54 protein-coding genes (2 of these 54 only partly in view) are annotated in these 56549 nt (G+C 71.3%); 23 read left to right on the top strand and 31 right to left on the bottom strand.

The window, feature by feature from the left end:
* The 4 genes from ACIDOF_RS33165 to ACIDOF_RS33180 all read right to left on the bottom strand — a co-directional run.
* Positions 1 to 828, bottom strand: the 5' portion of a protein-coding gene (locus tag ACIDOF_RS33165; RefSeq protein WP_409009906.1) for an aldehyde dehydrogenase family protein. 663 nt of this gene lie to the left of the window's left edge; only the first 828 of its 1491 coding nucleotides appear in the window; its start codon is at positions 826 to 828; its stop codon lies beyond the left edge, outside the window.
* 19 nt (positions 829 to 847) lie between these two features.
* Entirely contained in the window at positions 848 to 1945 is a 1098-nt protein-coding gene (locus ACIDOF_RS33170; protein WP_409009907.1) for a Zn-dependent alcohol dehydrogenase, read from the bottom strand.
* A gap of 2 nt (positions 1946 to 1947) precedes the next feature.
* On the bottom strand, positions 1948 to 4359 hold the full coding sequence (locus tag ACIDOF_RS33175; protein WP_409009908.1) for an AMP-binding protein: 2412 nt from the start codon (positions 4357 to 4359) through the stop codon (positions 1948 to 1950).
* A gap of 120 nt (positions 4360 to 4479) precedes the next feature.
* The gene (locus tag ACIDOF_RS33180) at positions 4480 to 5181 is read right to left on the bottom strand and encodes a transporter (protein WP_409009909.1); all 702 of its coding nucleotides are present in this window, start codon (positions 5179 to 5181) and stop codon (positions 4480 to 4482) included.
* A gap of 368 nt (positions 5182 to 5549) precedes the next feature.
* Here ACIDOF_RS33180 and ACIDOF_RS33185 point away from each other — a divergent pair, with 368 nt between their 5' ends.
* Positions 5550 to 6140, top strand: a complete 591-nt coding sequence (locus tag ACIDOF_RS33185) for a TetR/AcrR family transcriptional regulator (protein ID WP_409009910.1) — start codon at positions 5550 to 5552, stop codon at positions 6138 to 6140.
* A 95-nt stretch (positions 6141 to 6235) separates the two neighbouring features.
* Here the strand turns inward: ACIDOF_RS33185 and ACIDOF_RS33190 are convergent, their stop codons facing one another.
* From ACIDOF_RS33190 to ACIDOF_RS33200, 3 genes are read right to left on the bottom strand one after another with little or no spacing between them, the layout of a single operon-like run.
* Positions 6236 to 7009, bottom strand: coding sequence for a gamma-glutamyl-gamma-aminobutyrate hydrolase family protein (locus tag ACIDOF_RS33190; protein ID WP_409009911.1), 774 nt, complete (start codon positions 7007 to 7009; stop codon positions 6236 to 6238).
* A complete protein-coding gene (locus ACIDOF_RS33195; RefSeq protein WP_409009912.1) occupies positions 7006 to 8376 on the bottom strand; it encodes a glutamine synthetase family protein in 1371 nt (456 codons plus the stop codon). The genes ACIDOF_RS33190 and ACIDOF_RS33195 overlap by 4 nt, the downstream gene beginning before the upstream one ends.
* Positions 8369 to 9034 carry a hypothetical protein gene (locus ACIDOF_RS33200; protein WP_409009913.1) on the bottom strand — a complete coding sequence of 222 codons (666 nt, stop codon included), beginning with the start codon at positions 9032 to 9034 and terminating at the stop codon, positions 8369 to 8371. The genes ACIDOF_RS33195 and ACIDOF_RS33200 overlap by 8 nt, the downstream gene beginning before the upstream one ends.
* A gap of 205 nt (positions 9035 to 9239) precedes the next feature.
* On the opposite strand from ACIDOF_RS33200, the gene ACIDOF_RS33205 reads away from it, so the two are divergent.
* The 3 genes from ACIDOF_RS33205 (at position 9240) to ACIDOF_RS33215 (ending at position 12372) form a co-directional block, all read left to right on the top strand.
* Positions 9240 to 10208, top strand: a complete 969-nt coding sequence (locus ACIDOF_RS33205; protein ID WP_409009914.1) for an alpha/beta hydrolase — start codon at positions 9240 to 9242, stop codon at positions 10206 to 10208.
* A 131-nt stretch (positions 10209 to 10339) separates the two neighbouring features.
* Positions 10340 to 12010, top strand: coding sequence for a flavin-containing monooxygenase (locus tag ACIDOF_RS33210; RefSeq protein ID WP_409009915.1), 1671 nt, complete (start codon positions 10340 to 10342; stop codon positions 12008 to 12010).
* The gene (locus ACIDOF_RS33215) at positions 12007 to 12372 is read left to right on the top strand and encodes a hotdog fold domain-containing protein (RefSeq protein ID WP_409009916.1); all 366 of its coding nucleotides are present in this window, start codon (positions 12007 to 12009) and stop codon (positions 12370 to 12372) included. Before ACIDOF_RS33210 ends, ACIDOF_RS33215 begins: the two co-directional genes overlap by 4 nt.
* Before the next feature lie 36 nt (positions 12373 to 12408).
* Here ACIDOF_RS33215 and ACIDOF_RS33220 read toward each other — a convergent pair whose 3' ends face one another.
* On the bottom strand, positions 12409 to 12552 hold the full coding sequence (locus ACIDOF_RS33220) for a hypothetical protein (RefSeq protein WP_409009917.1): 144 nt from the start codon (positions 12550 to 12552) through the stop codon (positions 12409 to 12411).
* A gap of 124 nt (positions 12553 to 12676) precedes the next feature.
* Here ACIDOF_RS33220 and ACIDOF_RS33225 point away from each other — a divergent pair, with 124 nt between their 5' ends.
* Both ACIDOF_RS33225 and ACIDOF_RS33230 read left to right on the top strand, forming a co-directional pair.
* On the top strand, positions 12677 to 12985 hold the full coding sequence (locus tag ACIDOF_RS33225) for a hypothetical protein (RefSeq protein WP_409009918.1): 309 nt from the start codon (positions 12677 to 12679) through the stop codon (positions 12983 to 12985).
* A 238-nt stretch (positions 12986 to 13223) separates the two neighbouring features.
* Positions 13224 to 14783 carry a GMC family oxidoreductase gene (locus ACIDOF_RS33230; RefSeq protein ID WP_409009919.1) on the top strand — a complete coding sequence of 520 codons (1560 nt, stop codon included), beginning with the start codon at positions 13224 to 13226 and terminating at the stop codon, positions 14781 to 14783.
* A 295-nt stretch (positions 14784 to 15078) separates the two neighbouring features.
* Here the strand turns inward: ACIDOF_RS33230 and ACIDOF_RS33235 are convergent, their stop codons facing one another.
* On the bottom strand, positions 15079 to 16086 hold the full coding sequence (locus ACIDOF_RS33235; protein ID WP_409009920.1) for an AraC family transcriptional regulator: 1008 nt from the start codon (positions 16084 to 16086) through the stop codon (positions 15079 to 15081).
* A gap of 136 nt (positions 16087 to 16222) precedes the next feature.
* Here ACIDOF_RS33235 and ACIDOF_RS33240 point away from each other — a divergent pair, with 136 nt between their 5' ends.
* From ACIDOF_RS33240 to ACIDOF_RS33250, 3 genes are all read left to right on the top strand, one after another.
* The gene (locus ACIDOF_RS33240) at positions 16223 to 16771 is read left to right on the top strand and encodes a 2,4'-dihydroxyacetophenone dioxygenase family protein (RefSeq protein WP_409009921.1); all 549 of its coding nucleotides are present in this window, start codon (positions 16223 to 16225) and stop codon (positions 16769 to 16771) included.
* Between the two features lie 2 nt (positions 16772 to 16773).
* Positions 16774 to 17853, top strand: a complete 1080-nt coding sequence (locus ACIDOF_RS33245; RefSeq protein WP_409009922.1) for a zinc-binding dehydrogenase — start codon at positions 16774 to 16776, stop codon at positions 17851 to 17853.
* A 122-nt stretch (positions 17854 to 17975) separates the two neighbouring features.
* On the top strand, positions 17976 to 19271 hold the full coding sequence (locus ACIDOF_RS33250; protein ID WP_409009923.1) for a flavin monoamine oxidase family protein: 1296 nt from the start codon (positions 17976 to 17978) through the stop codon (positions 19269 to 19271).
* A 35-nt stretch (positions 19272 to 19306) separates the two neighbouring features.
* On the opposite strand, the gene ACIDOF_RS33255 is transcribed toward ACIDOF_RS33250, so the two are convergent.
* Entirely contained in the window at positions 19307 to 19942 is a 636-nt protein-coding gene (locus tag ACIDOF_RS33255) for a TetR/AcrR family transcriptional regulator (RefSeq protein ID WP_409009924.1), read from the bottom strand.
* Between the two features lie 145 nt (positions 19943 to 20087).
* Between ACIDOF_RS33255 and ACIDOF_RS33260 the strand changes: the two genes are divergently transcribed.
* The 6 genes from ACIDOF_RS33260 (at position 20088) to ACIDOF_RS33285 (ending at position 25850) form a co-directional block, all read left to right on the top strand.
* On the top strand, positions 20088 to 20918 hold the full coding sequence (locus ACIDOF_RS33260) for a phytanoyl-CoA dioxygenase family protein (RefSeq protein WP_409009925.1): 831 nt from the start codon (positions 20088 to 20090) through the stop codon (positions 20916 to 20918).
* 9 nt (positions 20919 to 20927) lie between these two features.
* A complete protein-coding gene (locus ACIDOF_RS33265; RefSeq protein WP_409009926.1) occupies positions 20928 to 21353 on the top strand; it encodes a RidA family protein in 426 nt (141 codons plus the stop codon).
* Positions 21354 to 21457: 104 nt separating this feature from the next.
* Complete coding sequence (locus ACIDOF_RS33270) at positions 21458 to 22873, top strand: MFS transporter (protein WP_409009927.1); 1416 nt, start codon at positions 21458 to 21460, stop codon at positions 22871 to 22873.
* A complete protein-coding gene (locus ACIDOF_RS33275) occupies positions 22870 to 23775 on the top strand; it encodes an MBL fold metallo-hydrolase (RefSeq protein WP_409009928.1) in 906 nt (301 codons plus the stop codon). Before ACIDOF_RS33270 ends, ACIDOF_RS33275 begins: the two co-directional genes overlap by 4 nt.
* A 198-nt stretch (positions 23776 to 23973) precedes the next feature.
* Positions 23974 to 24948, top strand: a complete 975-nt coding sequence (locus ACIDOF_RS33280; RefSeq protein WP_409009929.1) for an NAD(P)H-dependent flavin oxidoreductase — start codon at positions 23974 to 23976, stop codon at positions 24946 to 24948.
* Between the two features lie 20 nt (positions 24949 to 24968).
* The gene (locus ACIDOF_RS33285) at positions 24969 to 25850 is read left to right on the top strand and encodes a crotonase/enoyl-CoA hydratase family protein (protein ID WP_409009930.1); all 882 of its coding nucleotides are present in this window, start codon (positions 24969 to 24971) and stop codon (positions 25848 to 25850) included.
* A 108-nt stretch (positions 25851 to 25958) separates the two neighbouring features.
* Here the strand turns inward: ACIDOF_RS33285 and ACIDOF_RS33290 are convergent, their stop codons facing one another.
* From ACIDOF_RS33290 to ACIDOF_RS33320, 7 genes are all read right to left on the bottom strand, one after another.
* Positions 25959 to 27260: an NAD(P)/FAD-dependent oxidoreductase gene (locus ACIDOF_RS33290; protein ID WP_409009931.1), complete on the bottom strand. Its 1302-nt coding sequence runs from the start codon at positions 27258 to 27260 to the stop codon at positions 25959 to 25961.
* Positions 27261 to 27285: 25 nt separating this feature from the next.
* Entirely contained in the window at positions 27286 to 27705 is a 420-nt protein-coding gene (locus ACIDOF_RS33295) for a RidA family protein (protein WP_409009966.1), read from the bottom strand.
* An 11-nt stretch (positions 27706 to 27716) separates the two neighbouring features.
* Positions 27717 to 28532, bottom strand: a complete 816-nt coding sequence (locus tag ACIDOF_RS33300) for a phytanoyl-CoA dioxygenase family protein (RefSeq protein ID WP_409009932.1) — start codon at positions 28530 to 28532, stop codon at positions 27717 to 27719.
* A gap of 162 nt (positions 28533 to 28694) precedes the next feature.
* Entirely contained in the window at positions 28695 to 29492 is a 798-nt protein-coding gene (locus ACIDOF_RS33305) for an SDR family NAD(P)-dependent oxidoreductase (protein ID WP_409009933.1), read from the bottom strand.
* A 471-nt stretch (positions 29493 to 29963) separates the two neighbouring features.
* A complete protein-coding gene (locus ACIDOF_RS33310; protein ID WP_409009967.1) occupies positions 29964 to 30107 on the bottom strand; it encodes an alpha/beta-hydrolase family protein in 144 nt (47 codons plus the stop codon).
* A gap of 391 nt (positions 30108 to 30498) precedes the next feature.
* Complete coding sequence (locus ACIDOF_RS33315; protein WP_409009934.1) at positions 30499 to 31728, bottom strand: cation:proton antiporter; 1230 nt, start codon at positions 31726 to 31728, stop codon at positions 30499 to 30501.
* A 115-nt stretch (positions 31729 to 31843) separates the two neighbouring features.
* Entirely contained in the window at positions 31844 to 33196 is a 1353-nt protein-coding gene (locus tag ACIDOF_RS33320; protein WP_409009935.1) for a flavin monoamine oxidase family protein, read from the bottom strand.
* A gap of 307 nt (positions 33197 to 33503) precedes the next feature.
* Between ACIDOF_RS33320 and ACIDOF_RS33325 the strand changes: the two genes are divergently transcribed.
* Entirely contained in the window at positions 33504 to 34511 is a 1008-nt protein-coding gene (locus tag ACIDOF_RS33325) for a sporulation protein (protein WP_409009936.1), read from the top strand.
* 183 nt (positions 34512 to 34694) lie between these two features.
* Complete coding sequence (locus ACIDOF_RS33330) at positions 34695 to 35279, top strand: TerD family protein (RefSeq protein ID WP_409009937.1); 585 nt, start codon at positions 34695 to 34697, stop codon at positions 35277 to 35279.
* 264 nt (positions 35280 to 35543) lie between these two features.
* On the opposite strand, the gene ACIDOF_RS33335 is transcribed toward ACIDOF_RS33330, so the two are convergent.
* A complete protein-coding gene (locus ACIDOF_RS33335) occupies positions 35544 to 36890 on the bottom strand; it encodes a hypothetical protein (protein WP_409009938.1) in 1347 nt (448 codons plus the stop codon).
* Positions 36891 to 37302: 412 nt separating this feature from the next.
* On the bottom strand, positions 37303 to 37902 hold the full coding sequence (locus ACIDOF_RS33340) for a DUF4822 domain-containing protein (protein ID WP_409009939.1): 600 nt from the start codon (positions 37900 to 37902) through the stop codon (positions 37303 to 37305).
* Between the two features lie 193 nt (positions 37903 to 38095).
* On the opposite strand from ACIDOF_RS33340, the gene ACIDOF_RS33345 reads away from it, so the two are divergent.
* Together ACIDOF_RS33345 and ACIDOF_RS33350 are read left to right on the top strand one after the other, a co-directional pair.
* Positions 38096 to 38575, top strand: coding sequence for a cation:proton antiporter regulatory subunit (locus ACIDOF_RS33345; RefSeq protein ID WP_409009940.1), 480 nt, complete (start codon positions 38096 to 38098; stop codon positions 38573 to 38575).
* Entirely contained in the window at positions 38572 to 39744 is a 1173-nt protein-coding gene (locus ACIDOF_RS33350; RefSeq protein WP_409009941.1) for a cation:proton antiporter, read from the top strand. Before ACIDOF_RS33345 ends, ACIDOF_RS33350 begins: the two co-directional genes overlap by 4 nt.
* Before the next feature lie 4 nt (positions 39745 to 39748).
* Here the strand turns inward: ACIDOF_RS33350 and ACIDOF_RS33355 are convergent, their stop codons facing one another.
* A complete protein-coding gene (locus ACIDOF_RS33355; protein WP_409009942.1) occupies positions 39749 to 40984 on the bottom strand; it encodes an MFS transporter in 1236 nt (411 codons plus the stop codon).
* A 245-nt stretch (positions 40985 to 41229) separates the two neighbouring features.
* Between ACIDOF_RS33355 and ACIDOF_RS33360 the strand changes: the two genes are divergently transcribed.
* From ACIDOF_RS33360 to ACIDOF_RS33370, 3 genes are all read left to right on the top strand, one after another.
* A complete protein-coding gene (locus tag ACIDOF_RS33360) occupies positions 41230 to 42747 on the top strand; it encodes an ABC transporter substrate-binding protein (RefSeq protein ID WP_409009943.1) in 1518 nt (505 codons plus the stop codon).
* Between the two features lie 11 nt (positions 42748 to 42758).
* Positions 42759 to 44549 (top strand): ABC transporter permease subunit, encoded by a 1791-nt coding sequence (locus tag ACIDOF_RS33365; protein ID WP_409009944.1) that lies wholly within the window; start codon positions 42759 to 42761, stop codon positions 44547 to 44549.
* Positions 44550 to 44883: 334 nt separating this feature from the next.
* Positions 44884 to 45549: a hypothetical protein gene (locus tag ACIDOF_RS33370; protein ID WP_409009945.1), complete on the top strand. Its 666-nt coding sequence runs from the start codon at positions 44884 to 44886 to the stop codon at positions 45547 to 45549.
* A 46-nt stretch (positions 45550 to 45595) separates the two neighbouring features.
* Here the strand turns inward: ACIDOF_RS33370 and ACIDOF_RS33375 are convergent, their stop codons facing one another.
* Both ACIDOF_RS33375 and ACIDOF_RS33380 read right to left on the bottom strand, forming a co-directional pair.
* Positions 45596 to 45958, bottom strand: a complete 363-nt coding sequence (locus ACIDOF_RS33375; protein WP_409009946.1) for a hypothetical protein — start codon at positions 45956 to 45958, stop codon at positions 45596 to 45598.
* 239 nt (positions 45959 to 46197) lie between these two features.
* On the bottom strand, positions 46198 to 46755 hold the full coding sequence (locus ACIDOF_RS33380; RefSeq protein ID WP_409009947.1) for a hypothetical protein: 558 nt from the start codon (positions 46753 to 46755) through the stop codon (positions 46198 to 46200).
* Positions 46756 to 47252: 497 nt separating this feature from the next.
* Here ACIDOF_RS33380 and ACIDOF_RS33385 point away from each other — a divergent pair, with 497 nt between their 5' ends.
* Complete coding sequence (locus ACIDOF_RS33385; protein ID WP_409009948.1) at positions 47253 to 47642, top strand: VOC family protein; 390 nt, start codon at positions 47253 to 47255, stop codon at positions 47640 to 47642.
* Positions 47643 to 47806: 164 nt separating this feature from the next.
* Here the strand turns inward: ACIDOF_RS33385 and ACIDOF_RS33390 are convergent, their stop codons facing one another.
* The 9 genes from ACIDOF_RS33390 to ACIDOF_RS33430 all read right to left on the bottom strand — a co-directional run.
* Positions 47807 to 48301 (bottom strand): DoxX family protein, encoded by a 495-nt coding sequence (locus ACIDOF_RS33390; RefSeq protein ID WP_409009949.1) that lies wholly within the window; start codon positions 48299 to 48301, stop codon positions 47807 to 47809.
* A gap of 120 nt (positions 48302 to 48421) precedes the next feature.
* Positions 48422 to 49315: a universal stress protein gene (locus ACIDOF_RS33395; RefSeq protein WP_409009950.1), complete on the bottom strand. Its 894-nt coding sequence runs from the start codon at positions 49313 to 49315 to the stop codon at positions 48422 to 48424.
* Positions 49316 to 49462: 147 nt separating this feature from the next.
* Entirely contained in the window at positions 49463 to 50047 is a 585-nt protein-coding gene (gene pspAB, locus ACIDOF_RS33400; RefSeq protein ID WP_409009951.1) for a PspA-associated protein PspAB, read from the bottom strand.
* Between the two features lie 73 nt (positions 50048 to 50120).
* Positions 50121 to 51047 carry a zinc metalloprotease HtpX gene (gene htpX / locus ACIDOF_RS33405; RefSeq protein ID WP_409009952.1) on the bottom strand — a complete coding sequence of 309 codons (927 nt, stop codon included), beginning with the start codon at positions 51045 to 51047 and terminating at the stop codon, positions 50121 to 50123.
* A 149-nt stretch (positions 51048 to 51196) separates the two neighbouring features.
* On the bottom strand, positions 51197 to 52063 hold the full coding sequence (locus ACIDOF_RS33410) for a potassium channel family protein (RefSeq protein WP_409009953.1): 867 nt from the start codon (positions 52061 to 52063) through the stop codon (positions 51197 to 51199).
* Positions 52064 to 52214: 151 nt separating this feature from the next.
* Positions 52215 to 52430 (bottom strand): cation transporter, encoded by a 216-nt coding sequence (locus ACIDOF_RS33415; RefSeq protein WP_409009954.1) that lies wholly within the window; start codon positions 52428 to 52430, stop codon positions 52215 to 52217.
* Complete coding sequence (locus ACIDOF_RS33420) at positions 52427 to 53491, bottom strand: sulfite exporter TauE/SafE family protein (protein WP_409009955.1); 1065 nt, start codon at positions 53489 to 53491, stop codon at positions 52427 to 52429. The genes ACIDOF_RS33415 and ACIDOF_RS33420 overlap by 4 nt, the downstream gene beginning before the upstream one ends.
* A gap of 91 nt (positions 53492 to 53582) precedes the next feature.
* Complete coding sequence (locus ACIDOF_RS33425; RefSeq protein ID WP_409009956.1) at positions 53583 to 54059, bottom strand: hypothetical protein; 477 nt, start codon at positions 54057 to 54059, stop codon at positions 53583 to 53585.
* A 167-nt stretch (positions 54060 to 54226) separates the two neighbouring features.
* Positions 54227 to 56549: the 3' end of a DNA repair ATPase gene (locus ACIDOF_RS33430; protein WP_409009957.1), read on the bottom strand. It continues 2552 nt past the right edge of the window; only the last 2323 of its 4875 coding nucleotides appear in the window; its start codon lies beyond the right edge, outside the window; it ends in the stop codon at positions 54227 to 54229.

The raw sequence follows: 56549 nt of genomic DNA on the forward strand, positions 1-56549 counted from the left end.
GTCGTCCAGGACCAGCGCGGGGTTGTTGCCGCCGAGCTCCAGCTGCAGGACCTTGAAGTCCTCCGCGGCGGCACGGGCGATGGCGCGGCCGGCGACCGGACCGCCGGTGAACGACACGATCTTGACGCGCGGGTCACCGGTCAGGGCGGCGCCCACCTCGCCGCGGCCGTGCACCAACTGCAGTGCTCCGGCGGGCAGTCCGGCCTCGACGAAGCACTCGACGACGATCTGCGCACTGCCCGGCGCGTGCTCCGACGGCTTGAGGATCACCGGGCAGCCCGCCGCGACCGCGCTCACGACCTTCGCCGCCGGGATGAAGCTCGGCCCGTTCCACGGGGTGAGGATCGCGGCAGGGCCCCACGGAACCTTGTAGAGCCGTACGTCTCGGCCGCCCGCGGCGAGCGCCCGTACGCGGGGGATGTTCCGCAGGTCGGCCGCCGTCGCCCGGATCCTGGCGGGCAGGAAGGCCGCCACCTTCCGCGTGACGCCGATCGGCACGCCGCTGGTCAGGGAGTCCGTACGGGCGATGTCCTCGGCTCGGGTCTCGATGCGGGCGGCGACGCGCTCCAGCATGTCCGCGCGCTCCTGCCGCGCCTCGTCGTCCCACCGGCCGACGCCGTACGCGCGCTCGGCGTGCCGCAGTGCCCGTTCGACGTCTCGGGGGCCGGTGGTGACCGCGCGGTGCACGGGTTGGCGGGTGTTGGGGTCGACGTTCCATTCGCCCTCGACCGTTGCACAGTCGCTCCAGGCGTCCGCGATGTAGTTCACCGGCTGGGGAATCGCCGTCTCGCCGCTCGACATGAGTGTCACCTCTGCATCCGTGTTCATCGGGCCTGAAGGTCGTCCGTCAGACCTGAAGGTCGACGACGACGCGGGTCACGTCTCCGCCGCGCATCGCCTTGAAGCCCTCGTTGATCTCGCCGAACGGGATGACCTGCGTGACCATCTCGTCGAGCAGCAGCCGCCCCTGCCGGTACAGGCGGGCGAGCTGGGTGATGTCCTGGCGCACCTGGCCGGAGCCCATGTACGAGCCGATGAGGCGCTTCTCGCCGAAGAAGAAGTCCGAGGCGGGCAGGGAGAGTCGGGTGCCTTCCGGGGCGATGCCCACCAGGCAGGCGGTGCCGGTCGCGCGGAGCACCGACAGGGCGGTGGCCGCGGTACGGGCCGAGCCGACGGCCTCGAAGGAGTAGTCGACCCCGTCGCCCAGCAGGTTCCGCACCTCGGCGGCGACGTCTTCGACCCCACCGTTGACGACGTGGGTCGCCCCGTAGCCGCGCGCGGCCTTCAGGCGTGCCTCGTCGAGGTCGATCGCGACGACGGCCGAGGCTCCCGCGAGCCTGGCGCCCTGGATGACGGCCGACCCGACGCCACCGCAGCCGATCACCGCGACCGTGGCCCCGGGGCGCACCTGGGCGCCGCGGAAGACGGCGCCCACGCCGGTGATGACGCAGCACGCAAGGAGGCACCCGACGTGCGACGGCACCGAGTCGTCCAGCTTCACCAGCGCGTTCTCCCGCATGAGGGTGTGCCGGGAGAACGCGCCGACGTCGCCGAGCCGCTCGACCGGCGTGCCGTCCGTCAACCGGAAGGCGGGGCGCGGACGTTCACGTACCTCCATGACGCGCAGGCACTGTGTCGACCGGCCCGCCTCGCAGTTGACGCACCGCCCGCAGGACGGCGTGAGTGCCCCGACCACACGGTCGCCCGGGCGCAGCGCGGTCACGGCGGAGCCGACCGCCTCGACCACTCCGGCCACCTCGTGGCCCACCACCACCGGCAGGGGCGTCGGGACCGTTCCGGTCATGTAGTGCAGGTCGCTGTGGCACAGGCCCACGTGGGAGACCGCGACGCGCACCTCGCCTGGCCCTGGATCGTCCACCTGGATGGCCGTCAGCTCCAGCGGTTCGTTCACCGCGGTGAGCACCGCGGCCTCTGTGTCGATCACGTTCACGTCTCCTCTGTCGTACGGGCGCCACGGCGCTGTTCGCCGGTGCCCTTCGCGTTCCAGAAGCCCGCGATGCCGGCGCTGAACACGCCGCTCTCCCAGGCCTGTTGAGCGGCGGCGTCCTCGCGGGCGAAGGCCTGCTCGATCTCGTCGGGCTGCGGGCGCAGGAGCGCGAGGTGCAGCGCTGTCGTGTTGCTCTCCGGCGTCCACTGGAGGACCAGGTCGACGGCCCGGCCGACGAGTGCGTCCGGCGCGACGACCTCGTCCAGGAGCCCGATCCGCAGCGCTTCCTCCGCGCCGATCCGTGGCGAGCCGAGGACCATGCGCATCGCGTGGTTCCGGACGAGACGGGTAAGCAGCAGGCTCGACGCGTTGGAGATGGTGATCCCCCGGCTGTTCTCCGGCTGGTAGAACTCCGTGGCCGGGGTGCCGAGCCGCGCGTCGCAGCAGAGGGTGATCTCCGAAGCGCCGCCCACCGCAAGGCCGTTGACCGCCGCAACGACGGGCACCCGCGTCCCCACGACCGCGCGGGTGATGTCGTGGAAGGTCTCGAACGCCTCGCGGACTTCCTCGTACGAGGTCGGCGTGTGCCGAAGGTCCTCGCCGGAGGAGAACGCCCGGCCCTCCCCGGTGAGGACGATCCCGCGCACCCGCTCACCGGTGCCGTACTCCCTGACGAGGCTTGCCAGTCGGCGTCGCGTGGCGACGTCCAGGGCGTTCAGCTTCTCCGGGCGGCGCAGCGTAAGGACCACCACGTCTCGGACGACTTCGACACCGAGGAAGCCCGGGGAATCCATGGAAGGGGCAGGCACCCCGGCCGCCCCGCGCCGGTCGCCGAAGTCGTACGTCACGCCGGGCTCGGCCGCGGCGCGCTGCTTGAGCGCCGGCTTGGACACACGCTCGGACGGGGTGCGGGGGAAGTCGGCGACGAACTCGACGTAGCGCGGCACCTTGAAGCGGGCGAGCTGCCGGCCGGCCCGGTCGACGATCCGCGCGGCGGTCGTACGGTCGGCGGGCACCCCGGCGGCGAGCTGGACGAAGGCCTTGACCTCCTCGCCGAATGTCTCGTCCGGCTCGGCGACGACCGCGCAGGCCACGACCTGCTCGTCCCGTTCGAGTACGGCCTCGACCTCGGCGCTCGCGATGTTCTCGCCGCCACGGCGCACCATGTCCTTGATCCGCCCGACCAGTTGAATGCCGCCGTCCGGTCGGCGCACGACGACATCCCCGGTGTGCAGCCAGCCTCCCCCGGCGGCTACGCCCTCATTGCCGGGGGGACCCCCACTCCGCAGCACCCGGGCGGTGTCCTCCGGCCGGTTCCAGTAGCCGAGCATCATCGGCTTGCCCGCGACGACCAGCTCGCCCGGCTCGCCCTCCGGCACATCGGCACCGTTCGGATCGACGACCCGGACCTGCTTCGTCGGCACCGGAAGGCCCAGGCTCCCACTCCCGACCGTGGTCGCGTCCTCGACCGGGCTGGACAGGTCGACGCCGGACTCGGTCATGCCGTAGATCTCCCGCCACGGCGCGCCCCAGCGTTGCTCCAGCTCGGCGTGGAGGCCGGCCGGAATGCCCGAACAGAGCACCAGGCGCAGCGCGTTGTCCCGGTCGTCGGGGCTCGGCGGCTGCTTGAACAGCAGCGTCGGCATGGACCCGAGCACGTAGAAGAACGTCGCGCGGTGACGGCGTACGTCGGCGAAGAAGCCCGACGCGGAGAACCGCGGCAACACGACCAGCGGGGCCCCGACGGTCAGGGCGAGCGCGGTGTTCCACTGCGGATCCATGTACGAGTACGGCTGAGCGGTGAGCAGGACGTCCTCGGGCCCGAGACCGGTCACGGCAGCGCAGGTCCAGGCGAGCCGCACCCAGTAGTCGTGGGTGAGCATGCACGCCTTGGGGAAGCCGGTGGTGCCCGACGTGTACTGCAGGTTGGCCAGGGTCTCGGCGCCGGTGTGCACCTCCGGCGCGGTCGCGGGGAAGGGCGCGGACCCGTCGTCGGCGACGTCCACGATGCGCAGCTCGGCCAAGTCGGGCTCCATGGCCGCGACTTGCTTCAGCAGACCGGCCCGCTCGTGGTCGGTGAACACGAGCCGGGCGCCCGAGTCCCGCAGCAGGAACGTCAAGTCCGCCTGCTTGTACGAGGAGTTGACAGGGACCACCACCGCGCCCGCCTTCAGTGCGGCCAGCCAGACGACCGGCCAGTGCACGACGTTGGGCAGCATGATCGCGACGCGGTCGCCGGGCCGGACCGCGTCGGCCTCGATCAGCCGGTGCGCCAGCCTGGAGGTCCAGGCGTCGATGTCGGCGAAGGTCCAGGACGCGTCGCCGAAGCGCAGGAACTCCGCGTCCGGCGACCGCCGCGCCCGCTCGGACAGCAGTCCGGTCAGCGTCGCGATGGCCGGGTCCTCGCTCAACTGCTCTGGTTTGATGGCCGGTCGGGGACGGTGAGGGGCCGTGTCCCTCGCTCGGGCAGACGCTTCGTTCAGGGCCACTGCTGCTTCCTCCGCATGGGGCTTGTCCTTTGGTTCCTCGGTTCAGGCACCGGCGACGCGGGTCCGGGCGCGCTGCTCGGGGGCGCCGCCGGCCGCTTCGTTGTGGGCGTGCAGGGCGCGGTAGCCGACGTAGTACGCGCACATCTGGAATCCCCAGGTGCTCAGCGCGGCGATGTAGAAGAGGGTGCGCGCCTCGTCGTCGCCCGGGATGCGGACGAAGTCGTAGGTCGCGGCGATGACGAACGCGGCGGCGGTCGCCAGGCCCGCCACGACCGCGGGACCCCTGGCGCCGATCGCCCAGAGCCGCTTCGCGAAGTAGACGAGGAACAGCGTGGTCAGGACGTTGACGACGACGTAGAAGATCGCCAGCGACAGCCCGAGCTGCTCGCCGAACAGCTGCAGGAACAGGCCGACGACGGCCGCGAACGCGAACACCCCGACATCGGTGGCCTTCGACGGCTTGTACCGGTGCGTCACCCCCATCAGGCCCAGGACGAGGATCAGCGTGATGCCGACCGACCGGGAGAACGCGTCGAGGAAGTGCGCCGCCGTGTACATGGGGCTGTCCTCGTCGGCCCCCAGGAGCGCGTACACGAGGAAGTTCGTCCCGGAGGTGGCGACGATGATCCATTCCAGGCCGAGCAGGTAGTTCCCGTAGTTCCGGATGAACTTCCATCCGAAGGTGAAGCCGACGGTGATCATCCAGACGTCGGCGAGCAGGAAGAGCAGGTCTCTGATTGCCATGTTTTCCTCGGATCCTTCGGTCACGCCAGATCGTGGTGGGCGGGCCGGCGGCTTCGGCCCGGGCGAGGTTGTGCTCATGGGGTTGCGCTCACGGGGCTGTGCTCATGGGGTGCGCTCGAGAGGCCGAAGCGATGCGCGTCCGGCGTCGTGTCCGTCCCGCCGCCGCACCGCTTCTTCCGGGAGAACTCCGAGGCCACAGGGGCCGTCGCGAGGGGTGGGAGTCATACTCCTGCATCTTGGTCGCTCGATCAAGTCATCTGACCAAGAAATTCCCTGCGAACGCTGCGGCCTGCGCTGACGCCGTAGACCGCCTGTTAGCCTGGGCTACTGACTTGATCGATCGTCCAAGTTCGACAGGGGGACCCGAAGTGGCACGCGTACCGGCGGCCGAGCGACGCAACGACCTGGTGAACGCCGCCATCCAAGTGATCGCGAGCCACGGCGTGGACGGGGCGACGACCCGGCGGATCGCCGAGCAGGCGAACGCGCCGCTGGCGACGCTGCACTACTGCTTCCACTCCAAGGAGCAGCTGTTCGCCGCCGTCTTCGAGAAGCTCGCGGAGCGGTACCACGAGGTGCTGGTCGCGCACGACGCGCACGGCGACCTGCGCACGACGGCGCGTGCGATCCTCCGCGGGGCGATGGACTGGTACCTCGACTCCTCGGACTTCGCCTCCGCGACCATCGAGCTGATCAGCTGGGCACAGCGCCAGCAGGACCACCCGGCCGTGGCCGTGTACAACGAGGCGTTCAAAAGCATGCGCACGATCCTCGAAACGGCTGCGGTCGGCCAGGACGTCGAACCCGAGACGATCGACCAGATCGGCTACATCATCGGCGCGTTGTCCGACGGCTTCGTCGTGAACTGGCTGACGTACGCCGACCGCGACCAGGCCGCCCGGCAGGCCGACGTCGTCATGGACGTCCTCGACACGTGGCTGGCCGCGAAGCTCGCCTGATCTCCGGGAGCGCCGAGACCGCCCGGCTCTGCAAGGGGCGGGATCCGAGTGCGCCCACCGCCACCCACGGGCGGACGCACTCGGACCCCTCGACCTCACAGGCGTTTCACGGCTTCCTCGACGATCCACGTCACGGTCGGGTCGTCGCTCTCCATCCACTCCGGATGCCACTGGACACCCAGCACCGGCGCACCCGGCAGCTCCACCGCCTCGACCACCCCGTCAGCCGTCCGGCCCGTCACGACCAGCCCGGCACCGCAGCGGTCGACGGCCTGGTGATGCCACGAGTTGGTGACGGCCCGCGCCCCGAACAGCCCCGCCACGACCGAGCCAGGCTCGAACGTCACGAGGTGGTCGTCCGTGCCGTCGGTGAGCGCGGCCTCCTGCGACAGATGCCGCACCTCGCCGGGCGGAAGGTCGGCGACGAGCGTGCCGCCGAGCGCCACGTTGAGGATCTGCATCCCCCGGCACACCGCGAGCACCGGGATCCGCCGCTCCAACGCGGCCCGGACGAGGGCGAGTTCGTACGCGTCCCGCTCGGCGTCGTGCACCATGGGGTCCGTACGCGGATCGACGTCGCGCACCACGGAGGGGTCCCCTCCCCAGCACGCCGGGTGCACGTCCTGCCCGCCGGTGACCACCACCCCGGCCAGCCAGTGGCAGACCGCCTCCGGGTCCGTCTCGTACGAGAGGTTCACCGGGAGGCCGCCGGCCCGCGCGATCCGGATCGCGTAGTCCGACATGAAGCTGTCGGTGCAGCGGTCCCCGTACCGGCGGTCCGCGCCGCGGATCAGGTCGAGGCGGATCCGCCGACCGGTGACGCCGATGAGCGGGCGCACCACCGATGCCTCAACTTCCGTCCCGGTCACGGCAGTTCGAAGTATCGGGCGGACTCCCACTCGGAGAGCCCGGCGGACGGGTCCCCACCGGCCGTGTGGAACTGCATCCACTCCCAGCGGCGCGAGCCGACCCAGTAGTCCACGAACTCGGCGCCGAGGAGTTCCCGGAGGAGGAGATCCGCTTCGAGCGCGTCGGCGGCCTTCGTGATGGTGTCGGGCAGGCGCGGGATGATCCCGGGCGGGTTGCACCACGCCATGTCGCTGACCGGCTCCGGCGGTTCGATCTTGCCCTCGAGGCCGGCGATCACTCCGGCGAGGACTCCGGCGAGCGCGAGGTACAGATTCGCGTCCGCGCCCGGCACCCGGTATTCGAGGCGGGAGTACGACGGGTGCCCGCACACCGCGCGCACGGCGGTGGTCTTGTTGCTGATGCCCCAACTGACCGTCACCGGCGGCCCGCTGAGGTCCACGAGACGCCGGTACGAGGTGATCTGCGGAAGGACGATCGAGGTGGCGCCTTCAAGAGTGGCCAGGAGGCCGCCGACGGCATGGCGCATCGTCTCCGACGGGCCCTCCTCCGCGTAGAACACGTTGGCGCCGTCCCGCTGGAGGGACAGGTTGAGGTGCGAGGCCTGCCCGTACCCCTCGGTGGGCTTGGCCATGAAGGTCACCGTGCGGCCCTGCTCGAAGGCGACCTCGCGCATGATCTGGCGGGTCCGCGCCCAGTTGTCGCACACCTTGATCGGATCGCCGGGCGCCAGGTTGATCTCGATCTGCCCGGCGGCGTCCTCGTCGCTCCACGCCTCCCACTCGATGCCGACCGCGTCGAGCCGGTCGGCGACGGCGTTCATGTACGCGTACCAGTCCTTCGACTTCGCGAGGTGGTACGCCGTGCCCGCGCTGCCGCCGAGCGGTGTCAGGTCGCGGTTACCACGGGCGCGTGCCTCCTGGACCGACTCCTCGAAGACGGTCGCCTCGATCTCGACGGCGACGGTCGCGGTGAAGCCGAGCGAAGCGAGCCGGCCGGTCATCCTCTTCGCCAGGTTGCGCGGACAGATCGGCACCGGCGTGCCGTCCTTCAGCCAGTAGTCGCCGATCACGGCGTCGAGCCCGGGCTCCCACTCGACCAGGGTCGACATGTCGGGGCGGAGGTAGACGTCGTCCAGGTGCCCGCGCCAGTCGGGGTACGCGAAGCCGAGGGCCGGGGCGTTGCCGAGGTCGAGCCCGAACAGGAGGTCGGCGAAGGCGAAGCCCGCATCCGCGCCCGCGGAGAACTTCTTCGGCGCCAGGGTCTTGCCGAGGAACGAGCCCTCGTGGTTCGTGGCCTCCAGCCGGACGGCCCGGGCTCCGGCGCTACGGCCGTCAACTCCCTTGGCCTGCAGGGTGAGTTCAGACATCGTAACGAACCTTCCAGGACGCGCCGACCATGACCGACAGCTGAGAGAGGGTGCCCTGAACTCCGAGCACACCCGTGGACAGGACGGCCAGCAGGTCGTCCGCTCCGGAGAACACACCGGCGAGCGTCTCGGGGGCTCCGGCGATCAGGTACTGCGTCGCGCCCTCGCCGAGCACGACCTGTTCCAGGCCGTCCGGGCCCTCGGTGACCGCGACGAGCACGTCCGGAATCCCCGGTACGGAGCGGGTCGCGGTCCAGAAGTGCTCGGCGGCGGCCTGCCAGTCCGGCACGGGAGGCGCCAGCGCGAGCAGCACGTCCGCGGCCAACTCGCCGTCGCCCGAAGGAGGTTGGGCGGGTGCGAACCGGCCGTTCAGGTCGACGGTGACTGCGGCGTCGGGTGCGGCGGCGGCCCCGCTCGCCACCTCGACGACACCGCCACCGAAGGTGAGCGTCGCCGCCTGCGGGGTGTCGTGGGACCGGATCACCACCGTGACGGCGGATTTCCGCAGGGCGGGGAGGGCGTGGCCCGCCCGGACGGAGTCCCGCAGGGTGCGGCCGAGCAAGCGGACGATCGGAGTCGCGTCCTCCTCGATTCGAATGTCGACCTCTCCGGCCGCCTCTGCGCCGGGCGACGCCGGGGCCGTCGTGGTTTCGGTCATGCTCCAGTCCTTTCAACGTCGGAGGGCCGCAGGCGCCGCTGATCGTCAGGCGCGCCGAGCGCCTCACGCGCCTCGGGCGCGGATCTCTCCGGGGACCGTGATCGTCATGGTCAAATGACTAGATCGGATGACTAGGATGGTGGGGTACAGGCCACGGCCTGTCAATGACTTCGCAGCGGCCCCGAAGTGAACGGAGAGCCCCACAGTGAACGAAGCTCACCCCCCGTACTGGGACCAGTTGGACGCCGACGCCCAGTTCGCGGCACGCGCCATCGCCCAAGTCCTCGACAAACCCGTACGCGAACTGGGCCCGGACGTGGCCCGCAAACTCCTGGCGACCACCCCGCCGCCCCAGCCCCTCACCCACCTGGACCGGGTCGAGCAGCTGACCGTGCCCACGCGGTCCGGCGAGCTCCGCGCCCGCCTGTACCAACCGGACAGCCCGCCTGCGGACCCTCGCCCGGCGCTGCTGTACCTGCACGGCGGCGGATTCGTCCTCGGCACCCTCGACGGGGTCGACGAGGTCTGCCGCGCGATCACCGCCCGCTCCAAGTGGGCGGTGCTGTCCCTGGAGTACCGACTGGCCCCGGAGAACCCGTATCCGGCGGCGCTCGACGACTCCTTCGACGCGTTCACCTGGCTGTGCCGGTCGGCCCCCGACCTCGGGATCGACCTGGACATGATCGCCGTCGGCGGAGACTCCGCGGGCGGCAATCTGGCCGCCGCGCTCTGCCTCAGACATCGGGACGCGGGCCTCCCCCAGCCCGTCTCCCAGGTGCTGGTCTACCCCGCCGTGGACGATACGTTCGCCGCGCCCTCCTGGACCGATTTCGCCGACGCTCCCCTTCTGACCAGCACCGATGCCCGTTGGTTCTGGGAGCAGTACCTGGGCCCGGATCACTCGGGTCCGGTCGACCACCTCGCGGCCCCCATGCACGCCGCGTCGCTACGCGGCCTCCCGCCCGCCCTCGTCCTCACCGCCGAGGTCGACCCGCTGCGCGACGACGCCGAGGCGTACGCGGCGCGCCTGGAGCAGGACGGCGTCGAGGTCACGCTGACCCGCTACAGCGGCGTGTTCCACGGCTTCTTCACGGAAGTCGGCACGTTCGCGAAGACGAACAAGGCGATCACGCAGGTGGCCCGCCATCTGCGGACCGTCGCCGACGGCGCGTGAGCCGTACCGCCACGCACGCGAACCACTCTCCGCCATTGACGGCCGCTCCGGCCGCTGGCTAGCTTTCTGGTCATACGACTCAGTCAGATGACCAACAAAAGTCCTCACAGGGACCATCCGAAGGCAGGCACATGACTGACAAGACTTCCGCCCCCGCCGTCACCCCCGTGGTCGACGTCCTCTGTGTCGGCGCGGGCTTCTCCGGCCTCTACGCCGCCCATCAAGTCGCCGAAAAGGGCTGGACGTTCGCCGGATTCGAGGCCGCGCCCGACGTCGGCGGAACGTGGTTCTGGAACACGTATCCCGGGGCGCGGTGCGACGTCGAGAGCATCTACTACTCGTACTCGTTCAGCGAGGAGCTGCAGCAGGAGTGGACGTGGAGCGAGCGCTTCGCTCCGCAGGCGGAGATCCTCAGCTACATCCGTCACGTCGCCGACCGCTTCGATCTGCGCCGGCACTTCAGCTTCAACACCCGCGTGGTTGCGGCGACTTGGCTCCCGGGCGAGCGGTGCTGGGAGGTGGCCCTCGACTCCGGCGAGACCCGGCGGGGGCGTTTTCTGCTCGCCGGTTCGGGCGGGCTCTCGACGCCGAAGGACTTCGACGTGCCGGGCCTGGAGAACTTCACCGGGACCACGGTGTCGACGAGCCGGTGGAACATTCCGCTGAGCGAACTGGCGGGCAAGCGGGTCGCCGTGATCGGCACCGGGTCGTCCGCCGTGCAGTGCATTCCGCTCATCGCCGAGGTCGCCGAACATCTCACCGTGTTCCAACGCACCCCCAACTACGTGTTCCCCGCCCGGAACGCGCCGCTGTCGACGGACGTCGTCGACGAGATCAAGAGCAACTACGCCGCGATCCGCGAGGAGTGCCGCCACTCCCTGGGCGGCATCCCGGACCGCATCCCGGACGCCGCGGCGTTCGACGTCTCCGACGAGGAGCGGCGCGAGCGCTACGAAAAGGCCTACGAGCGCAGCGGATTCACCGGCGTCGGCGGCGAGTTCTCCGATCTGCTGACGGACGCGCGGGCCAACGAGACCGCGGCGGAGTTCATGCGCGAGAAGATCCGCCAGATCGTCCGCGACCCCGCGACCGCCGCCGTGCTCGAACCGCGCTTCCACCCGCTCGGCGCCAAGCGCAGCTGTTTCGGCACCGACTACTACGAGACCTTCAACCGCCCGAACGTCTCGGTGGTCTCCCTGCGCGACGAGCGGCTCGACACCATGACGGCCGACAGCATCGTCACCGAGGCCCGCTCCTACGAGGTCGACGCGATCGTCCTCGCCATCGGTTTCGACGCCTTCACCGGGCCCCTGTACGCGCTCAACGTCTCCACCCCCGAGTCGGGCAGGCTGCAGGACGCGTGGAGCGAGGGGGTACGGACGTATCTGGGCATCATGACCGCCGGCTTCCCCAACTTCTTCATGATCGGCGGACCGCAGAGCCCGGCCCTCGCGAGCAATGTCGTGGTGACGATCGAGCAGGCCGTCGACTGGATCACCGAGCTCATCGGACACGGGCGGGCGGGCGGCGTCGAGGTGATCGAGCCGACGGCCGAGGCCCAGGACGACTGGGTGACGATCACCGAGGACACGGTCAACCAGACGCTGTACGCGACCACCGACTCCTGGTACCGCGGTTCCAACGTGACCGGCAAGCCCACGACCTTCCTCGGCTACGTGGGCGGTGTCGGCAAGTACCGCCGGATGTGCACCCACCTCGCGAAGCAGGGCTACCCGGGCGTCGAGTTCGACGGCACGGCCGTGGCCCGCCGGATCGGCCGCATCGACGAGGAGATCGCATGAAGGTCGTGCACCAGCGGTACGTCGCCCACTCCGACGCCCACTACGCGGGCAACCTCGTCGACGGCGCGTACAGCCTGAAGCTGTTCGGCGACGCCGGCACCCACCTGGCGATCCTCGTCGACGGCCACGAGAGCCTGTTCGCCGGGTACTCCTCGGTCGAGTTCCTCGCCCCGATCCGCGGCGGGGACATCATCGAGACCGAGGCCCGCCTGGCGTCCAAGGGCAACAGGAGCCGAACGGTCGACTTCGAGCTGCGCATCATCTGCCGGTCCCTGGACGAGACCGGCAGAGCCGAGGTCCTGGCCGAGCCCATCGTGGCCACGCGTGCGCGGGGTACGGGGGTTGTGCCCGCCGACGTGTGAGGGGTGGGGTGGCAGGCTCGGCATTCAGGCGGCTCGCTACTTCTGGGCCTGGGCGCCGAGCACGCCGATGACATAGAGGAACGCGTAGGCGAAGAAGACGTAGAAGAACACGCGCAGCGCGATGCCTTTCGCCTTCCAGCGCTCCTTCGCCCGGGCCGGATCCATGTTCTGCCTGCTCAAGACGGCTCCCTGTCCTTATAAAACTCGAATCCAGTTCAAGTTACCATCGAGAGCAGCGTCGAAGTCCGCTCCGGTGGCGGGCCGACGCCGGTCCGCCCGTCGCGCACACAGAGGAGGCCCTCCGATGCCGTGGAAACCCTGTGGGACCACTCACCACATCGAGCTGCAGGGCTACTCCGCGAAGGCACGGAAGTGGCGGAAGGCGAGCTGGGTCCGTGTGCTGCGCGAGGGAATCACCGGCGGCCTGATGATGCTCGTCCCCTCCCTGCTCCTCGGGTTCTTCCTGTCCTGGCAGATCGGCTTGGCCGTCATCGGGACGACGGCGAGTGCGGCGACGCTCTCCTCGGTCTTCTTCGCCTTCCGAGGGCACACGCTCGCGTGCGCCGCGAAGAAGGGGTTCGTACTCGCCCTCGGCTGGTGGGAGCGGATCTGAGACGGGGCAGGTCTCCCTGCCTTCCCGCTTCTCGTCGCGGATCCCGCCGGAAGCATGCCTTGCTGTGGGTCGCGTGCCGGAGCCGGTCGGCTTTCTCGCCAACGTGTCCGCCTCGCCTCACGAGGCCGGAACTCTACTCCCGGCGCGGCCGGTCGGTGCGTCACGATCAACTGCTCGGCCGCACGTCGCTCGTCATACGCAGTACCAGTCAGGTTCCTCGGTCAGGTCAAGGGACGGGATGAACATGTACGACTACGTCATCGTCGGCGCCGGTTCCGCGGGCTGCGTGCTCGCCGCTCGGCTCTCGGAGGACCCCGACGTGCGGGTGGCCCTCGTCGAGGCCGGCGGGCCCGACACCGCCCAGGAGGTCCACGTCCCGGCCGCCTTCCCGCAGTTGCTCAAGTCCGGGCTCGACTGGGACCTGGACTCGGAACCCGAGCCCGGCATCGACGGGCGGCGGGCCTACCTGCCCCGCGGCAAGGTGTTCGGCGGCTGCAGCTCGATCAACGCGATGATCTACATCCGCGGCAGTCGCGCCGACTACGACGGCTGGGCGGCAGACGGTGCCACCGGATGGTCGTACGACGAGGTCCTGCAGTACTTCAAGCGGTCGGAGGACAACGAGCGCGGCGCGGACGAGTACCACGGCACGGGCGGGCCGCTGACCGTCAGCGAGGGCAGGTCGGAGCATCCGCTGCCCGCGGCGTTCGTGCGGGCGGCGCAGCAGGCCGGGCACAAGGCGAACGACGACTTCAACGGGGCGTCCCAACTCGGCGTGGGCCGCTACCAGTTGACGCAGCGCGGCGGCATGCGGTGCAGCTCGGCCGTCGCGTTCCTGCACCCCGCGCTCGAACGGCCCAACCTCACCGTGCTCCCCTCGACCCGTGCGCACCGTGTGCTGGTCGAGGGCGGTCGGGCCGTGGGCGTCGCGGTGGAGCGGGGCGGGGCGATCGAGGTGGTCCGGGCCGAGCGGGAGGTGATCCTGTCGGCGGGCGCGTACGAGTCGCCGAAGTTGCTGATGCTGTCCGGGATCGGGCCGGGCGCGATGCTCTCCGCCCTCGGCCTGGACGTGCTGCGCGACCTGCCGGTGGGCCAGGGGCTGCAGGACCACTACATGACACTGCTGAACTTCCGTACCGACACCGCGTCGCTGCTGACCGCCGCCACGCCGGAGAACGCGGCGCTGCTGCAGAGCGAGGGCCGCGGCCCGCTGTCGTCCAACCTCGCCGAGACCGGCGGCTTCTTCCGCAGCAGGCCCGACCTTGCCGCCGCCGACCTGCAGTTCCACGCCGCGCCGGTGCTCTTCCACCAGGAGGGTCTGGGCGCCGTGACCGAGCACGGCTTCGCGTTCGGGCCGTGCGTCCTCGCTCCGACGAGCCGCGGTGCGGTGACGCTGCGCTCGCCGCGCCCGGACACCGCGCCCCGCATCGTGCACAACTACCTGACGACGGCCGAGGACCGGGACGCCCTGATCGCCGGCATCCGGATCGCGCTGGAGATCGCCGCCCAGCAGGCCGTGACCGAGCTCGTCACCAGCCCGTACGACGTGCCCGCCACGGACTCCGACACGGCCTCCGACACGGACCTCCTCGCCTGGGCCCGGCGCTCCGGGCAGACGCTCTACCACCCGACCTCCACCTGCGCGATCGGCTCGGTGGTCGACCCCGAGCTGCGGGTGTACGACGTCGAGGGACTGCGCGTCGTCGACGCCTCGGTGTTCCCGTCGGTACCGCGCGGCAACACCAACGCGCCCACGATCATGGTCGCGGAGAAGGCGGCCGACCTGATCAGGGGCTGAGCGGCTTCAGCGCCGAGCGGCGGATGCCGCCGACGGTCCCCGCGCCCCGACTCGCCCGCCCCGCAGGGTGGCCGAACTACCCAGGGCCACCCCGGCCAACTCCGCGACGGCTTGGCGGGGTTCACGTTGAGGGCGCGGGCGCCGCCGTCGTCCTGGAGCCGACGGAGCGGGGCGGCATCCGCTACGTGGACACCGAGACCCACACTGTGCCGGAGCTCGGCACCTTGGCCAGCGGTCCGCTCGGCGGCAGGCAGCGAGTCGGCGAACCGGCGACAGCAGCGCCCCGGCCCCTCGGTTACGCCTCTGCCCGCACGCGACGTCGATACGTCGTAGGACTCGCCCCGAACCACCGCCTGCACGCCCTGCTGAGGACGCTCTGTTCGCTGTAGCCGAGGAAGCCGGCGAGTTGGCCGAGGGGGACGTCCGTGTCGCGGAGGCAGCGTTCGGTCTCCTCGCGGCGGTAGTCGTCCACCAGTGACTCGAACGACGTGCCCTCCGCGGCCAGTTGGCGTTGCAGCGTTCGCGGGTGGATCGACAGCTGGCCCGCGACGAGTTCGAGGGTGAGGCCGCCCGTGGGCAGGAGGCGGCGGATCAGAGTGCGGACCGCGGTCAGGAGTGGGGCATCGGCAGGCGGGGCGATCGACCGCAGGTAGTCGCGTACGACGTCGTGCACGGCCGTGTGCGAGGGCAGGTGCCGCTTCAACTCGGCGCGGCGGAAACGGAATCCGCAGAAGGGTTCCGCGAACCGGACGGGGCAGTCGAAGTAGTCCCGGTACTCCCCCTCGGGTGCCACAGCTTCGTGGGGAAAGTGCACGGAGACCGCCTTGAACCCCGGCCCGAGGATCAGTCCGTAGATGCGCAGCGCGACCGAGAGGGAGAGTTCCAACAGCTGCTGGTGGGGCGGGAGGCGGGGCAGGACGATCTGGAACTCGTAGCGGGCGTAGGGGGATCCGCGTCTGATGTCGATCGTCGCCCTGATCGCGGGGCTGTACGTCGCGAAGTACTGGCCCATGGTCTCCAGGGCCTCGACCGCGGTCGGCGCGGTCAGCGCGGCGAGGCCGACAGGGCCCAGGATCTCGATGCCCTGGCGCAGGGCGAGTCGCCGCCCGAAGTCCTGCGCTCCGGTCGCTTCGGCACCGGACTCCACCGCCGCGATCAGACCGCGGTACGGAATGAACGCGCCCGGATCCCCCACGGCCCGGCGCGGCACGCCGGCCGCGCGCAGCAGCGGGTCCGGGTCGGCGCCGAGAGCGCTGACCAGCTCGGGATAGCCCTGGAGTGAGGTGCCGCGGATGAGGGACACGGCGTACAGGGTCAAGAGATGTGTCGTCTCGCGTCAAGCCCTCGGCAGGACATCGGCCGCAGCATCGGACCACGCGCTGCACGGCCCACGGCGCCGTCAGCGCTCACCTCACCCCAGCTGCAGAGGGAGATCCGACGTGTCCGACGCCCTGCCAACCGCCTTCGCCAAGACCAGCACCGGCAGCGAGCTGCCCCTGCTCTCCCTGCCGCAGACGGAGTTGCTGACCCTCCGGACCGACGAACTCCCGCTCGTCGCAGCCGAGCCGGGCACCCACCTGCAGGTGCTCCGGCTCGACCTGGAGGCCGGCCGGTGGGTGGTCCTGTTCCACATGGAGCCCGGGACCTCGGTGCCGATCCACTACCACACCGGTACGGCGGAGGTGTTCACGCTCAAGGGCCGGTGGGTCTACCGGGAGTACCCGGACCAGCCGCAGACCGCCGGTTCCTATCTCTTCGAGCCCGGCGGCTCGGTGCACACCCTGCACGCTCCCGCGGACAACACCGAGACCACGGTGATGCTGGTGTCGGTCGACGGGGCGAACGTGAACTTCACCGAGGACGGGCAGTTCCACTCGGTCCTCGACGCGGTCGCCATCCAGCACTGGTTCTGTCAGTTCGCCCAGGAGCAGGGCGTCAAGGCCCGCTACATCACCACCGGCGCGGCCGGTTACACGGAGACGGAGTAGCCGTGCGTGCCGTCGTCATGCAGGACCGGAAGGTGCGCCTGGCCGAGCTGCCGGAGCCGGTGCCCTGCGAGGGCGAGGTGCTGGTCGAGGTCCTGGCCTGCGGGATCTGCGGGTCGGACCTGCACTGCGCGCAGCACGGCGCCGAGTTCAACGCGTCGCTGCGGACCGCGTTCGGGGTCGACGTCCTGGACCTGGACCGGCCGATCGTGTTCGGGCACGAGTTCGTGGGCCGGGTCCTCGAACACGGGCCGGGGACCAGCGGGCGCGTCCCGCTCGGTGCCCGCGTCGTCTCCGTGCCGTCGCTGACCCGCCCCGGGCAGCCTTTCCTGGGGTTCGCCGGGCCGGAGACGCCTGGTGGTTTCGCCGAGCGCATGGTGCTCGCCGAGTCGCTGCTGCTGCAGGTGCCGGAACACGTCCCCACCGAGCACGCAGCCCTCACCGAGCCGCTCGCCGTCGCCGAGCACGCCGTCAACCGGGCGGGCCTGCGCCCCGGCGACGTGCCGCTCGTCGTGGGGTGCGGCCCGATCGGCCTGGCGATCATCGCGGTGCTGCGGATGCGCTGCGACGGCCCGATCGTGGCGGCCGACTTCTCGCCCGAACGCCGCCTGCTCGCCCGGTCGTTGGGCGCGGACGTCGTCGTGGATCCGGCGCGGGACTCTCCGTACGAGGCGTGGTCGAAGGCCCTGGGCGTCTCGGGCAGCGGCGTCGAGGGCCAGGCTCAGGTACCGGCCGCCGTGGCCTTCGAGTGCGTCGGGGTGCCGGGCATGATCCAGGAGCTGGTGCTCGGCTGTCCGCCCGGCGGCAGGATCGTGGTGGCGGGACTGTGCATGCGGCCCGACACCTTCGAGCCCGCGCAGGCGCTGGTCAAGGAGATCGATCTGCGCTTCGCCTACCTGTACACGGCCGAGGAGTTCGCCCAGGCCCTCGCGTACCTGACGGACGGTGCCGGCATGGTCGCGCCGCTCGTCACCCGCACCATCGGCCTGGCCGACGTACCCGAGGCGTTCGACACGCTGTCGGACTCGCCGCAGGACGCCAAGGTCCTGATCGTCCCCGGCCTCCCGGGAGACACGGCGAAGTGACCGCCTGGTACGCCACGGTTCCACAACCCGCCTCATTTTTCGTAACGATCGTTGCGTGAACCGTGGAGGCTCGGTACGGTGCAGCTCATCCACTGGTTCTCACAGCGGGACAGGTGACTCGTATGCATGACGTCGCAGTGATAGGCGCCGGCTTCGCCGGTGTGACCGCCGCGCGGGATCTGACCCAACGGGGCTGCTCCGTCGTCCAGTTGGAGGCTCGGGACCGGATCGGCGGGCGGACCTTCCTGGGCGAGGCGTTCGGCCGGCGGGTGGAGTTCGGGGGGACGTACGCGCACTGGACCCAGCCGCACGTCTGGCACGAACTGACGCGGTACGGGATCGGCCTCGTCACCCCCATGGCCACCGAGCGGGCGTACTGGCTGGCCGACGGCGCGGTGCACTCCGGCACTCCCGCCGAGTACGCGGCCCTGACCGCTCCGCTCGTCGACCGCTGCCTGGCCGACGCGCGGGCGACCTTTCCGCGCCCGTTCGACCTCGCCTCCGCCGGCCCGGGGGTGCTCGACGCCATCGAGAAGGAGACGGTGGGCGACCGGTTCGACTCGCTGAACCTCTCCCCGCACGACCGGGACGTGCTCGCGGGCGCGATCTCCTCCCTCGTGCACTCCGAAGAGGACCAGGGCATCACCCAGTTCCTCTTCTGGGCCGCGCTCAACTGCGGCCACTGGGACACGTTCATCGAGGCGGCCGGCCACTGGCCGATCCAGGGCGGGACGAAGGCGCTCCTCGACGCCATCGCGGGCGAGTCGAAGGCCGAGCTGCGGCTTTCCACGCCGGTGCGGGCGATCGAGGACCAGGGCGACCGCGTGGACGTCACCACACAGTCGGGCGACGTGGTGCGGGCGCGGCACGCCGTCGTCGCCGTACCCCTCAACACCCTGCACGACCTGGCCATTTCGCCTGAGCCCGGACCCGTCGTACGCGACCTCGTCGAACGCGGGCAGCCGATGCGGACGAGCAAGATCTGGGCACGAGTGAAGGGCGAGGTCGAGCCGTTCGCCGCGAGCGCGCCGGCCGACAAGCACCCGATCAGCACCGCCAGGACCGAGTACCGGCACGAGGGCGACACCCTCGTCGTGTGCTTCTGCTCGGGCGCGACAACCCTCGACGGCCGTGACCCCGAGGCCGTGGAGCAGGCCCTGCGCACCTTCGTCCCCGGCATCGAGGTGGTCGACACCGCCTGCCACGACTGGACACAGGACCCCTACGCGCAGGGCACCTGGATGCACCACCGCCCCGGAACCCTGACCGGGGCCGGGCCTCGGATGCGCGAACCCCACGGCCGTGTCCGGTTCGCCGGCGGCGACATCGCGGCGTCCGGCGTCGGGGGCATCGACGGGGCGATCGAGAGCGGGGCCGCCGCCGCGCGGGACGTCGCGAGGACGCTCAACAGCGCCTGAACCAGGCCTGGCCTGCGCCGAGTCGACTCCCCCGACTAGCGTCCGGCGGGCGGCGAGATCAGGGTGACGGCGGCGTCGATGAGCACCCGCAGGCGCTCCGGCGTGAACCGGTCGGGCTCGAACGGATACATCATCATCCAGCCGTCGGCCATGGCGCTGAGCTGGTCGGAGAGCAGATCGGCGGGGATGTCGTCACGGATCAGGCCCTGCTCCTGGCCGCGCGCGATGATGTCCGTGTTGACCTCGCGGTAGTGGGCGTAGCGGCGTTCGATGAGGGCGGCGAAGGCCGGTTCATGCCGTGCGTGGGCGAGGAGTTGGAACATCACCGGCAGGAACTCGGGGTCGCCGGTGATCAGCTCCAGCCACGCCTCGAAGGTCGCCCTGATGTCGGCCTTGGCGCGGCCCGCTTCGAGCAGCGTCTCGTAGGCGTCGAAGCGGCTCTCCGCCAGCGCCGTGACCAGCTCCTCCTTGTTCGCGAAGTAGTACGTCACCGCCCCGGTGGTGCAGCCCGCGCGCTGCGCCACCTTGCGCAGCGACGCGCCCGCGTAGCCCTCCTCGGCGATCACGGACGCCGCGGCCTTCAGGAGTTCCGCCCGCTTCGCCGCCCGGTCACCGGCGGGCCGGCCTCGCCGCACCACCCGCTCAGCCTTGCCCTCACTGCTCTCGACCACGTGTCGATCTCCCCTGTTCGGCGCCTCCGAGATTCTGTCACAGATTTTCCGTAACGCCTGTTGCGATAAATGCCGTGGCGCCCTACGTTTCCAGCAACACCCCCTCAACTCCCCACCACAGCCGATTTGACGGAGGAGACCTCCCATGGACGAGTCCCTGCGGAAGGCGTTCCGGGACGACGGTGCCGTCCTCATGAAGGAGTGCCTGGACGACACGCAGTTGGCGAGCTGCCGCGAGGCGTTCGACTGGGCCGTGGCGCATCCCGGCCCTCACGCCACTTCGATGTTCGACGGCACCGAGCAGCGCTCGCTCGTCGACAACGCCAACCCGCTCGCGAAAGACCGGCTCGACGCGATGGTGTCGTCGTTGCCCTTCGGCGAGCTGTTCGCCGAACTCTGGGGTTCGAAGCATGTCTGGTACTTCGCCGAGGAGGTGTTCCTCAAGGCCGGCGGCCAGGGCGCCCGCAGCTCCTGGCACCAGGACACCGCCTACCTGCCGTGGGCAGGCGAGCACTGGGGCAACGCGTGGATCACCTTCCAGCAGATCCCGAAGTCCAACTCCCTTGAGATCATTCGGGGTTCCTGCCACGGCCCCCAGTACGACGGGACCACCTTCGCCAACCCGGACGACCCGACCGAACCGCTGCACGGCGGAGGTGTCCTGCCCCGGCTGCCCGACGTCGACGCGGACCTGGCGGCCGACCCCGGCTCCCACGACGTGCTGTCCTGGGCGATCGACCCCGGTGACGTCGTCCTGCTCCACCCGCGCTCCCTGCACGGCGGGGCGGGCGTCGACGCGGGCTGCCCGGAGCGGCACACCCTCGTGCTGCGCTTCTTCGGCGACGACGCGACCTTCCGCCCGCTGCCGGACGCCAACAAGCACTACGCACGCAACGGAGTCCTGTTCCGGGAGGAGATGGCGAAGCTCGAACCCGGAGACCCGTTCCGCTCGCCGGTCTTCCGCCAGGTCGTCTGAGGGGCCGCCATGAGTGCATCGGACCACGGCAACCAGCACCACCGCCGCCTGATCAACCCGTCGCCCGAGCTGTACGAACGGCTGCACTTCTCGCAGGCCTGCCGGGTCGGCGACCACATCTGGGTGTCGGGTCAGGTCGGCGTCGACCCGGCCACCCTGAAACCGGCCGAGGGCATGGAGGCGCAGGCCCGGCTGGCGTTCGAGGGCGTGCGGAGCGTCCTGGAGGCCGCGGGGGCGAGCCTCGCGAACATCGTCGAACTGACCACGTTCCACACCGATCTGCGCGCCGACATGAAGGAGTTCACGCAGGTCAAGGACGCCTTCCTGCCCGACCGCTACCCCGCCTGGACCGCGGTCGGCGTGACCCAACTGGCCCTCCCCGAACTCCTCGTCGAGATCCGGGCCGTCGCCGTGGCCGGCAGCGGGAGCGGCTGACTTCAGCGGGAGCAGCCGTACGTACGGCGAGAGCGCCCGCGTACGGCTGATGCCCCCTCAACCAGTGGGCTGTGCGGTCCAGTTGCCGCACAGAAGGGAGAGCCATGAAGCACCCGACCGGTTCAGCCGGAGAAACGCCCACGGGGGAATCCGCAGACCTCGCCGCACGGCTCGACCGCCTGCCGGTGACGCTGCCGCACGTCGTCTGGATCTCGATCCTGACGGTCAACCTGATGCTCGAGTACTACGACAACGCGCTCTTCGCGTACATCATCCCTGCGATCGAGGAGAGCACCGGTCTCGGGCTCGGCCGGATCGGCATGGTCAGCAGCGCCTTCTTCATCGGGATGGTGCTCGGCGGGCTCGTCGGGGGACGCCTCTCGGACCGGTTCGGGCGCCGCTGGGTCCTCGTCTGGGGCACGGCGCTCTACTCGGCGGGCGCGGTCCTGACGATGTTCGCGCCGAACTACGAACTCCTGCTGGCCTCCCGCGTGATCACGGGGATCGGTGTGCAGGCGGCGGGCGCGGCGCTGCTCGTGTACATCGCCGAGATGTTCCCGAGCGCGACGCGCGGCCGGTTCATGTCGGTCGTCACGTCGGCCTTCGTGATCAGCGCACCGGTGGTGGCGCTGCTCGCCCTGGTCGTGATCCCGGAAGGCGGCCCCGACACGTGGCGCCACCTGTTCGGCGTCGGAGGTGTCATCGGCCTGCTGACCGTGCCGTTGGTGCGGTTCTGCATGCCGGAGTCGGTGCGGTGGTGCGTCACTCGGGGCCGGACGGTCGAAGCCGCGGACGTCGTGGGCAAGTTGGAGGCCCGCGCCCTGCGTCACGGGCCGCTGGCCGAACCGCGCCCCACGCCGGCGGGCGCCGAGACCCTGCCCGTACGCCAGGTCCTGCGCAACAAGCGGACGATCCGCACCACGGCCGTCCTGGCCGTCGGCTTCTTCGGCTCGACGCTCGGCCTGTACCTGTTCCAGAACTGGGCGCTCTATGTCCTGGTCGACGGCCTCAAGTTCGCCGAGGGCCACGCCTACGAGATCCAGCTCATCTGGAACGTCGTCTACGCCGTCACCCCGTTCCTGGCCCTGCTGTTCATCGACCGGGCCGAGCGGAAGACCGCCGTCTTCGTCATCTCCCTGATCGCCGCTGTGCCGCTGATCGCGTTCGGCCTCGCCACGGACAGCTGGCTGGTGACGGCCGCGGGCGGGGCCTCCGGCATCGTGACCGGCCTGGTCGTCACCGTGTACTACGCGTACATCCCGGAGGCGCTGCCCACTGCCGCCCGCGGCCTGGGCAGCGGGGTCATCAAGAGCGTCGGGCACTGCGGCGGCGCGGTGGCGGGCGTGCTCGGCGCGGCCCTGTACGGAGGCTGGGGCAACCTCGGCCTGACGGTCGTGGCGGCGGCCTCGTACATCGTGTTCGCGCTGCCGGTCCTGTTCTTCGGCCCGCGCACCACGAACCGCCCCCTCGAAGGCGTCGCCGCCGAGGAGTTGAGCACAACAGAAGGAGTACGAACGTGAACGTGACACCCCACACGACGGGGTACCGCGAAGTTGCTTACGGCGGGATCGGCGTGCTGGTCGGCGGCGCCAACGGCGCCTACCCGTACGGCAATTCACTGCTCGTACGAGGACGGGACTCGACCCTGGTCGTCGACCCGACGCTGGCCCTGCTGCGGGACGCACCACGCGCCGACGCGGTCCTGGTCAGCCACGCCCACGAGGACCACATCGCGGGCCTCGGCAGCTACGCCGACGTGCCGGTCCACGTCCACGACGGCGACCTCGACGCCCTGCGGTCCCGCGCGGCGATGGTGGCCGGGTACGGCCTGCCGCCCGAAGCCGCCGAGGCCACGGACCGGGTGATGCGCGAGCGGTTCCACGTGCACGGCCGCCCGGACGCCGAGCCCTTCAAGGACGGGACGGTGTACGACCTCGGCGGCCGCACCGTCACCGTCGTCCACCTGCCCGGACACACCGAGGGCCACTGCGGCTTCCTCGTCGAGCCCGACGGGTTCCTGTTCGTCGCGGACATCGACCTGACGTCGTTCGGGCCCTACTACGGGGACGTGGGAAGCAGCCTGGAAGAGTTCGAGGCGTCGCTGCGGCGGTGCAGCGAGATCGACGCACGCTGGTACGGCACGTCCCACCAGAAGGGCGTGATCGAGGGCGCCGCGGAGTTCCGAAACCGCCTCGACGCCTACCGGAGCGTGATCGAGCAGCGGGACGCGCAGCTCCTCGACTTCCTGAGCGAGCCGCGCACGCTGGAACAGATCGCCGCGCGGCGGCTCGTCTACCGGGCCCACGTCGAAGGTCCGCACATCGAGCCGGTGGAACGGCGAACCGCACGGCAGCACCTGGAACGGCTGGTGCGGCGCGGGGAGGTGGTGCAGGAGAAGCCGGGGCGCTTCCAGGCGGCGTAACGCGACGGCCGCGCGCATGCAGGGCGTGCCCGCGGCCCGTCCGCACCTTGACAGGTTCACCGCACGACCACCTAGACTCAAACCCGATTTGAATTCGACTCCAGATCCGCCTAGGCCCGCCAAGCCGACCGCGACACGGACGGTCGCCGCGTGCGTGCGGCGACGGGAAGAACGGAGAGGGCCTGGCCGGCCCCGCTCATGATTTCCACCCCCTTCACCGAACTCTTCGGCGTGGACCACCCGATCGTCTGCGGCGGCATGACGGGCGTCGGCACCGCCGACCTCATCTCCGCCGTGGCCGATGCGGGCGCCCTCGGATTCCTGACCGCCCTGACCCAGCCGACGCCGGAGGCGCTCGCAGCGGAGATCGCGCGTTGCCGGGAGATGACCGACAAGCCCTTCGGCGTCAACCTGACCGTCCTGCCCACCCGCGACCCGGTGCCGTACGACGAGTACCGCGCGGCCATCATCGAGAGCGGGGTGCCGGTCGTCGAGACGGCGGGCAGCAACCCCGCGGAACACGTGGCGGCATTCAAGGCCGCCGGCGTGAAGGTGATCCACAAGGCCGTGGCCGTACGGCACGCGGTCAAGGCGCAGAAGCTCGGTGTGGACGCGGTCAGCATCGACGGCTTCGAGTGCGCCGGGCACCCGGGCGAGGACGACATCCCCGGCCTGGTCCTGATCCCGGCGGCCGTACGGCAGTTGGAGATTCCGGTCGTCGCCAGCGGCGGCTTCGCGACGGGCAGCGGCCTCGCGGCCGCCCTGTCGCTCGGAGCCTGCGCCATCAACATGGGCACCCGGTTCGTCGCCAGCGCGGAGGCGCCGGTGCACCGGAACGTCAAGGAGCAGATCGTCGCCAACGACGAGCGGGCGACCCAGTTGGTGTTCCGGGAGTTCCGCAACACGGGGCGGGTCGCCCGCAATGCGGTGTCCGAGGAGATCGTCGCCCGGTCGCAGCGGCCCGGGGCGGTCTTCGACGACGTCGCCGAGCTGGCCTCGGGCGTGCGCGGACGTACGCAGGTGCTGCAGGAGGGGCGGATGGACGACGGCTTGTGGTGGGCGGGGCAGGCGCAGGGGCTCATCGAGTCCGTCGACACCTGCGCCGACATCGTGGGCGGGATCGTCGCCGACGCCGAGAAGATCATCGGTCGGCTCGCCGACCTGCGCGGCTGAAGAGACAGGGGCACTCACCCATGACCTGGACTACCCTGAGCCACAGCGTCGACGACGGCATCCTCACCGTCACCCTCGACCGGCCCGAGCACCTCAACGCCTTCACCCCGACGATGGCCGCCGAGCTGGAGCGGACGTTCACCGAGGTCAACGACAACGACGACGTACGAGCGGTCATCGTGACCGGCGCGGGCGACAAGGCCTTCTGCGCGGGGATGGACCTCAGCGCGGACGGCAACGTGTTCGGCCTAGACGAGTCGCTCCGCCCCACGCTCGCCGACATGGACGACCTGAACAGCCCGGAGATCCGCCGCGTGCGGGACTCCGGGGGCCGGGTCACGCTCGCGATCCACGCCTGCCGCAAGCCCGTGATCGCGGCGGTCAACGGTGCCGCGGTCGGGATCGGCGCGACCATGACCCTCGCGATGGACGCACGCCTGATGTCCACGAAGGCCCGCTTCGGCCTGGTCTTCGGGCGGCTCGGCATCACACCCGAAGCCGTCTCGACCTGGTTCCTGCCCCGCCTCGTGGGCGTGCCCAAGGCCCTCGACCTGCTCTACTCCGCCGAGATCCTCGACGCCGAGGGCGCGGCGGCGGCCGGGCTCGCGAACGACGTGCACGACCCCGACCAACTCCTGAAGAAGGCCCACGAGTTGGCGGACCGTTGGACTGTCGGCCGGTCACCGGTCTCGACGGCACTGATCCGGCAGATGACGTACCGCAACGCGTTCCTTGACGGCCCTCAGGACGCGCACCGGGTGGAGTCCCTGGCCATGTTCTACACGAGCATCGGCGACGGCTCCGAGGGAGTGGCCGCCTTCCGCGAGAAGCGCGCCCCGCGTTTCACGCACCGTGCCTCGGCGATGCCGCCGTTCTACGACGACTGGACCAGAACTCGCTGACCCCGGGCCCCGCGACGCACCGCCCGCCCGGCAGGCGACGGGGGCGATGCGTCGCGGAGGGCGCTGCCGTACACAGCTCCGCCCTTGCGTGAACGCTGCCTGGGTGGGCTAGCTGACCTTTCGGTCCGCCCGCCGGTCGGCTGCCCACATCGCGCGCATCACCGGTGCGTTGAAGACGAGGGCGGGCGCGAACCGGGGCCGCTGCCGCCAGACGGTGTCGAGGTCGTCGGGGCTCCTGCCGTCGACAAGGCGGTCGGCGAGGAGGGTGCCGAGGTACGGCGCCTGGGCGAGGCCGTGGCCGTTGCAGGCGATCAGGTACGAGACGTTCTTCGTGGCCTCGCCGGCGACCGGAAGCCACGACGGCGTCATCGCGATCCATCCGCCCCACGCCCGCTTGATCGCGATGTCGCGCAGTCCGGGGAACCTGCTGCGGAAGCCGTCGGTGATGTCCGAGACGACCGAGGGATCCGGCTTGCGCGCGCCCACGGCGCCCCGTGCGGCCTGCAGTTGGCGCACGCCGGTGACGATCGTGTTGCGCCGGGTCGGTCGGTAGCTCTCCATGATGCCGTGCTGAGTGGCGAGACCGGAGCGGCTCGTCCAGCCGGTCGCGTCCAGCCGGTCGGACGGGATCGGCCCGGTCTCGACCATGCTGACCCAGACGGGAGCCGCCAGCCGTTTCGGGGCGATGGCGAGTTCGCGGGAGTAGGCGTTGGTGGCGAGCACGACCTTCTCGGCCCGGACGTGGCCTCCCGGCGCGGCGACGACCACCCCCACGCTGGTGGGTTCCACCGTCTTGACGGGGGTCTGCTCGAACACCTTCACCTGCGACGCGAGGAGCGCCTTGCGCAGACCGAGGGCGAACTTCCCGGGGTCCATGACACCGCCGACGGGCTCCAGCATGCCGCCGAGGAACGCGTCCGGCAGGCCGAGGTCCCGGCCGTCGCCGAACTCGACGCTCACCCCCGCCTTCTGGAAGATCTCCGCCTTCTTCTTCGCCCTGCGGAGCTGTCCCGGGGAGACCGCCGCCGCGACGTTGCCCGTCCGCTCGTACTCGCAGTCGATGCCGAGCCGGCCGATCAGCTTCTCGGTGAAGTCGACGGCTTCCTCGGCGAGGCGGACGATGCCGTCGAAGCGGCGGGGGTGCAGAGCGCTCAGGAGCTGCGGGTCACCGCCCGGCACACTGCCCAACTGGCCGGCGTTGCGCGAGCTCGCCCCGCCCCCGCAGAACCCGGCCTCGAGCAGGACGACCTCCGCGCCCCGCTCCGCAAGGCGCAGCGCAGTCGCCATTCCCGCGTACCCACCGCCGACGACCGCGACGTCGCACGTGATCTCGCCTTCGAGCGGAGCTGTCATGTCCTCGGGGGGATCGGCCCAGCCGAACTCCGAGTAGAGCACCTCTGTGGACGTCATCTCACACCTCCATGATGCGGGCGGTTCAGCGGTCGCCGCTGCCGGCGACGGCCACGACCCGGATCTCGACGAGGAATTCGGGGCGCGCCAGCTGGGTCACGCCGACCGCGGTCCAGGACGGGTAACGGTCCCGGATGTACTCGTCCTTGACGCGCACGAACTCCTCGATGTCGCCGCGCAGGTCGGTGTGGAACGTGGTCAGCTCGACGATGTCGGCCAGGCTCGCGTCCGCGGCCCGCAGGACGGTCTTCACGTTGTCGAACGCGAGCCGCGCCTGAGCCTCCATTCCGCGGGCGGGCTTCATGTCGGCCAGATCGATCCCGACCTGCCCCGACACCCAGATCAGGTCCCCGACCCGGGTCGCCTGCGAGAAGTGCAGCTGGTCGTACATCGCTTGCGTCGAGGGCGGGTTGACCGACTGGCGCTCCTCGCCGGAAGACCTCATCACGGCCCCCATCACACGACCTGCCGGAAGACGGGCGAGCGGAACGGGTCTCCGGCGTTCAGCATCGCCATCTCGTCCACGAAGAGGACCCCGTTGCGGGCGTAGCGCTTGTTCACGTCCGGGAGCGGGCGGAACGTCGCGTCGTCGCCGAAGAAGCGGAGGACCAGGGTGTGGCGCTCGGGGCATCCGGCGTCGACCCCCGCACCGCCGTGCAGCGAGCGGGGATGCAGCGCGACGACATCGCGTGGCTCGATCGCCCAGGAGATCACGTCGTGGGCCTCGGGGTCCTTCGCGAGATCGGCGTCGATGTCCGGCAGCCGGGGCAACACGCCGCCGCCGTGCAGGGGTTCGGTCGGGTCGTCGAGGTTGAACGTGGTCCCGTCGTACTGGACACCGCGGTGCGAGCCGCGGACGATCTCCAGCGAGTTCCGCTTCGGTATCCGCTGGAAGGTGATCCAGGCATTGCCCCAGTGCTCGCCGGCCCACGGCAGGTAGGCGGTGTCCTGGTGCCAGGAGCTGCGGGCGCCCTGGCCGCCGGCCTTGAGGAAGACCTCTTCGGCGAAGTACCAGACATGCTTCGAACCCCAGAGTTCGGCGAACAGCTCGCCGAAGGGCAGCGACGACACCATCGCGTCGAGTCGGTCTTTCGCGAGCGGGTTGGCGTTGTCGACGAGCGAGCGCTGCTCGGTGCCATCGAACATCGAGGTGGCGCTCGGGCCGGGGTTGGCGACGGCCCAGTCGAACGCCTCGCGGCAGCTCGCCAACTGGGTCTCGTCCAGGCAGTCCTTCAAGAGGACCGCTCCGTCGTTCCGGAACGCTGCACGCACGGACTCATCCATTGGTCGATCCCTTCTTCACGTCGGGTCAGGGGAACGGTAAGGGCCCGAAGACATTCACACAACATCTGTTACGAAAATTGGTTCGCCGGAGCCGTCACCGCAGGGAAGCCACAGTCCGGGCACTCCCGACCGTCCGGGGAGCGGGCCGGCTCACTGGGACGAGTAGCCGCCGTCGACGCGATGGGAGCTGCCGTTGACGAACGAGGCCCGCTCCGAGAGCAGGAAGGCCGCCAGCTCCGCGACGTCCTCGGCCGTTCCGAGACGCCCAGCGGGGTGCAGGCCGATCAGCTGGGCGCGCTCCTCGTCGGTGATGCCGGCAAGCAGGGGCGTGTCCATCCAGCCGGGCACGATCGCGTTGACCCGCACTCCCTCTGGCGCATACTCCAGGGCCGCGGTCTTGGTCAGGCCGATGACGCCGTGCTTGGCGGCCGTGTAGGCCACGGTGCCCGGGAAGCCGTTGATCGAGAGGCTCGACCCCATGTTCACGATGGCGCCGCCGCCCGCGGCGAGGAGGGCCGGCAGTTCGTACTGCAGACAGTGGAAGACGCCGTCGAGGTTGGTGTCGAGGACGCGCCGCCACTGGTCCTGCGGGTAGTCGGCGACGGAGGCGACCGCACCGGCGATCCCGGCGTTGTTGACGGCCAGGTGCAGCGCGCCGAACTGGTCCACCGTGGCCTGCACGGCCGCCTCCACGGAGACCGGGTCGGTCACGTCGAGGCGTACGGCGACGGCCTGGGCGCCTGCGGCCCGGAACTCGTCGACGGCCTCCTGCGCGCCCTTCTCGTTGACGTCGGCGACGGCCAGAGCGGCGCCCCCGGCGGCCAGCCGACGGGCCACCGCGAGGCCGATGCCGGAGGCGGCGCCGGTGACCAGGGCCGTCTTCCCGGCGAACTCGGTCGTGTAGTCGATGGAAGGGTTCACGGCTGTCTCCCTGAGGTGCGCGGACATGACGGGTCCCGCCCTGACGCATGACGTGGTGATCCGGCGCCGCAGGCTGACGGCGGCCGGCAGGGTGCCCGGGGTGCGCCTGCGCGCAGGGCGGCGTCAGGGCATCGGACAGGGCGGTTCTCTCCTGCGGGCGTCGGGGCGACGCTGCGGGACGTGGGTCCGATGGTGCTGTCGCCGCCGCGCCCAGGGCTTGACCGCCGACGACACGCTTTTTGATCCTGCGCGACAGGTCTGCGAACTGCTTCAGTGCCGCAACCACGCGCGGCGCGCTGAGGCTGCCGGGCTGCCCCCGCCCCCGCCCCCGGCGTTCACGCAGCCGCCTTCGGTCGCCTCCGGAGCCGACGAGGGCGGAGCGGCCTCAGCCTCGCGCGACGACCTCCCGGAGGTGAGCGAGGTCCCGGTAGGTGACGCCAGTGGGGCGGAGGGCGGCGTTCCATCCGTGGACGTACGTACGTCAGCCAGGACGGCAGGTTAGGAGTACTGCAGCAACACCGTGGCGCAGTCGCCGCCGGTGAGGTACTCGAAGCTGTCCACGGCCGCCGGGTCGACCCAGCCGCTGCCGGTGGTCGTCACGACGAGGAGACTGTGGCGCTCGAAGCCTCCGACACGGCGCAGGTCGGCGGCGGCGCGTGCGGACCGGGGGCTCGGTGTCGTCCGCCGTGCCGAGCTCCGCGTACGCGCGGACGGGCTCCGGCGCTCGGCAGCCGGTGTATCGCGCGATCTCGGCGGCCGAGGGACCTCCCCGCCCGCGAACGTACGCCCCCTTCCTGCCGAGCATGCCCCAGGGCCGCTCCTTCACGTCCGACAGTCTGGACGCCTGAGGCCTTGGTGAGTTGTCCTTCACCACGGAACTCATCGTCAGCGAGCTGGTGACCAACGCGATCCGCTACGGCAGGAGCCCGGTCCGGCTGGGGCACGCGGCACTGTCGCGACGGCAAGGCGATCTGGGCGGAGCAGAGACTGCCGCCCAGCGCCAACCAACGCCCCGGCTGATGCCTGATGACGCCTACGGTTCCGAACGCTCCGGAGCGGCCGCACGGGGGCCGTCGGCACGGGGACGGCGGGCGAACCAGCGGGCGAGGGGCTCCAGGGTGACGCCGTGCAGGAGGACGCTCAGCAGAACGGTCGCACAGGTCACCTTGACGACGAACGCGGCGTCGTCGTAAGGGAGTTGGCTGTACGCGAGAACCGCGAAGACGATGGACGTGACACCCCGTGACCCCAGCCAGCCCACGGCCCCGCGCTCGGCCCAGCTGAAGCGTGTGCCGGTGAGCGCGGCGCACACGGGCAGCATGCGGGCGACGGTGAGGGCGAGCAGCGCGTACGCGATGACCTTCAGGTCGACTCCGTGGGCGAACTCCTCGGCGATCAGGGCACCGAAGGTGAACCAGACGGCGAGCGCCATCAGATGACCGATGTCGTACACGAGGTCGAGGTTGTCGTGGCCGAGCGTGCGCGCGACGTGGGCGTAGCAGAGGCCTGCCACGAAAGCGGCGACGAAGCCGTTGCCGCCGAGCTGCACCGAACCGGCGTACGCGAGGAACGGCAACGCCAGTCCGGCGAGCCGGAGTTCGGACGCTGAGGCCCACCCGGCCCGCAGGCACCACGGCATCAGCCGCCCGGCGAGAACGCCCACGGTCGCACCGGCCAGGACGGCGTACGCGGCGCCCTCGGCCGCGTTGAGGACCAGGTCGCCGAACGTCTCCCCTTCGACCGTGAGCAGGTTGGCCACGCAGAACACGAAGAAGGGGGAGATCAGGCCGTCGTTGAAGCCGCCTTCGATGTTCAGGGCCGCCCGCACCCGCAGCGGAAGCCGTTCGTCCCTGAGGAACATCAGGACCGGCGCCAGGTCCATGGGCATGACGACGAGCGCGGCCACAGCCAGGAGCCACCAGTTCGTGCCGGGGAAGAGCAGGGCGCCGAACAGCACAGCGAGGGCGACGGAGCCGGGCAGGGCGAGGGCCAGCAGGCGGCCCTCCCCCACTGTCTTGCCGAGCCGTTCGTACCCTCTGGCCTCCGTGGCATCGGTGAACAGCATGACGGCGAGGACGAGTTCGACGCCCGTCTGGAAGGTGTGCGTCTCCATGCCGAGCGCCAGGGCCGGACGGTCACCGCCGGTGAGCACGACTCCGGCCGCCGCGAACGCGATGGGCGCGGTGATGCTCCAGCGGGCGAGCCGTTTGGCGACCAACGACCACACGCACAGCAGCGACAGGAGGACGAGAGCAGCGACCATGAACACTCACAGGACCGGGAGCAGGGGCAGGTGACCGGCGGTCCGGGCCGGGCGCGGGTTCGGCGACGTCATCGCTTCAGGCTCACTTCGGGCGCACTTCGGGCGCACTTCGGGCTCACTTCAGGCTCGCGAGAACCGCCTTCGCCGCGTTCTCGCCCGACGTCGCCGCGTCGGCGAGCGACGGCATGTCGAGCTGATAGTCGCCGGCGAGATGGATCGGCCCGAGAGGCTTCCGCAAGGTCGGCAACGACGCCCGCCGTCCCGGCCGCCAGAACGGCACCACACGGTGGTGGCGTCGTACGATCCCCTCCCCCAGCTTGCCTTCGAGTTGCGGGTAGACGGAGAGCAGATCCTTGGCGAACCGTGCGGTGATCTCTTCGTCGGTGAGCTCGAACAATGCGTCGGCCGTGGCACCACCGGCGAAACAGGCCAGTGCTCCTCCCGGTTTCCGCGCACCGCCCCTGCGAATGGCCGCAGCGTGGTTGAAAATCGCCTGGAACGAGAGCTGCGGAGTGGAAACACCGAAGAGATCGTCCCAAGGTTGAGGCCCCTCTTCGTCGGTGAAGAAGCCGACGATCACGTACCGGCCGTAGCGAATGTCGTCGAACGCGTCGCGGTACGTCTCCGGAAGTTCCGGAAGAATCCGCAACGCGACATCACTGGGAACCGCGACGACGGCTCGCTTCGCGCGCACCCGCATTTCGCGGTCCGCGCGCACGTAGTGCACCACGACGCCGTCCCCGCTCTGTTCCACGGAACGGACGGTCGAGTCGAGCCGGAGGCGTTCGCGCAGGTCGGCGGCGAGAATATCGGTCAGCGTCTGATTTCCGCCGACCGGCAGGGCGAAATTCGGCACCTTGGCGGGGTCCGTCAAGGCGATTCCTATGGACGTGGCCAGCTGGGTCGCGGCCGTCTCACTGGGCTCGCACCCCATCCACTGGCCCGACCACGACCGGACCATCGCCTCGACGACTTCGGAGCGGACGCCCCGCAGAAGATACGAGGCGAAACGCCGGTCGAGTTTGGCTCGCACTTTCTTCGCCATGCGGCTGTCCGACTCCAGGAAGGGGACCGCCGCGAGAATGCGGCAGCCGACGACCGCCATGCGCAGCCGGTCCATGAGGCTCATCCGCGTGCGGAACATGAGCGCGACGGGGTCGGACATGTCGATGAGCCGCCCGTTGAGGACCAGCGCCATGCTTTTCCCGGCCAGCGATCCCATCTCGATCTCGTGGAATTCGAGAGCGTCGATCAGCGGCCCGGTTCCCTCGGTGAACTGGGTTCCGACATTGATCCAGTAATCGCCGTTCCGCACCGTCTCGACGCGGCCTCCAGGCCGGCCCGCCGATTCGAGCACGAGGACGTCGGCCTCTTCGGCGAGAGTGGTGGCCGCCATCAGGCCTGCCATGCCCGCGCCGATGACCACGACGTCGCAGGACTCCTCGTGTACGTGCTGCGCTGCGTCCATGTCACCCAACTCCAGAACTCGATTCGTTTTCGAGTTTACACGGCTGGGTGGACCCACGCCACGAGGCCGAACCGGATCGACCCGTACGAGTCAGCCGACCCCGGGTTCACCGGCGCGAGTCGGCGGGACCCGAGTTCCCCTCATTCCCGACCCGCCCAGCCGCCCCGGCCTGCCACGCACTCTTTCCGGTCATTCTCGGCACGCGGCACGTCGCCCGTTCGCGCGGGCCCCGCCCTCCTTCTATGCTTCTACAGCCCTGTAGATAAGGGCTGTTGACAGGCACTCAGACGAAGGAGTGGACGCCGCGATGGTGTTCAAACGGCTGCTCGGTTCGCTCGGCGTGGGCGGCCCCACGGTGGACACGGTGCTGGACGGCGGCGCCGCCCTGCCCGGCGGGACCCTGCACGGGCAGGTCCACCTCAAGGGCGGCAGCGCCGCCTTCGACATCGAGCACATCACGCTCGAACTGGTCGCCCACGTGGAGGCCGAGCACGACGCCGGGGAGAGCGAGGGCGTCGTCGTCTTCGAGCGGTTCACCGTCGGCGGCGGATTCCGCCTCGGCGAGGAGGAGCACCGCAGCATCCCGTTCGGCATGACCCTGCCGTACGAGACCCCGGTCACCGAGCTGCACGGCCAGCCGCTCGGCGTCGTCCTCGGCGTACGCACCGAGCTGGCCGTGGCGGGCGCGAGGGACAAGGGCGATCTCGACCAGCTCGCGGTGCAGCCCCTCCCCGTACAGGAGGCGGTCCTCGAAGCACTCGGCCGGCTCGGCTTCGGATTCAAGTCGGCCGACCTGGAGCACGGCCACATCGGCGGCACCCATCAACAGCTGCCCTTCTACCAGGAGATCGAGCTCACCCCGCCCCCGGCGTACGCGCACGCCGTGAACGAGATCGAGGTGACCTTCCTCGCCGACCCCGGCGGCATGGACGTCATCCTGGAGGCGGACAAGCGCGGCGGGCTGTTCCAGTCCGGACATGACTCGATCACCCGCTTCCGGGTCAGCTACTCGGCGGTCGAGCAGCGCGACTGGAACACCGAAGTCGACGGCTGGGTACGGCAGTTGGTCGAGAGCCGCGGTTCGCACGCGGCGTACGGGCATGGCGACCACGCCCACATCGGCCACCAGGGCCACCACGGGCACGACGAGCACCCCCACGACGGCCACCGCTCCGGCCCCGGCATGGGCACCGTCGTCGCGGCCGGGGCAGCGGGCCTCGCGGTCGGCGTCGTCGGCGGCATGGTCGCAGCTGAGGTCGTCGACGAGATCGGCGACGCCTTCGAGGAGGAGGAGGAAGAGGAAGAGGAAGGGTGAGGCAACCGGACCCACGAGGCGTGGCAGCAGGCTCTGCTGGAGCGGGGCATGCTGCCGTATCTGCGCGATCAACCGTCCGCCTGCTGTCCGCGCTGTCCACCCGCCCCTGAACACCGCTCACTCGCGGCACTCGCCCCTCAAGCCACAAGCCACAAGCCACAAGCCACAAGGAGAACCACCCTCATGTCCGTGAACCTCGACAAGGGCCAGCAGATCAGCCTCAGCAAGTCCGACGGCAGCTCGCTCACCGCCGTACGCATGGGCCTCGGCTGGAAGTCCGCGCCGCGCAAGGGCTTCCTCGCGAAGCTCACCGGCGGCGGGGGGATCGATCTGGACGCGTCGGCGGTGCTGTTCGCCGAGGGCAAGCCGGTCGACGTCGTGTTCTTCCAGCACCTGACCAGCGACGACGGTTCCGTGCGGCACACCGGCGACAACCTCGTCGGCGGGGCCGGGCAGGGCGGGGACGACGAGGCGATCCTCGTCGACCTGGCGCGGGTGCCCGTCCATGTCGACCAGATCGTCTTCACCGTGAACTCCTTCACCGGCCAGACCTTCACCCAGGTCGAGAACGCCTTCTGCCGCCTCATCGACGAGACCAACGGCCAGGAGCTCGCCCGCTACACCCTCACCGGCGGCGGCGACCACACCGCCCAGATCATGGCCAAGGTCCACCGGGCGGGCGGCGGTTGGCAGTTGAAGGCGATCGGCGAGCCCGCGTCGGGGCGTACGTTCCAGGACCTGCTGCCCGTGATCGCCCGCCACCTCTGACAACTCCGTCCGCCCCGCCCCGTACTGCTTACGGCAGAGCAGCAGCGCCACCAGCAGTACCCCCCCCCTGCAGCCCGCCCGATGAGCATGCCGCTGCGCCGCGGCCGTCAGATCACCCTCATACGCCCCGGCGGGCGGCACATCCCCGTCGTACGGACGCCCCTGGGCCGGGAGGCGGCGCCGCGGCTCGACCCCCATGGGCACCCGTCGACCTGAGAGGCGGAACTGGACACCGCAGCCGCGCTCTAGACGTACCTCGCCTCGCTACCCGATGCCGCGTTCCTCGGCGCAGACCTTGTGGGACGGCTCTGCGTCGTCGTCGAGGAGGCTGGCGAGCTGCCCGCAGTGCCGGCAGGGCTGCGGTTCGGGGAGGAAGCGGTCGGGGTCGCTCCAGTCCAAGATCCGTCGTCTCGGCACGAGGCTCGGGGAATGCGGCTGGGGGTGTGCGTGATCTTGCCGGGTTCGCTGCTTGGGGATGGCTGGAAGGTTGCCGGTCTCGACGGTGATGCCGAGTTCCACGCTGTCGATGCCGCGTCGCTGCAGGGGCAGGCTGGGGGTCCGGTTCTGTTCGCCGAACTGGCAGGTGCTGGTGGCGTCGTCGCCGGAGAAGTGCAGGGCGTCGTCTGCCGGTGCTGGTTCGGGCTCGCCCGGTGTGGCGCCGTCGTGGTGGTCGGCCCAGGTGGCGTGGTCGTCGGCGGGGACCCACATGTAGCGTCCGGCCCGGCGGTCCTTGCGGCTGGGCAGGAAGACGGGTACGACGCTGCCGGTGGCGGCTCCGACGATGGTGTGGCCGACGGTGACGCCGAGTTGGTCGCCGCGGTCTGCGGTGTATCCGCTCGCGATGCCGTCGGAGGCGCGTGGGGTTTCCCAGTACAGGTGGCGTCTGCCGCATCCCGTCTTCGACCTGCCGGTCGGGCAGGGACGTACGGCTGAAGCGGTGCAGAGCCAGTCGGCGAGGACACGGAATCCGCCGACGAGGGGAAGGTCGGCGGCGTTGTCTATCTCGCGCCAGGTGACGTCGCGGATCAGCATCCACTGGGCCCGGTCCACGAGGTGGAACGTGTCGTTGTGGGTGATCCAGTTGGAGACGAGCCCCGCATCGGACTGGGCTTTCGCCCGGCGCAGGACGGTGCCGGGGCCGACGTTGTGGAACCGGGCCTCGCAACCCAGGCTGACGCCGCCGTGGGAGTGGATCGTGACGTCGGGCCGGGCTGTCCGGGTCTTGACGGCCTTCTCGACGGTCCGACGGAGACCCGCGCTTTCGCAGGTGCGGTCGAGGAAGTCCTTCATCGCCTTGTGCCGGTCGCTCTCTTCCGGCGTCATCTCGTGTGCGGTGGGCAGATGTGCCGCACGTAATCGCAGAGCTCCGTCGGGACCGCGGTAGCGGCGGACATACATGTACGGGCTCCGGACGCCGGACATCTCGGCCTTGCATGTGCGGTCGACGGCCCTCTCGGCGCAGATGAGGAGGTCTCGTCTTCTGGTGGCGACGGGCTGGAGCAGTTCCTCGATCAGGTCGCTCACGCTGATGGCGCTGTTCGAGAGTCCGAGGTCCGGCTTGTCGAGTTCGAGGAGACACTTCAGTTCGGAGTGCCACACGCCGTTCGCCACAAATCCCCCTGCATGGCTGCCAGTTGGGCTTTCACGGTGGAACGCACCATTGACGATTCCCGCTGCCCCGCACACACATGCACGGCACCACACTGCCGCCGAGGGGGTACATCAAGCTCATCCACCACCCTTGGCAGGGACTGCATGCAGTCCGCCCTGCCGCACACCCACGCCATCAACGGGTCGCTTATCGATCCACCGCCGGATCTTCGCCGGCCGCCTGAGGGGCGACCGACTCCCATACGCGCAAACCGCCGCAGAGGCTTGAAGGTCGCCACGCCACCGAAGAGTTGCGCGACCAGATCCTCGATCTGGTCGCGCAGTCCGCGGCGCACGTGATGCCCTTCCACCCGACGGGCGGGCAGCTCGATTCAGCGGATCGCGATCGGCGCGTTCAGCGTGATCAGCTCGATCAGCGGGCGTTGCCGTTGTTGAAGTGGTACTCGCCGTTGCCACCCTGGGCGCCGTTCGCGCCGGGGCCGCTGCCGTCGGTGCCGGGCTCGGCGTGGTTGGTCTTGGTGTGCACGATGTCGTAGTAGACGGTGCGGTCGTCGGCGTTCGGGAAGACGCGGTAGGTGAAGACGTTCTTGTCGAGCTGGACGATCGGAACGGTGCGCTCGAAGAGCACGTTGCCGTTCGCGTCCTTCGCGTTGATCCAGCGCTCGGAGCCGTCGGGGGTGACGGTCCAGTCGCCGTTCATCTTCGGGCTGTCGTCGAGGTTGTACATGGTGTACGTGCCGTCGGCGTCGAAGTACGCCCAGCCCACGAAGTTCGACACGGCCGGGTTGTCGAGGGCGACGCGGTTGCCGTCCTGGTCGACGGCGCCGGTGGTCTTCCACGGGGTCGAGGCGAGCAGCTCGGACGGAGTGGCGTCCTTCGCGGCCGCGGACGCGGCGGCCGGTGCGGCGGGCGCCTCGGCGGCCATGGCCGAGACGGGCACCAGGGCGGACACGGCGACCGCGATCGCGGATGCGGTGAGAGCGGAACGACGGGAGATACGCGTGATGTTCATGTCCTCGACGCTATGCGCAGCACCGGGGCGGGCATGTCATCCGATCGGCTACTGATGGATGTCCTGGATTGCCGATTCGCGAGTCGACCGGACGGCCGGGCCTCCTGTGGACGCCCTCCCGCGGGCACGCCTCCATGGACACGCCTGCCCCCGCATGCCCGCCGCACCCGCCCGGCCTGGCGATGATGTGCGCATGGACGTCACCGAGGTTCTCCTGCCAGGGGTCGGGCTGCGCTACGAGTTCACCAATCACGAGGGGGAGCGTGTCGGCATCGTCGCGGGTCGTACGGGCGATTTCGAGCTGGTCGTGTACGAGGGCGGCGATCCCGACGAGGCGCGACCCGTGGTGCGGCTGAACAACGAGGAGGCCGACGCGGTCGCCGAGATCCTGGGGGCGCCGCGCATCGCGGAACGGTTCGCCGACCTGACCAAGGAGGTGCCCGGACTGCTGTCGGGGCAGGTCGAGGTGCGGGCGGGCGGGCCGTACGTGGACGAGCCGCTGGGCAGCACCCGGGCCCGGACCCGCACCGGGGCCTCGATCGTGGCGATCGTCCGCGGCGACGATCTCATCGCGTCGCCGACCCCGGACCGGGTGCTGCGCGCCGGGGACGTGCTCGTCGTCATCGGGACCCGCGAGGGGATCACGGGCGTGGAACAGATCATCCGGGGATGAGCGTGCAGACCCCCGTCACGCTGCTGCTGGAACTCGGGATCATCCTCGCCGCCCTCAGCGTGCTCGGCGCCGTGGCGCGACGGTTCACGCTGTCGCCCGTACCGCTCTATCTGCTCGCCGGTCTGGCCATCGGCGAGGGCGGTATCGCGCCCGTGCCCGCGGCCGGTGAGTTCGTGGAGGTCGGCGCGGCCATCGGCGTGGTGCTGCTCCTGCTCACGCTGGGCCTGCAGTTCTCCCCCATCGAGTTCACGGCGGGGCTGCGCCGGCATGTGCCGTCGGCGCTGGTCGACCTGGTGCTGAACGCGGTGCCGGGCGCGGTGGCCGGGTGGCTGATCGGCCTGGACGCCGTCGGGATCCTCGCGCTGGCGGGCGCCACGTACATCTCGTCCTCCGGCATCATCGCGCGGCTCCTGGCCGACCTGCGCAGGCTGGGCAACCGGGAGACACCGGCGATCCTGTCGGTGCTGGTCATGGAGGACTTCGCCATGGCCGTCTATCTGCCCCTGCTGGCCGTGCTCGCCGCGGGAGGCCCCTGGTGGCAGGCGGCGCTCGGCGTTCTCGCGGCCGTCGGCGCGGTGTTCGCGGCTTTCATGGCGTCGTACCGGTGGGGCCATCACCTCGGGCGGCTGCTCGCGCACCCCGACGCGGAGCAGCTCATGCTGCGCGTCCTCGGCCTCACCCTGATCGTCGCCGCCGGGGCCGAACTCATCCATGCGTCCGCGGCAGTCGGGGCGTTCCTCGTCGGACTGACCCTCACCGGCGAGACCGCCGACCGCAGCCGCGCCGTCCTCGGCCCGCTGCGCGACCTCTTCGCCGCCGTGTTCTTCCTCGCCATCGGGCTGTCCGTCGACCCCGAGGACCTGGTGCCGCTGCTGCCCGCCGCCCTCGCGCTCGCGGCCGTCACCACGGTGACGAAGCTCGCGACCGGCCGCTACGCCGCAGCACGCGACAAGGTCGGCCGCCGCGGTCAACTCCGGGCCGGGACAGCGCTCATCGCGCACGGCGAGTTCTCCATCGTCATCATCGGCCTGGCCGGCACGCTGCACGACGATCTGGCCCCGATGATCACGGCGTACGTCTTCATCCTCGCCGTCACCGGCCCCGTCCTCACCCGCTTCGCCAACGCGCTCCCCACCGGGAGAACACGAACTACGAGCGAAGTCCCCTGATTCGCTACGGCGTTGCCCGCGGCACCAGCAGCACCCCCACCACCGGCACCGCGGCCAGCGCGAGCCACGGCAGTGCGCCCCCGCTCTCCAGCAGTGCTCCGGCAGGTGCGCCGCCGAGCAGCACGACCGCGCCGGACAGCGACGACAGGGCGCCGGTGAACAGGCCGAGGCGGCGGTCGTCCACCAGCTCGGGGAGCCAGGCGCGGGTCGCGGGCACGACGAGCATCTGCCCGAGGGTGAGCAGCACGACGAACACGACGGCCGGGGCCGCGCCGCCGACCGGCAGCAGCACCCCCGTCGCCGCGAACCCGGCGGTGATCAGGCCGAGCCCCCAGCGCACCAGGGCCGCGTGACCGAGGCGGGCCGACGCGAACCGGGCCAGCGGGACCTGCCCGAACACGACGAGCGCGGAGGAGAGCGCGAACAGCCAGCCGAGCAGCAGCTGCGAGCCGAGCGCCCGGTCGAGCTCGGCGGGCAGCGCCAAGTACAGCTGGTTGTAGGCCAGGAGGTACGTCGCGTACGCCGCGGCCAACGTCAGGAACCTGCGGTCGAGGAGGGCGCGCAGGGCCTTGTCGGTCGGCTCGGCGGCGGCGCTGCGGCCCGGTGTGCCGCGTGGCATGAGGCGGGCGTGCGCCGCGAGCACGAGGAGGAACACTCCGGCGCCCGCGAGGCAGGCGGTGCGGAATCCGCCGAGCAGGAGCAGGGAGCCCAGGACCGGTCCGATCAGCGCACCCGCCTGCCCGCCCGCGGAGAACAGCGCGAGGGTGCGGGTGCGGTGCACGCCCGTCGCCTCCTCGTGCCGTACCGCCTGCCGGGCGATCTCCGTCTCGACGGCCGGGGAGAACAGCGCGGCCGCGAAGCCGACGAGGAGCACCGCGCCGATCACCGCCCAGGTCGTCGCGGCGAACCCGAGCCATACGAAGCCCGCCACGCGCAGCACGCACCCGGCGAGGACGACGGGCCGCGGCCCCCACCGGTCGGCGAGCGCGCCGCCGACGACGAACAGGCCCTGCTGGCTGAAGGTGCGCAGCCCGAGCACGAGCCCCACCAGCCAGCCCGCGAGCCCGAGCGAGCCCGAGAGGTGGTCGGCGAGCGGCGGCAGGACGGCGAAGAAGCCGACGTTGAAGGCGAGTTGGGTGACGATGAGGAGCCGGGGCAGGGGCGGCAGCGCCCGGTACGAGCGCAGCGCTCCGGCTCCCGCTCCCGTCGCGGAGGCGGCGGTGGCGGAGGCGGCGGTCATTCCGTCTCCTCGATCTCCCCGTTGTGCGGCGGGGCTGCCTGGTCGGGGCTGCCTGTCGGGGCTGCCTGGTACGGCGGAGACTCTACCTGCACATCATTTTCAATAGCGCACCGGCCGTCAGTCGTTGATTCTTCACCCACCCGCGTGAGCTTCGGTAAGGCTTGCCTTATATTCTGACGCGGCCCCGCGCCCTCCCGGCGCACACCACCATCACGCCCCGCACTTTTCGGACGACAGGAACCACCATGCGCACCACCCCTCGTGGCCTCTTCGCGCTGCTCGCGCTGACCCCGCTGCTCGCCGGCTGCTTCGTGCAGGGCGACGCCGGTTCGGCCGCCGGGGAGGGCTCGGGCAAGCGGCTGCGGATCGCCCTCGCGGTGCCGCCGGTGCAGGCCCTGTCGCCGTACAGCAACGACGCCACCGTCCTGAGCAAGCTCGCCGTGGCCGAAGGTCTCACCGCCCTGGACAAGAACGGTGCGGCCGCGCCCGCGCTGGCCAAGTCGTGGAAGCAGCAGAACGCCACCACGTGGACCTTCGAGCTGCGCAAGGCCACGTTCCAGGACGGCACCGACGTCACCGCCGAGGCCGTCGTCAACGCGCTCGACCACGCGGACCGGGCCAAGCCCAAGCCGCGCGTCCTGAGCGACGTCAGCCTCACCACCGAGGCCGTGGACGCCGACACCGTCAGGATCCGCACCAAGTCCGCCGACCCGGTGCTGCCGCTGCGCCTGGCCAGCCCCGCGCTCGGCGTGCTCTCCGAGAAGGCGTACGCGAAGGACGGCACCGCGAACCCGATCGGCACCGGCACCGGACCCTTCGAGATCACGAAGCTCACCGGCAAGTCCAAGGCCACCCTCGACCGCTTCGACCGGTACTGGGGCGGCAAGGCCGAGGCGCCCGGCATCGACGTGACCTGGTTCGCCGACGGCACCGCCCGCGCCAACGCCCTGCGCAGCGGCGACGTCGACATCGCCGAGTGGATCCCCACCGCGCAGGCGGGCCTCCTGGAGAAGGACACCCGCCACGAGGTGCCGTCCGTACGCAGCGACAGCCTCGTGCTCAACACCCGCAGCGGCCTGTTCGCCGACAAGTCGCTGCGCGCCGCGGCCCGTTCGGCCGTCGACGGGTCGGCCCTCGTCGACTCGGCCTTCGGCGGCTACGCCGACCCCGCCGACGGCCTGTTCGGCCCCGCCGTCCCGTGGGCGGCCGAGCGGCGCGTCGACGTGACCGGCCGCACCGCCGCCGCGACGACCGCCGAGGTGAAGTCGAAGACCAAGAGCAAGACCCTGCGCCTCGCCACGTACACCAACCGCACCGAACTCCCCGAGTCCGCGACCGTCCTCCAACAGCAGCTGGAGAAGGCCGGGTTCACCGTGAAGCAGGACGTACGCGAGTACACGCAGATGGAGGCCGACCTCCTCGCCGGGAAGTACGACGCGCTCGTCTTCTCCCGGGTGACGCTCCTCGACACCGGCGACGCCGTCGCGTACCTCGCGAGCGACTACACCAGCAAGGGCGTCTACAACATCGCCGGACTCAAGGACGCCGAGGTCGACCGGGCCATCGCAGCCGCCGCGGCCGAGGACGACACCGAGGAGCGGCAGCGGAAGATCATGAAGGCCGAGGCCGAGATCCTGCGCACCGACGCCGTCGTGCCGCTCGTGTACGAGAAGGCCCTGCAGGGCATCGCCACGAACGTCGAGGGTGTCCTGCTCGACCCGCGCGAGCGCTCCCTGGTCGACGTCGACACGCACGTGAAGTGACGTCACGGCCCATGAGCACCCCTTCGGCCGGCCGCGCGCGCCGGCGTGCGGCGGCCGGCCGCGCCGGAGCGGCGAGCCTCCTCCTCGCCGCGGTCGCCCTGCTGCCCTGGCTGTCCGGCACCGACCCCGCCCTGACGGTCCTGCGCGCCCGCTCCGCCGACCAGGACCCGACGCCCGGCCAACTCGCCGCCGTACGGGCCGAACTCGGCCTCGACGAAGGGCCGTTGCCGCACCTGGTGCGCTGGCTGACCGGGCTGCCGCGCGGGGACGCCGGAGTGTCCTGGGTGTCGGGCGAGCCGGTCCTGCCGCAGGTGGCGAACGCGTTCGCGGTGTCCTTGACGCTGATGCTCGGCGCGCTCGCCGTCACGGTCGCCGTGGCGGGCCTGGTCTGCGTCCGCACCCTGCACCTGGGTTCCCGGCGGCGGCTGCGGCTGCGGCGGGCCGGGGTCGCGGCGGCCGTGCTCGCCGCGCTGCCCAAGTTCCTGCTCGCCGCGCTGCTCGCCACCGTGTGCGGGGTGTGGCTGGGCTGGTTCCCGGCCGCCGGCTGGGCGGGCCCGCAGGCGATGGTGCTGCCCGCGCTGGCCCTCGGCGTGCCGTCGGGCGCGATGATCGGCGGGCTCCTCGACCAGTCGCTGCCCGCCGCCTTCCACGAACCCTGGGCACGGAACGCGTACGCCTGCGGCTTCCCGCCCGGCCGCACCGCACGGCACGCCCTGCGCCGCACGCTCGCCGGGGTGCTGCCCCAACTCCTGCCCACGGTCGTGGCGTTGGTCGGCGGCGCGGTCGCCGTCGAGAAGATCTTCAACATTCCGGGGCTCGGGCGGCTCGCCCTGGACGCGGCCACCGCGCAGGACCTGCCGCCCCTGCAGACCGCGACCCTCGCCCTCGTCCTCCTCGGCATCGCCGCCGGGCTCCTCGTCCAGGGGCTGCGGCGCGCGCTCCTCGGCCCCGCCCTGCGGGACGGCGCCCTGCCCACGCTGCATCTGCCGCCGCTGCCCGGGCGGCGTTCCGTGCGCGTGCTCGCCGGGTGCTGCGCCGTCGTCCTGCTCGGCCTCGTCGTGGCGGGACTGCTGCGCGACCCCCTGCACGTCGACACGGCCGCCCGGCTCCTGCCGCCCTCCCCCGCCCACCCGCTGGGCACGGACTCCCTCGGCCGCGACCTCCTGGCCCGCCTCGGCCACGGCGCGCTGCGCACGGCGGGCGTGGCCCTCGCGGTGACCGCGGCCAGCGCGGCCCTCGGGCTGCTCCTCGGCATGGCGTCCAGGGCGAGCGCCGGACTCACCGAAGTGATGTCGACGCTGCCGGCCGTCCTCGCCGGACTCCTCACCACCGCGGTGACCGGCCCGTCCGTCTGGGGCGCCGCGCTCGCGGTGTGCCTCGTCGGCTGGACCCCGTACGCCGCCCAGACCGCCGCCCTCCTCGAACAGGAACGCGCCGCCGGGCACACCCTCGCCTCGACCTCCCTCGGCGCCGGCCGCCTCCACCTGCTGCGCCGCCACCTGCTGCCCGCGGTCCTCCCCGCCGTACTCCGCAACGCGGTCCTCCGCCTGCCGACCACGGTCCTCGTCCTCGCCTCCCTCGGCTTCCTCGGCCTCGGCGAACAACCACCCACCCCCGAGTGGGGCCGCCTCCTCTCGGAGAACCAGCCGTACGTGGAACTGGCCCCCTGGACCGTCCTCGGCCCGGCCTGCGCGCTGGTCCTGCTGTCGGTGCTTTCGGTGGCGGGCACCGGAACTCCCTTGCTCCGGCGGACGAATGGACGCTGGCGGCGGGGCGCGGAACGGCAGGAAGGTGGTTCCTAACCTCCGACAGGCCACGCATGCGCCGCATTTGGGACGTTCGAGCCGTCGGTGTAACGCCGCAGTGCGGACAGAACGCAGAGGTAGGGGAAGGGGGTACCGGGCCGGCGGGGTCCGGGTGCCCTGGGCCGGGCGCGGGCCAAGCCGTGGCAGGCCGGACAGCCCGTCGAACCAGGAAGGCCAGAACGTACAGATGGACTACTGCTCCTCATGCAGTCGGCACCTCAACGGCGCCTTGGTGTGCCCTGGTTGCGGCGCTTACGCCCCCGACATCGCCCCGCTGTTCGTCGACGGCACCACCGCCTCGGCCCCCGCTGCGCCACGTGCCGGGAGCTCCATGGCCTCCCCCGAAACCGCCGCGGCCACGCAGGACGTTCCTCCTGTCGAGCAGGTGCAGCCCGCGCAGCAGGGGCGTGCGGCGCGGCGCCGTCAGCTGGCCCGGTGGAAGAAGAACAAGCGCCGGGCGGCGGTCGCGAGCGCGGTCGCGCTCGTCGGCGGCGGGCTGACCCTCGCCTCGATGGAACGGCAGACCGTCGACCGGGCCCAGGCCGCCACGGCGCCGAAGGTCCCGGACACGGGGGACGGGGAGAAGCAGGAGCAGAAGCCCGAGGAGACGACCCCTTCGGCGTCCGCGTCGGCGACTGCTCAGCAGCCCCGCGAGAAGGCCAAGGACGATTCCGCGTCGCAGTCGCCGACGACCGACGCACCCCGGCAGCAGCAGCCCCTCCAGGCAGCGCCTCGTACGACGTCGCCGAGCGCCGAGCCGGAGGCCGCAGCGCCTGCGCGTCCGGCCGCAACGGCGACCCCTCAGCCGAGGAACACCGCTCCGGCCGCGGGCGACACGAGCACCGACCGCTCCGGTACGGCAGGGCAGCAGCAGCCGCCTCGCTCATCGGACGACAGCACGAGCACGAAGCCGGGCGACACGTCCCAGAACACGAACCCCTCTCTCATATCGACCTCGCCTGAGGACATCTGCCTGCTCGGGTTGTGCGTCGGCTGACCTCCCCGCGAGGCGCGACGGGCCCACCGCCGCGCCTCGCGTCACGTCACGTCACCAGCAGGCGGTTGAAGAACGCGCGGTAGTGGCGCAGGGCCTGTCGCAGGTCCTCGGTGTCCGCCTCTTCGCCCCGGTTCCACTGCCCTTCCAGTTCTTGTTTGTGGTGGGCGAAGGTGGCGGCCAGCTCCTGCATCACGTCGCTGACCAGGGCGTCGGCCGCGTGCACGGCGTCGCGCGGGTCGTCGACGAAGCCGTTCTGCACCTCCTGCCAGCGGGCGCGGAACCCTTCTTCGTCCTCCGGTGCGAGCAGCTGCGACGACTCCGCTTCAGCCCTGGGCTCGGGGTCGGCCCGCAGCGCGTCGTCGCCCCCGTTCCCCGGCCCGGCTCCGACGGGCTCCTCTTCGGCAGGCACGCCCTGCGGGCTCGTGCTCGTACTCGTGGTCGTGCCTGTGCCTGTGCTTGTGGTCGTGCCTGTGCTTGTGGTCGTGCCTGTGCTCGTGGTCGTGCTTTCGCCGGGGAAGGTCGGCACTCCGCCGTCCGCCGTGCTCGCGGCGCCCCGGCTGTTGTTGCCCTGCATGGCTCCTGGCTCCTAGCTCGTAGCTCCTGGCCGCAGCTCCTGGCTCGCAGCTCCTCCGAGTGTCCGTACGCGGCTCAGGCCCGGGCGTGGCGGGATCCTCCGCCGTTGGACAGCAGCTCGTCGAAGAGGGCCCGGTAGTGCACCATGGCGCCCCGCAGTTGCTCGGTGGTCGCCTCGTGCCGGGTGCTGAGCACATCGACGTCGTGGGCTGCCCGATAGTGCTGGAGCGTACGACCGTGCTCGACGGACAGGTCCTTGAGCTGCTGGTCGAAGTCCTGGGTCGGGTATCCCCGCTCGTGCATCAGCGAGGTCACCAGGCGGTCCGCATCGTGCACGGCCTGCTCCGGGCGATCGACGAACTCCTCCTGCACGCTGGTCCAGTCCCGGGCGTACCGGTCCCTGACGCTGTTGTCCAGCGGCTTGATGTCCAGCGCGTCGTGCCGCTTCTCCCGGCCCCTGAGCTCACGCTCGGCGGCCATACGGCTGTCGTGGTCCTCCACTGTGCGTCCGTACTCAGGGCCGAAGCGCTCGCGAAGCTTCTTGCGTCGCATGAGCAGCCAGGCCACGACCGCCGCCACGACGACCACCACCGCGATGGGAATGATGATCGCCAGAAGTGTCCCTGTTGACATCGGCGTCCCCTAACGCGTACTTCACGTACTTCACGTGTCTCTCTATGGGCCAGGTTGCCGCTTCTTTGAAGTTGAAACGGGGCTGGAGCAGGTCAAATCACGCGATTCGCCCCCTCGGCCACCCGGCGTCATTCCCGTCGGCTGAGCTGCCCGGCCACGCAGTCGTGCGCCTCGATGACCCGCCGCTCGATGGTGCTCGACTCCGCTGCGCCACAACTCCGGCGCGACATCGCGCAGTTGGAAGACACGGCGGACGTGGTGGTCCAGGTCGTGGTCTCGTCGCGTATGGAAGGCGGGTTCAAGGGCCCTCAGGGCGGCCGGTGATGCGCCCCCCGCCCCCCAGCACGGACCCACGGCCTCGCGCGCCACCGGTGCCGAGACCGGCCCGGGCCCCCAGGCTCGTCGCCCCCTCCGTCCGAGGCGTTGGTCGCGTGGGCCGATCGGCGATGAGACGCTGAATGCACAGGTTCTGACTTCCTGACTCACGTGGAGGGTCGATGCTCGACCACCTCTCGATCCAGGTCGACGACCCGGCCAAATCGGCGCTCTTCTACACCGAGGTGCTGGCGCCGCTCGGCGTACGGGAGGCGATGCGCTACGAGCGCGCAGGCGGGCTCGTCATCGGGCTGTCCGGCCCGGACGGATTCCCGCACTTCTGGCTCGGGCCGGTCACCGGAACGCGCAACCGGGAGGTGCACATCGCGTTCAGCGCCGGGAGCAGGGCGGCCGTGGACGAGGTGCACCGCGCGGCCGTGACCTCCGGCGCCGAGATCCTGCACGCTCCTCGCGTCTGGCCCGAGTACCACCCCGGCTATTACGGCGTGTTCTTCCGCGACCTCGACGGCAACAACGTCGAGGCGGTCCATCACGACTTCCCTTCGGCGTAGGCCGACCTCGCGTCGCCTGTGCCGAGGCGGCGCGCGATCTCGCAGGTGCCGTCGCGCTCGTAGGCATCCGTGAGGCTGTGCGGGCTTCAGATCCCCCTCAACTCGCCCGCGAGATGGGCGGCGACGGCCTCCTCGCGGAAGAACGCCGTGCCCGCCCGCCGACGTCAGGGGCGGGTGACTGCCTCGAGTCGCGCGTGCCTGGTCAGGCGGGCGTCGAGTGAGAGGGTTCCGGCGCCTACGGTCAACAGGAAGGCGCTGCCGCAGAGTTGAGCGAGATCGGTGCGGGACTCGTGGGCGAAGTCCCACCAGCCGGACTTGCCCTCGAACAGCGGGGCGTCGCCCCACAGGATGGGCAGTTTGGTGATCAGGAGGGCGCCGAGCATGTTGACCACCATGGGTACGGCTGCCAGCCGGACGAGCAGGCCGACCAGGATCAGCGCCCCGCAGCAGATCTCGAAGACCCCGTCGAGCGGCGCGAAGAAGCCGGCGGCGGGGATGCCCGCCTCGCCGAAGCGGCCGGCGCCCTGCGCGTCAGGGCGGAGGAACTTCAGTACGCCCTCGGAGAGGAAGATCGCGCCGACGTACAGGCGGATCAGGACGACCGCGCCGAGCGCGGTCGTGTCGACGAGGTTCGCCTGCCACCTCTTGAGCTGCTTCATGCCGCGCCCTTCGGCCTCGGTGCGTATCGGGACTGACTCGACAGCGTCCCGCGAACCATCGAAGTCCTCCGCCGTTTCACGCCGAGTCGGCCCCGATCGTGCGTCGCGAGGCCCAACGCCTCAGAGGTCCGAGCGCACCACGGTGACCGGGCAGTGCGCGTGGTGGAGGAGGGCCTGGCTGACCGAACCGAGCAGCAGGCCGGTGAACCCGCCGCGGCCACGGGCTCCGACGACGACCAGCTGGGCCCGGCTGCTCGCCTCGATCAGTACGGGCCGGGTCCGGCCCCGCACCAGGCTCGGGCGCACCGCCACGTCGGGGTACTGCTCGCGCAGTCCGGAGAGCGCCTCGGCGAGCAGCCGCTCCTCCGTCGCCCTCAGGACGTTGATGTCGCCGACCAGGTCGAGCACGTCCAACGGGCTGCCCGGCACCAGCTCGCCGTGGTCGCTCCATGTGGTCCACGCGTGCAGCGCCTCCAGCTCGACGCCCCGCAGCGACGCCTCGGCGAACGCGAAGGCGAGTGCCCCGTACCCCTGCGGCGAGCCGTCCACGGCCGCGAGCACCCGGCCGTCCGGCGCCGCTCGGCCGCGTACGACCATCACCGGGCACTGTGCGTGGGCGGCCAGTTGTACGGCGGTCGAGCCGAGGAGCAGGTGGGCGAATCCGCTCGCGCCCCGGTCGCCGAGGACCACCAGGTGGGCCGTACGCGACTCCGCCTCCAGGACGCCCACCGGCTCGCCGGCGATGACCGCGTTGTGCACCACCACACCGGGGGACGCGTGCCGGGCCCGATCGACGGCCTCGGCCAGCAACGCCTCGACGGCCTCCTGCACAGCCCCGGTGGGCGGGCCGAGGGCGGCGGCCGAGCCGGGCGGCACGTGCAGGGCGGGCCAGAGGAAGGCGTGCACCACGCGCAGGTCCGCGTCCCGCAGCAGCGCCTCGCGCGCCGCCGCCTCCACCGCGGCCAACGCGGCAGCAGAGCCGTCGACCCCGACCACCACCGGAGGAGACCTCACCACGTTCCTCCTTCGCCACTCCCCCTCGTCTCCAGCTTGCGCCGCGGGCCGAGGCCACGCCATCAAGCGGTGGCCGCGCCACGACGGCCGACGCGGCAGGGCGCCGACCGAGGCGGCAGAGCCCGGCCGTCGCCGCTGCCCGCGGCCTCACTGTCCGGGCGCTCCCCACAGCGGGAACCAGCGGCTGAGGTCCTGCTCGATCCGCAGGTCGTCGGCGACCGCGGCCCTGACCTGGAGTTCCAGCGGGTTGTCGCGCTTGTTGCCGGGCAGCGGCGCGAAGGGGTAGAAGGCGCCGCGCTTGTACAGGTACACGAGCGCGAGTCGGCGCTCCTCGGCGTCACGGAAGGCGACCAGGGAGCAAAGGAGCTGCGGGCCGAAGCCGCTGTCCTGGAGGGCGCTGTTCACCGCGTGCAGATCGCCGACCAGCGCAGGCAGGCCGTCGGTGCCGGGGGTGCGGTGGGAGAGCAGCCAGGAGTAGCCGTAGTCGTCCCGGCTGAACTCCACGGGCGGCCCGGGCCGTTCGGAGTCCGCGTCAAGGAGAGCCCTGACCTCCTCCTGGACCTGCGTGAACGCCCCGCCCTCGATGGACGCGAAGCACACCGAGCCCGCCCCGGTCGGCGTGAATCCGGCGGACGCCTGGAGGGTGATCGCCGCCGACGGCAGGCCGAAGAGCTGATCCAGATCGGGCCCGACCGGCTTGGACCGGCCGAACACGACATCCCAGAAACCCATGCCACCTCAGCTCCTTGTCCTCAGCTCTTTGTCCTCGACTCGGCCCCTTTTCGCCCCCCCCACGTACAACCGCTCAGCTCCTCGTCGTCCCCGTCCCGCCGCCCGGCCCGTCCAGCTCGGTGGAGATCTCCGCGAGGGCCTCCAGTCGGCGCTCCAGGGTGGGGTGGGTGGAGAGCAGTCCGGCCAGGGCCGAGCCGGACTTGAGGGCGGGGGTGAAGAAGAACGCGTTGAACGCCTGGGCCGTCCGCAGGTCCTGCGAGGGGATACGGGCGATGTCCCCGCTGACCTTCGTGAGCGCCGAGGCCAGCGCGGACGGCCTGCCGGTCAGCATCACGCCGGCCCGGTCGGCGGCCAGCTCCCGGTAGCGCGACAGGGCCCGGATGAGCAGGAAGCTGATCGCGTACACGAGCGCGGACACGCCCATGACGACCATGATCGCCACCGCCGTGTTCTGGTCGCGGCCGCGGCCGCCGAACAGCTGCGAGTAGAAGGCGAAGCGGACGATGAGGCCCGCGATCACGCCGAGGAACGAGGCGATGGTGATCACCGCGACGTCCCGGTGCGCGACGTGCGACAGCTCGTGGGCGAGGACGCCCTCCAGCTCCTCGGGCTCCAGCCGGCGCAGCAGCCCGGTGGTCACGCAGACGACGGCGTGGTCGGGGTCGCGGCCGGTCGCGAAGGCGTTGGGCAGGTCCATGCCGGAGACGGCCACCCGGGGCTTCGGCATGTCGGCGGCGGCGCAGAGCCGGTCGATCACACCGTGCAACTGCGGCTGCTCCTCGGGCGTGACGAAGCGGCCGCGCATCGCGAACAGGGCGATCCGGTCCGAGTACCAGAACTGCGCGGCCAGCAGCGCACCCGCGATGACGACCACGACCACCACGGACTTCAGCAGCACGATGAGCGCGGCGACGAACGCCACGTACAGCAGCCCGAGCAGGAACATCGTGACCACCATGCGGGCGGTCAGCTGCCGGTCGGGTTCGAAGCGGCTGCGCATCGTCCTCACCCCCTGGTCAGGGCCGACACCGGGGCACGTACGCGGCGGTTTCGGCCTGTCGCCGTGCCGGTCCTTCCATTGTCCGACCCGGGCCGGGAATCCCGCTGCCCCGTGGCGCCGCGTGCGAGGCCCTTCCTTGCCGGGCTCTGCTACGGGGCGCCGTGGTTCGCGGCGTACGCCTCGAAGACCTCGTCCGCGGAGCCCTGCGTGCGCAGGAAGCGCGTGTCCAGGACGGTGGCCAGGTCGTCCAGTGCGGTGCGCAGGACCGATGCGGAGAGTCGTACGTCCGGGTGGTGCGCGGTGGCGGCCTGGCCTGCGAGGTCGGACGCGTAGCCGAGGTGGAGGGGCAGGGAGGTGTTCTCGTCCCCGTCGTAGAAGTAGTACGACTCGGCGTACTGCATGAAGTCGACCGTGGCCACCGCGAGTGCCGCGGCGAGACCGTCGAGGAGTGCGGCGCCGCCGTCGGAGTCGAGTTCCCGGGCGGTGGCACGGCTTCGCCGTACGTGGGACAGGCGCAGGGCCAGGGCCCGGCGGCGGGCCAGCGCCGGGTAGATGCCCAGCACCCAGGCCACGGTCGCCGACAGCAGGACGAAGCCCACCAGCGCCTCCATGGGCGCGAGGACGCGCAGCCACCCGGCGGCGGGCGCGATGTCGCCCAGGCCGAGCGTGGCGAGCGTGACCAGCGAGACGTACAGCGCGTCCACCGGGCTCGCGTGCTCGGCCGGTTCGAGGCCGGCCGCGTACGAGAACCGCTGCGGCATGTGCGGCCAGTACACGAGCGCCCAGCCCACCGCGACGGTCAGCGCCCACAGCGCCACCACCGTGACCATGCCCAGCGGCCCCACCAGACCGGCGGGCCTGCGCCGGATGCCGGAGCGGGAGGACAGCCGCCACAGGGTCATCATCACCAGCCTGCTGAGCCCGCCGTGCCGGGTGGGGTGCCAGAGCGTGTGGAACACGTCCCGCAGGATGAGCAGGACGAGGGCGAACCCCGCAGTCGTCGAAAGCCACGTCATCCCCGCACCCTTCCCGGTCCGGGACGCACCCTCCCCGGCGGGGCCGCCGATCTCAGCACGATGGCCGTCATACGGCGCCACCCGCCGGGCCCCGACGACCGAGTGCCGGTGGGACGTTCCGGGCCGTCGCCCTGGCTGACGGCGGGGTGGTTCAGGCGGTCGGGGTGGCGGTGTAGCCGGCGGCGGCGATGGCCGCGACGATCTCCTCGGCCGGGACGGGGTGTTCGAGTTCGACGACGGTGCGTTCGGTGCGCAGGTCGGTGGTGCTGGTGGTGACGCCGGGGACTTCTTCGACCTCGTCGTCGATGAGGAGTCCGCAGCTGTTGCAGTGCATGCCGGTGACGGTGAAGGCGAGGCGGAGGGTCATCGGGCGGTCTCCTTCGGGGTGGCGGGAGTGCGGGGGCCGGTGGGCTCTCGGAAGGTGATCTCGCCGCCGTACATGCCCATGCCGCAGGTGAAGGCGAGGGTGCCGGGTTCGGGGGTGCCGAGGTCGACGGAGGTGCGGCCGGTGACGGGGAGGATCTCCTGGACGCCCTCGTCGGGGACGACGAAGGAGCGGACGCAGCCGCTGGTGCCGGCGGTGGCGACGACGAGCTCGGTCGGTACGCCCGCGGTCGCGGTGATGGCGGTCGGCGCGTAGGAGTTGGTGCGGGCCCGGACGGTGATGGTCTGGACGCCGCCGCGTGTGGTCACGGTCTTCTGCGGGGGCGCTGCGGCGGTCGCCGTGGGTGCGGGCGTGGGCCACCAGCCGCCGAGGCGCAGCCCGGAACCGGCGGTCCACACCGCGACGGCCAGGACGATCACGGCGGTGACGACGCTGAGCCGTCCTTGCCAGCGGCGGGCGGCCGAGCGCAGCAGGAAGCCGAGTACGGCGAAGAGCGGGCCGGTGCCGAGGACGAAACCGGCCATGACGGCGGCCCCGGCGAGCGGGGACCCGGCGGTGACCGCGATCAGCTCGACGCTGAGGGTGACCCCGCACGGGATGAGGACCGTGAGGAACCCGAGCACGGCGGGGGTGGTGACGGCGGTCGACTTCGCGGAGCGGCGCACCCGTCGGCCCCATGAGGCGGGCGGCCTGGGGACGAAGCGGCGTACGGCGCGGACGCCGAGCATGTCGAGGGCGAACAGCAGCATCAGTACCGCGCTCGCGACCAGGAGGATCGCGCGGGCGCGCGGGCCGGGCTGGATCGCGGCGCCGACGAGGCCGAGGGCCGCGCCGAGGAGGGTGTGGGAGGCGAGTTTGGCGCCGAGGAACGCGCCGACGGGGGCGAACAGGCCGCTGCGCTCCCACGCTTCGGGGCTCCAGGCGGTGGCGCGGCGGCCGACGGCACCGGCGAGCAGGCCGCCCTGGACTGCGGCGCAGGAGGCGCCGCCGGCGAAGAGACCGGTGGTCAGACCGGTGACGAACAAGGTGGTGGTGGAGGACATGGAGGAGGAACTCTCCTGAGCGGGTCAGACGGATCAGGGCACGACGACGTACCCGAGAACCGCGAGAGGCGGCCGTCGGGCACGGGTGTCGTCAGGTCCGGCTGACGCAGAGGAGCGCGACGGGATCGGGCGCCCTGGGCCAGGCGCACCCTTCGTCGGCTGCGGCGGTCAACGGCTCGGCGGAGGCCGGTGGTTCGGCGAGGACGCCGGGTCCCGGGGCGGCGGCGAACGCCACCGGCAGCGGCGGGTGCGCGGTCGCGAGCGGGCACTCCATGCTCGTGTCCGGGCACTCGCCGGGCATCGGCGCGACCACATGCCCGGAATGCTGCCCGGGCCGCTGCTCCGACTGTGCCTGTGCGGGCTCCCGCGTTGGTGCGCCTGCGGGTTGCTCCGTCTCCGCATGCCCGGCCGCGGCGCTCATGGCCTGGCCCGCCGTGCCGGCCGTGGGCATGGGCATGGGCATGGTGCTGTGTCCGGGGCCCCACATCAGGTAGGCGCAGGCCAGCAGCGCACCGACCACGACGGCGGCGAGCGCGGGCCGGGGGCGCCGGGCGGGGCGGACGGGCATAGCGGCGATGCTACCGAGACCCCCTCCGGCACCCCGCCCCGCCCCCGGGGCGCACGCACCGGCTCCGCCTCACCGACCGACGGCGAGACGCCCGAGTGCGCTGCGGGCGCGCGGCGGGTCGTCGGTGGAGCCCGGTCCGACCGGGCACGCGGCGGGCGTCCGCCCCGTCACCGTGTCCCCTTCGCGTGCCGTGCCGACGGGTTGGCCAGGGCGTGGCGGGGGTCGGCGGCGCGGGTGATGGCCGATTCGACGGCGGCGAGCCGGTCGGCGAGGAGGTCGAGGGCGGCCACCGCGTGGGTCACCGGGTCGTCGCCGCTGCCGCCGAGGCGGACTGCCCGTACGTGGGCGGCCTTGATCTCGGCCCAGCGTGCGGCCGCGTCGGGGGTGAGCGTGGCGCGGAGTTCGGCGAGTTTGAGGAGGTTGGCCTCGGCGCCGGTGGTGAGGGTCTGGGCCTCGGCCGCGTAGTGGTCGTCGACGAGCGCGGCGAGTTCGGCGTCGGTCATCACCGGGTCGATCCGTGCCGCGATCTTGTTCATGTCGCGGTAGGAGCCCTGCAGCCGGAACGGCGGCTCCGTACGCGCCTCGTCGGACTGTGCGGCCGAGGCGATGTAGGCGGCGTTGACCGCGAGGACCGTCGACCGGGCGGCGAGGAGATGCCGGAGCACGGCGACGATGCGCTCCACCTCGGCCGGCGCGTACGGATGGGCGAGCCGGTCGCGGCGCGCCGTGGGGTCGCCCTCGGCGAGGCGGATCAGCAGGTCCAGGTCGGCGCGGTCGCGGCCGGCGAGCGGGGCGAGCACCGGGTTGGCGGTCAGGGCGTTCTCGACGAAGCTGACGGCGAACGTGTCCTCCTTGCCGGTGAGGACCTCGCCGAGGTTCCACACGTCGGCGCGGTTGGCGAGCATGTCGGGGATGCGGAAGCGGGCGCCGGACTCGGTGTAGGGGTTGCCGGCCATGCAGACGGCGAAGCGTTTGCCGCGCAGGTCGTACGTGCGTGAGGTGCCGTTCCAGACGCCGTCCATGCGGCGTTGGGCGTCGCAGAGCGAGATGAACTTCTGCAGGAGTTCCGGGGAGGTGTGCTGGATGTCGTCCAGGTGGAGGAGGACGTTGTTGCCCGCCTCCAGGGCGAAGTTGACCTTGTCGATCTCCTGGCGGGCGGTGGCGTTCGGGGCCTCGGCGGGGTCGAGGGAGGTGACGTCGTGGCCGAGGGAGGGGCCGTTGACCTTGACCAGGATCATGCCGAGGCGGTCGGCGACGTACTCCATGAGGGTCGTCTTGCCGTAGCCGGGCGGGGAGAGGAGGAGCAACAGGCCGCCCGCGGTGCCGAGTTGCTTGCTGAGGCTGTCGCCGATGAGGGGCAGGTAGACCTCGTCGACGAGCCGGTTGCGGACGAAGGCGGACATGACTTTGGGGCGGTGCTCGTCGAGGCGGAGCCGGGCCCGTTCCGCCGTGGCCAGGTCCGTGCGCAGGGTCTGGTAGGCGCGGTAGGCCGGGACGGTGGTGGTGCGGAACCGGCGGGTGCGGTCGAGGAGTTCGTCGATGCGGACGGTGAGGGTACGGCCGTCGATGCGCGGGTGGGCGCCGAGGAGCCCGTCGACGGTGGCCGTGTGCGGGGCGGCGTTGTCGTAGCGGGGCAGGTCGCGGCAGAGTTCGACGGCGACCGCCTCGTCCAGGTCGCCGCTCTCCCCCGTGGCCGTCAGGTAGGAGCCGAGCCAGGCTTCGGCGAGCTGGCGGCGGGCGTGCGGGTCGGTGACCGCGTCGAGGTCGTCCTCGTACGCCGAACTGTCCGTGGCGTGGCGGAACTTGTCGAGGAGCGTGCGGGTCGCCGCCGACGTGACGAAGCCGTCGGGGCCGGTGGTGAGCTCGTCGAGGAGGTACGCGGCGGCGTCCGAGTCGCCGATTCTGTCGGCGAGTTCGGCGCGGAAGGCGTCGAGTGCGGGCGCGAGACCGAAGGTGTCGCGGGCACGGGCGAGGGAGACGGCGCGGCGGGTGATCAGCACGCGTTCCTCGGCCGGAGTGGCGTGGGCCCAGTGGAACTGGGCGGCGGCGCGGGCCCGCGGCGTGTACCGCAGGAGTCCGGCGTCGCCGTGCAGCCGGAGCAGTGCGCGCAGGATCAGCGTCGCGTCGTGGTCGTGGACGCCCCGCTCGTACCCCTCGTCGTACGCGGTCTCGGCGGCCGTACGCACGAAGGCGGTCAGGTCGTCGACGGCGAGGAGGGCCTCGGCGCCGTGTTCGTCCAGGAGACGGGCGGCGAGGTGTTCGGCCCGGTACACCTCCGCGTTCTCGGACGGCAGGGTCTGGTTCCAGTAGGGGCGCAGTTCGGCGAAGGCCGGGTCGGTGACGGGTGCGCGGTAGTCGGTGCCGGTCAGCGCGAACGCCATGCCGTCGCCGTGCGGGACGACGGCGAGGTCGAGCGGCTGGGTGTTCACGGCGAACCGGTGGCGGCCGAGGCGGAGGGTGTCGCCGCCGTCCGCGTACAGCTCGGTGCGG

Origin of the sequence: Streptomyces sp. Da 82-17 (genome assembly GCF_046098215.1) — a bacterium.
Lineage (GTDB): Bacteria > Actinomycetota > Actinomycetes > Streptomycetales > Streptomycetaceae > Streptomyces.

Bases quoted from the DNA above. Each gene is read 5' to 3' on its own strand.
- pspAB (WP_409009951.1), bottom strand. From the start codon at position 50,047: ATGGGTTTCTGGGATGTCGTGTTCGGCCGGTCCAAGCCGGTCGGGCCC.
- ACIDOF_RS33390 (WP_409009949.1), bottom strand. From the start codon at position 48,301: ATGAAGCAGCTCAAGAGGTGGCAGGCGAACCTCGTCGACACGACCGCG.
- ACIDOF_RS33345 (WP_409009940.1), top strand. From the start codon at position 38,096: ATGGACGTCACCGAGGTTCTCCTGCCAGGGGTCGGGCTGCGCTACGAG.
- ACIDOF_RS33385 (WP_409009948.1), top strand. From the start codon at position 47,253: ATGCTCGACCACCTCTCGATCCAGGTCGACGACCCGGCCAAATCGGCG.
- ACIDOF_RS33360 (WP_409009943.1), top strand. From the start codon at position 41,230: ATGCGCACCACCCCTCGTGGCCTCTTCGCGCTGCTCGCGCTGACCCCG.
- ACIDOF_RS33265 (WP_409009926.1), top strand. From the start codon at position 20,928: ATGAGTGCATCGGACCACGGCAACCAGCACCACCGCCGCCTGATCAAC.
- ACIDOF_RS33290 (WP_409009931.1), bottom strand. From the start codon at position 27,260: ATGACGTCCACAGAGGTGCTCTACTCGGAGTTCGGCTGGGCCGATCCC.
- ACIDOF_RS33200 (WP_409009913.1), bottom strand. From the start codon at position 9,034: ATGACCGAAACCACGACGGCCCCGGCGTCGCCCGGCGCAGAGGCGGCC.
- ACIDOF_RS33380 (WP_409009947.1), bottom strand. From the start codon at position 46,755: ATGTCAACAGGGACACTTCTGGCGATCATCATTCCCATCGCGGTGGTG.
- ACIDOF_RS33415 (WP_409009954.1), bottom strand. From the start codon at position 52,430: ATGACCCTCCGCCTCGCCTTCACCGTCACCGGCATGCACTGCAACAGC.
- ACIDOF_RS33225 (WP_409009918.1), top strand. From the start codon at position 12,677: ATGCCGTGGAAACCCTGTGGGACCACTCACCACATCGAGCTGCAGGGC.
- ACIDOF_RS33420 (WP_409009955.1), bottom strand. From the start codon at position 53,491: ATGTCCTCCACCACCACCTTGTTCGTCACCGGTCTGACCACCGGTCTC.
- ACIDOF_RS33295 (WP_409009966.1), bottom strand. From the start codon at position 27,705: ATGAGGTCTTCCGGCGAGGAGCGCCAGTCGGTCAACCCGCCCTCGACG.
- ACIDOF_RS33340 (WP_409009939.1), bottom strand. From the start codon at position 37,902: ATGAACATCACGCGTATCTCCCGTCGTTCCGCTCTCACCGCATCCGCG.
- ACIDOF_RS33365 (WP_409009944.1), top strand. From the start codon at position 42,759: ATGAGCACCCCTTCGGCCGGCCGCGCGCGCCGGCGTGCGGCGGCCGGC.
- ACIDOF_RS33305 (WP_409009933.1), bottom strand. From the start codon at position 29,492: ATGTCCGCGCACCTCAGGGAGACAGCCGTGAACCCTTCCATCGACTAC.
- htpX (WP_409009952.1), bottom strand. From the start codon at position 51,047: ATGCGCAGCCGCTTCGAACCCGACCGGCAGCTGACCGCCCGCATGGTG.
- ACIDOF_RS33315 (WP_409009934.1), bottom strand. From the start codon at position 31,728: ATGGTCGCTGCTCTCGTCCTCCTGTCGCTGCTGTGCGTGTGGTCGTTG.
- ACIDOF_RS33355 (WP_409009942.1), bottom strand. From the start codon at position 40,984: ATGACCGCCGCCTCCGCCACCGCCGCCTCCGCGACGGGAGCGGGAGCC.
- ACIDOF_RS33350 (WP_409009941.1), top strand. From the start codon at position 38,572: ATGAGCGTGCAGACCCCCGTCACGCTGCTGCTGGAACTCGGGATCATC.
- ACIDOF_RS33425 (WP_409009956.1), bottom strand. From the start codon at position 54,059: ATGCCCGTCCGCCCCGCCCGGCGCCCCCGGCCCGCGCTCGCCGCCGTC.
- ACIDOF_RS33180 (WP_409009909.1), bottom strand. From the start codon at position 5,181: ATGGCAATCAGAGACCTGCTCTTCCTGCTCGCCGACGTCTGGATGATC.
- ACIDOF_RS33260 (WP_409009925.1), top strand. From the start codon at position 20,088: ATGGACGAGTCCCTGCGGAAGGCGTTCCGGGACGACGGTGCCGTCCTC.
- ACIDOF_RS33195 (WP_409009912.1), bottom strand. From the start codon at position 8,376: ATGTCTGAACTCACCCTGCAGGCCAAGGGAGTTGACGGCCGTAGCGCC.
- ACIDOF_RS33230 (WP_409009919.1), top strand. From the start codon at position 13,224: ATGAACATGTACGACTACGTCATCGTCGGCGCCGGTTCCGCGGGCTGC.
- ACIDOF_RS33410 (WP_409009953.1), bottom strand. From the start codon at position 52,063: ATGACGTGGCTTTCGACGACTGCGGGGTTCGCCCTCGTCCTGCTCATC.
- ACIDOF_RS33320 (WP_409009935.1), bottom strand. From the start codon at position 33,196: ATGGACGCAGCGCAGCACGTACACGAGGAGTCCTGCGACGTCGTGGTC.
- ACIDOF_RS33250 (WP_409009923.1), top strand. From the start codon at position 17,976: ATGCATGACGTCGCAGTGATAGGCGCCGGCTTCGCCGGTGTGACCGCC.
- ACIDOF_RS33330 (WP_409009937.1), top strand. From the start codon at position 34,695: ATGTCCGTGAACCTCGACAAGGGCCAGCAGATCAGCCTCAGCAAGTCC.
- ACIDOF_RS33215 (WP_409009916.1), top strand. From the start codon at position 12,007: ATGAAGGTCGTGCACCAGCGGTACGTCGCCCACTCCGACGCCCACTAC.
- ACIDOF_RS33285 (WP_409009930.1), top strand. From the start codon at position 24,969: ATGACCTGGACTACCCTGAGCCACAGCGTCGACGACGGCATCCTCACC.
- ACIDOF_RS33210 (WP_409009915.1), top strand. From the start codon at position 10,340: ATGACTGACAAGACTTCCGCCCCCGCCGTCACCCCCGTGGTCGACGTC.
- ACIDOF_RS33370 (WP_409009945.1), top strand. From the start codon at position 44,884: ATGGCCTCCCCCGAAACCGCCGCGGCCACGCAGGACGTTCCTCCTGTC.
- ACIDOF_RS33280 (WP_409009929.1), top strand. From the start codon at position 23,974: ATGATTTCCACCCCCTTCACCGAACTCTTCGGCGTGGACCACCCGATC.
- ACIDOF_RS33325 (WP_409009936.1), top strand. From the start codon at position 33,504: ATGGTGTTCAAACGGCTGCTCGGTTCGCTCGGCGTGGGCGGCCCCACG.
- ACIDOF_RS33270 (WP_409009927.1), top strand. From the start codon at position 21,458: ATGAAGCACCCGACCGGTTCAGCCGGAGAAACGCCCACGGGGGAATCC.